The 56,643-nt window shown below is 59.8% G+C and carries 52 protein-coding genes, 1 pseudogene and 1 riboswitch (2 of these 54 cut by a window edge); of the genes and pseudogenes, 22 read left to right on the top strand and 31 right to left on the bottom strand.

Annotation, left to right across the window (positions count from 1 at the left end; genetic code table 11):
• The 12 genes from RGCCGE502_RS26915 to RGCCGE502_RS26860 form a co-directional block, all read right to left on the bottom strand.
• Window positions 1–448: the 5' portion of a Rieske 2Fe-2S domain-containing protein gene (locus RGCCGE502_RS26915; RefSeq protein WP_016557371.1), read on the bottom strand. It extends 200 nt beyond the left edge of the window; only the first 448 of its 648 coding nucleotides appear in the window; its start codon is at window positions 446–448; the stop codon falls past the left edge of the window.
• 159 nt (window positions 449–607) lie between these two features.
• Window positions 608–877, bottom strand: coding sequence for an acylphosphatase (locus RGCCGE502_RS26910; RefSeq protein WP_016557370.1), 270 nt, complete (start codon window positions 875–877; stop codon window positions 608–610).
• A gap of 133 nt (window positions 878–1,010) precedes the next feature.
• Window positions 1,011–1,484 carry a 6,7-dimethyl-8-ribityllumazine synthase gene (locus tag RGCCGE502_RS26905; protein ID WP_016557369.1) on the bottom strand — a complete coding sequence of 158 codons (474 nt, stop codon included), beginning with the start codon at window positions 1,482–1,484 and terminating at the stop codon, window positions 1,011–1,013.
• A gap of 117 nt (window positions 1,485–1,601) precedes the next feature.
• A riboswitch (FMN riboswitch) is annotated at window positions 1,602–1,748 on the bottom strand.
• A gap of 122 nt (window positions 1,749–1,870) precedes the next feature.
• Window positions 1,871–2,509 carry a dihydroxyacetone kinase subunit DhaL gene (gene dhaL / locus RGCCGE502_RS26900; protein ID WP_016557368.1) on the bottom strand — a complete coding sequence of 213 codons (639 nt, stop codon included), beginning with the start codon at window positions 2,507–2,509 and terminating at the stop codon, window positions 1,871–1,873.
• A gap of 12 nt (window positions 2,510–2,521) precedes the next feature.
• Complete coding sequence (locus RGCCGE502_RS26895) at window positions 2,522–3,529, bottom strand: dihydroxyacetone kinase subunit DhaK (RefSeq protein WP_016557367.1); 1,008 nt, start codon at window positions 3,527–3,529, stop codon at window positions 2,522–2,524.
• A gap of 123 nt (window positions 3,530–3,652) precedes the next feature.
• Entirely contained in the window at window positions 3,653–4,108 is a 456-nt protein-coding gene (gene derI, locus RGCCGE502_RS26890; RefSeq protein ID WP_016557366.1) for a D-erythrulose-4-phosphate isomerase, read from the bottom strand.
• Window positions 4,105–4,890: a triose-phosphate isomerase gene (locus RGCCGE502_RS26885; protein ID WP_016557365.1), complete on the bottom strand. Its 786-nt coding sequence runs from the start codon at window positions 4,888–4,890 to the stop codon at window positions 4,105–4,107. The genes derI and RGCCGE502_RS26885 overlap by 4 nt, the downstream gene beginning before the upstream one ends.
• The gene (locus tag RGCCGE502_RS26880; protein WP_016557364.1) at window positions 4,887–5,663 is read right to left on the bottom strand and encodes a DeoR/GlpR family DNA-binding transcription regulator; all 777 of its coding nucleotides are present in this window, start codon (window positions 5,661–5,663) and stop codon (window positions 4,887–4,889) included. Before RGCCGE502_RS26880 ends, RGCCGE502_RS26885 begins: the two co-directional genes overlap by 4 nt.
• 95 nt (window positions 5,664–5,758) lie before the next feature.
• The gene (locus tag RGCCGE502_RS26875) at window positions 5,759–6,694 is read right to left on the bottom strand and encodes a sugar-binding transcriptional regulator (protein ID WP_016557363.1); all 936 of its coding nucleotides are present in this window, start codon (window positions 6,692–6,694) and stop codon (window positions 5,759–5,761) included.
• A 71-nt stretch (window positions 6,695–6,765) separates the two neighbouring features.
• On the bottom strand, window positions 6,766–7,698 hold the full coding sequence (locus tag RGCCGE502_RS26870) for a sugar phosphate isomerase/epimerase family protein (protein ID WP_016557362.1): 933 nt from the start codon (window positions 7,696–7,698) through the stop codon (window positions 6,766–6,768).
• A gap of 11 nt (window positions 7,699–7,709) precedes the next feature.
• The gene (locus RGCCGE502_RS26865) at window positions 7,710–9,224 is read right to left on the bottom strand and encodes a glycerol-3-phosphate dehydrogenase (protein WP_016557361.1); all 1,515 of its coding nucleotides are present in this window, start codon (window positions 9,222–9,224) and stop codon (window positions 7,710–7,712) included.
• 28 nt (window positions 9,225–9,252) lie between these two features.
• Window positions 9,253–10,836, bottom strand: a complete 1,584-nt coding sequence (locus RGCCGE502_RS26860; RefSeq protein ID WP_016557360.1) for an FGGY-family carbohydrate kinase — start codon at window positions 10,834–10,836, stop codon at window positions 9,253–9,255.
• Between the two features lie 785 nt (window positions 10,837–11,621).
• Between RGCCGE502_RS26860 and RGCCGE502_RS26855 the strand changes: the two genes are divergently transcribed.
• The 7 genes from RGCCGE502_RS26855 (at window position 11,622) to RGCCGE502_RS26825 (ending at window position 20,304) form a co-directional block, all read left to right on the top strand.
• The gene (locus RGCCGE502_RS26855; RefSeq protein WP_019280295.1) at window positions 11,622–12,278 is read left to right on the top strand and encodes a DUF2291 family protein; all 657 of its coding nucleotides are present in this window, start codon (window positions 11,622–11,624) and stop codon (window positions 12,276–12,278) included.
• A complete protein-coding gene (locus tag RGCCGE502_RS26850; RefSeq protein ID WP_016557358.1) occupies window positions 12,275–13,819 on the top strand; it encodes a sugar ABC transporter ATP-binding protein in 1,545 nt (514 codons plus the stop codon). The genes RGCCGE502_RS26855 and RGCCGE502_RS26850 overlap by 4 nt, the downstream gene beginning before the upstream one ends.
• A gap of 23 nt (window positions 13,820–13,842) precedes the next feature.
• Entirely contained in the window at window positions 13,843–14,895 is a 1,053-nt protein-coding gene (locus tag RGCCGE502_RS26845) for an ABC transporter permease (protein WP_016557357.1), read from the top strand.
• A gap of 112 nt (window positions 14,896–15,007) precedes the next feature.
• On the top strand, window positions 15,008–15,955 hold the full coding sequence (locus tag RGCCGE502_RS26840) for a D-ribose ABC transporter substrate-binding protein (RefSeq protein WP_016557356.1): 948 nt from the start codon (window positions 15,008–15,010) through the stop codon (window positions 15,953–15,955).
• Window positions 15,956–16,092: 137 nt separating this feature from the next.
• Window positions 16,093–16,935: a DeoR/GlpR family DNA-binding transcription regulator gene (locus RGCCGE502_RS26835; RefSeq protein ID WP_016557355.1), complete on the top strand. Its 843-nt coding sequence runs from the start codon at window positions 16,093–16,095 to the stop codon at window positions 16,933–16,935.
• A 35-nt stretch (window positions 16,936–16,970) separates the two neighbouring features.
• Entirely contained in the window at window positions 16,971–18,494 is a 1,524-nt protein-coding gene (locus tag RGCCGE502_RS26830) for an FGGY-family carbohydrate kinase (protein WP_040675724.1), read from the top strand.
• A 64-nt stretch (window positions 18,495–18,558) separates the two neighbouring features.
• Window positions 18,559–20,304: a glycerol-3-phosphate dehydrogenase/oxidase gene (locus RGCCGE502_RS26825; protein WP_016557353.1), complete on the top strand. Its 1,746-nt coding sequence runs from the start codon at window positions 18,559–18,561 to the stop codon at window positions 20,302–20,304.
• 488 nt (window positions 20,305–20,792) lie between these two features.
• Here the strand turns inward: RGCCGE502_RS26825 and RGCCGE502_RS26820 are convergent, their stop codons facing one another.
• Window positions 20,793–21,092: a hypothetical protein gene (locus tag RGCCGE502_RS26820; protein ID WP_016557352.1), complete on the bottom strand. Its 300-nt coding sequence runs from the start codon at window positions 21,090–21,092 to the stop codon at window positions 20,793–20,795.
• 645 nt (window positions 21,093–21,737) lie between these two features.
• Between RGCCGE502_RS26820 and RGCCGE502_RS26815 the strand changes: the two genes are divergently transcribed.
• Window positions 21,738–23,732 carry an ABC transporter ATP-binding protein/permease gene (locus RGCCGE502_RS26815; RefSeq protein ID WP_016557351.1) on the top strand — a complete coding sequence of 665 codons (1,995 nt, stop codon included), beginning with the start codon at window positions 21,738–21,740 and terminating at the stop codon, window positions 23,730–23,732.
• Between the two features lie 70 nt (window positions 23,733–23,802).
• Here RGCCGE502_RS26815 and RGCCGE502_RS26810 read toward each other — a convergent pair whose 3' ends face one another.
• The 6 genes from RGCCGE502_RS26810 to RGCCGE502_RS26785 form a co-directional block, all read right to left on the bottom strand.
• Complete coding sequence (locus tag RGCCGE502_RS26810; protein ID WP_016557350.1) at window positions 23,803–25,524, bottom strand: dihydroxyacetone kinase family protein; 1,722 nt, start codon at window positions 25,522–25,524, stop codon at window positions 23,803–23,805.
• A 14-nt stretch (window positions 25,525–25,538) separates the two neighbouring features.
• On the bottom strand, window positions 25,539–26,474 hold the full coding sequence (locus RGCCGE502_RS26805) for a sugar phosphate isomerase/epimerase family protein (RefSeq protein ID WP_016557349.1): 936 nt from the start codon (window positions 26,472–26,474) through the stop codon (window positions 25,539–25,541).
• Between the two features lie 43 nt (window positions 26,475–26,517).
• Entirely contained in the window at window positions 26,518–28,056 is a 1,539-nt protein-coding gene (locus RGCCGE502_RS26800; protein ID WP_016557348.1) for a tripartite tricarboxylate transporter permease, read from the bottom strand.
• A gap of 32 nt (window positions 28,057–28,088) precedes the next feature.
• Window positions 28,089–28,589, bottom strand: a complete 501-nt coding sequence (locus RGCCGE502_RS26795) for a tripartite tricarboxylate transporter TctB family protein (RefSeq protein WP_016557347.1) — start codon at window positions 28,587–28,589, stop codon at window positions 28,089–28,091.
• Window positions 28,590–28,650: 61 nt separating this feature from the next.
• Entirely contained in the window at window positions 28,651–29,640 is a 990-nt protein-coding gene (locus RGCCGE502_RS26790) for a Bug family tripartite tricarboxylate transporter substrate binding protein (protein WP_016557346.1), read from the bottom strand.
• Between the two features lie 71 nt (window positions 29,641–29,711).
• Entirely contained in the window at window positions 29,712–30,749 is a 1,038-nt protein-coding gene (locus RGCCGE502_RS26785; RefSeq protein WP_016557345.1) for a 4-hydroxythreonine-4-phosphate dehydrogenase PdxA, read from the bottom strand.
• A 184-nt stretch (window positions 30,750–30,933) separates the two neighbouring features.
• On the opposite strand from RGCCGE502_RS26785, the gene RGCCGE502_RS26780 reads away from it, so the two are divergent.
• On the top strand, window positions 30,934–31,620 hold the full coding sequence (locus tag RGCCGE502_RS26780; protein ID WP_016557344.1) for a GntR family transcriptional regulator: 687 nt from the start codon (window positions 30,934–30,936) through the stop codon (window positions 31,618–31,620).
• A gap of 152 nt (window positions 31,621–31,772) precedes the next feature.
• Here the strand turns inward: RGCCGE502_RS26780 and RGCCGE502_RS26775 are convergent, their stop codons facing one another.
• Together RGCCGE502_RS26775 and RGCCGE502_RS26770 are read right to left on the bottom strand one after the other, a co-directional pair.
• Window positions 31,773–31,985 carry a hypothetical protein gene (locus RGCCGE502_RS26775; RefSeq protein ID WP_016557343.1) on the bottom strand — a complete coding sequence of 71 codons (213 nt, stop codon included), beginning with the start codon at window positions 31,983–31,985 and terminating at the stop codon, window positions 31,773–31,775.
• 269 nt (window positions 31,986–32,254) lie between these two features.
• Window positions 32,255–33,211: a S1C family serine protease gene (locus RGCCGE502_RS26770; protein ID WP_016557342.1), complete on the bottom strand. Its 957-nt coding sequence runs from the start codon at window positions 33,209–33,211 to the stop codon at window positions 32,255–32,257.
• A 252-nt stretch (window positions 33,212–33,463) separates the two neighbouring features.
• On the opposite strand from RGCCGE502_RS26770, the gene RGCCGE502_RS26765 reads away from it, so the two are divergent.
• Window positions 33,464–34,234, top strand: a complete 771-nt coding sequence (locus tag RGCCGE502_RS26765; RefSeq protein ID WP_016557341.1) for a DUF1194 domain-containing protein — start codon at window positions 33,464–33,466, stop codon at window positions 34,232–34,234.
• Between the two features lie 22 nt (window positions 34,235–34,256).
• Here the strand turns inward: RGCCGE502_RS26765 and RGCCGE502_RS26760 are convergent, their stop codons facing one another.
• Complete coding sequence (locus tag RGCCGE502_RS26760; protein WP_040675692.1) at window positions 34,257–35,678, bottom strand: aminotransferase-like domain-containing protein; 1,422 nt, start codon at window positions 35,676–35,678, stop codon at window positions 34,257–34,259.
• A gap of 86 nt (window positions 35,679–35,764) precedes the next feature.
• Between RGCCGE502_RS26760 and RGCCGE502_RS26755 the strand changes: the two genes are divergently transcribed.
• Complete coding sequence (locus tag RGCCGE502_RS26755) at window positions 35,765–36,628, top strand: DMT family transporter (RefSeq protein WP_016557339.1); 864 nt, start codon at window positions 35,765–35,767, stop codon at window positions 36,626–36,628.
• Between the two features lie 33 nt (window positions 36,629–36,661).
• Here the strand turns inward: RGCCGE502_RS26755 and RGCCGE502_RS26750 are convergent, their stop codons facing one another.
• Window positions 36,662–36,898, bottom strand: a complete 237-nt coding sequence (locus tag RGCCGE502_RS26750) for a hypothetical protein (RefSeq protein WP_016557338.1) — start codon at window positions 36,896–36,898, stop codon at window positions 36,662–36,664.
• 252 nt (window positions 36,899–37,150) lie between these two features.
• On the opposite strand from RGCCGE502_RS26750, the gene RGCCGE502_RS26745 reads away from it, so the two are divergent.
• The gene (locus tag RGCCGE502_RS26745; protein ID WP_016557337.1) at window positions 37,151–37,519 is read left to right on the top strand and encodes an RT0821/Lpp0805 family surface protein; all 369 of its coding nucleotides are present in this window, start codon (window positions 37,151–37,153) and stop codon (window positions 37,517–37,519) included.
• 87 nt (window positions 37,520–37,606) lie between these two features.
• Here RGCCGE502_RS26745 and RGCCGE502_RS26740 read toward each other — a convergent pair whose 3' ends face one another.
• On the bottom strand, window positions 37,607–37,900 hold the full coding sequence (locus RGCCGE502_RS26740; RefSeq protein ID WP_081647316.1) for a helix-turn-helix transcriptional regulator: 294 nt from the start codon (window positions 37,898–37,900) through the stop codon (window positions 37,607–37,609).
• Between the two features lie 77 nt (window positions 37,901–37,977).
• Here RGCCGE502_RS26740 and RGCCGE502_RS26735 point away from each other — a divergent pair, with 77 nt between their 5' ends.
• From RGCCGE502_RS26735 to RGCCGE502_RS26705, 7 genes are all read left to right on the top strand, one after another.
• The gene (locus RGCCGE502_RS26735; RefSeq protein WP_040675717.1) at window positions 37,978–40,899 is read left to right on the top strand and encodes a monovalent cation/H+ antiporter subunit A; all 2,922 of its coding nucleotides are present in this window, start codon (window positions 37,978–37,980) and stop codon (window positions 40,897–40,899) included.
• Window positions 40,899–41,237 carry a Na+/H+ antiporter subunit C gene (locus RGCCGE502_RS26730; protein WP_016557334.1) on the top strand — a complete coding sequence of 113 codons (339 nt, stop codon included), beginning with the start codon at window positions 40,899–40,901 and terminating at the stop codon, window positions 41,235–41,237. The genes RGCCGE502_RS26735 and RGCCGE502_RS26730 overlap by 1 nt, the downstream gene beginning before the upstream one ends.
• Window positions 41,234–42,868, top strand: coding sequence for a monovalent cation/H+ antiporter subunit D (locus tag RGCCGE502_RS26725; RefSeq protein ID WP_016557333.1), 1,635 nt, complete (start codon window positions 41,234–41,236; stop codon window positions 42,866–42,868). The genes RGCCGE502_RS26730 and RGCCGE502_RS26725 overlap by 4 nt, the downstream gene beginning before the upstream one ends.
• Window positions 42,868–43,341, top strand: a complete 474-nt coding sequence (locus RGCCGE502_RS26720) for a Na+/H+ antiporter subunit E (protein WP_016557332.1) — start codon at window positions 42,868–42,870, stop codon at window positions 43,339–43,341. Before RGCCGE502_RS26725 ends, RGCCGE502_RS26720 begins: the two co-directional genes overlap by 1 nt.
• Entirely contained in the window at window positions 43,338–43,619 is a 282-nt protein-coding gene (locus RGCCGE502_RS26715) for a K+/H+ antiporter subunit F (RefSeq protein ID WP_016557331.1), read from the top strand. Before RGCCGE502_RS26720 ends, RGCCGE502_RS26715 begins: the two co-directional genes overlap by 4 nt.
• On the top strand, window positions 43,616–43,999 hold the full coding sequence (mnhG, locus tag RGCCGE502_RS26710; protein ID WP_016557330.1) for a monovalent cation/H(+) antiporter subunit G: 384 nt from the start codon (window positions 43,616–43,618) through the stop codon (window positions 43,997–43,999). The genes RGCCGE502_RS26715 and mnhG overlap by 4 nt, the downstream gene beginning before the upstream one ends.
• 283 nt (window positions 44,000–44,282) lie before the next feature.
• The gene (locus RGCCGE502_RS26705) at window positions 44,283–44,720 is read left to right on the top strand and encodes a hypothetical protein (RefSeq protein ID WP_016557329.1); all 438 of its coding nucleotides are present in this window, start codon (window positions 44,283–44,285) and stop codon (window positions 44,718–44,720) included.
• Between the two features lie 80 nt (window positions 44,721–44,800).
• On the opposite strand, the gene RGCCGE502_RS26700 is transcribed toward RGCCGE502_RS26705, so the two are convergent.
• The 3 genes from RGCCGE502_RS26700 to RGCCGE502_RS26690 form a co-directional block, all read right to left on the bottom strand.
• Window positions 44,801–45,439, bottom strand: a complete 639-nt coding sequence (locus tag RGCCGE502_RS26700; RefSeq protein ID WP_016557328.1) for a hypothetical protein — start codon at window positions 45,437–45,439, stop codon at window positions 44,801–44,803.
• Between the two features lie 371 nt (window positions 45,440–45,810).
• Window positions 45,811–46,056 (bottom strand): MarC family protein, encoded by a 246-nt coding sequence (locus tag RGCCGE502_RS26695; protein ID WP_244441797.1) that lies wholly within the window; start codon window positions 46,054–46,056, stop codon window positions 45,811–45,813.
• 427 nt (window positions 46,057–46,483) lie between these two features.
• The gene (locus RGCCGE502_RS26690; protein WP_019280287.1) at window positions 46,484–48,025 is read right to left on the bottom strand and encodes a cation:proton antiporter; all 1,542 of its coding nucleotides are present in this window, start codon (window positions 48,023–48,025) and stop codon (window positions 46,484–46,486) included.
• A 104-nt stretch (window positions 48,026–48,129) separates the two neighbouring features.
• Here RGCCGE502_RS26690 and RGCCGE502_RS26685 point away from each other — a divergent pair, with 104 nt between their 5' ends.
• The 3 genes and pseudogenes from RGCCGE502_RS26685 to RGCCGE502_RS39305 form a co-directional block, all read left to right on the top strand.
• Window positions 48,130–49,353: a flavin monoamine oxidase family protein gene (locus RGCCGE502_RS26685; RefSeq protein ID WP_016557325.1), complete on the top strand. Its 1,224-nt coding sequence runs from the start codon at window positions 48,130–48,132 to the stop codon at window positions 49,351–49,353.
• Between the two features lie 128 nt (window positions 49,354–49,481).
• Window positions 49,482–50,759: a DUF3422 family protein gene (locus RGCCGE502_RS26680; RefSeq protein WP_016557324.1), complete on the top strand. Its 1,278-nt coding sequence runs from the start codon at window positions 49,482–49,484 to the stop codon at window positions 50,757–50,759.
• Window positions 50,760–50,817: 58 nt separating this feature from the next.
• A pseudogene (locus tag RGCCGE502_RS39305) lies at window positions 50,818–51,015 on the top strand (hypothetical protein); the annotation flags it as partial.
• On the opposite strand, the gene RGCCGE502_RS26675 reads toward RGCCGE502_RS39305, so the two are convergent.
• From RGCCGE502_RS26675 to gabD, 4 genes are all read right to left on the bottom strand, one after another.
• Window positions 50,988–52,529 (bottom strand): SpoVR family protein, encoded by a 1,542-nt coding sequence (locus RGCCGE502_RS26675; RefSeq protein ID WP_016557323.1) that lies wholly within the window; start codon window positions 52,527–52,529, stop codon window positions 50,988–50,990. The pseudogene RGCCGE502_RS39305 and the gene RGCCGE502_RS26675 overlap by 28 nt on opposite strands.
• Window positions 52,530–52,539: 10 nt before the next feature.
• Window positions 52,540–53,856, bottom strand: coding sequence for a YeaH/YhbH family protein (locus tag RGCCGE502_RS26670; RefSeq protein WP_016557322.1), 1,317 nt, complete (start codon window positions 53,854–53,856; stop codon window positions 52,540–52,542).
• Between the two features lie 25 nt (window positions 53,857–53,881).
• A complete protein-coding gene (locus RGCCGE502_RS26665; RefSeq protein WP_016557321.1) occupies window positions 53,882–55,831 on the bottom strand; it encodes a PrkA family serine protein kinase in 1,950 nt (649 codons plus the stop codon).
• Window positions 55,832–56,224: 393 nt separating this feature from the next.
• On the bottom strand, window positions 56,225–56,643 hold the 3' end of the coding sequence (gabD, locus tag RGCCGE502_RS26660) for an NADP-dependent succinate-semialdehyde dehydrogenase (protein ID WP_016557320.1). It continues 1,036 nt past the right edge of the window; the window shows 419 of its 1,455 coding nt (coding positions 1,037–1,455); its start codon lies beyond the right edge, outside the window — the gene reads right to left on this strand; it ends in the stop codon at window positions 56,225–56,227.

Here is a 56,643-nt window from a genome sequence, read left to right as displayed (position 1 = left end):
TTGCATTGGCGGCACGCTCGATGGTGCCAATGCCCGCATTTGCCGTCAGCGAGCGCAGCGGAACAAGGCCGTCGAATCCGGGGGGGTGATGGGCGGGAGTTCCAATGGCCACCCAGAGCAGCCCGTCGACCTCCTCAACCTGTTGTGACTCGACGCGGATCGTCTCCGGCGGCGAGAGACCGGGATGGGCGGGGATGCGGAGACAGTGTCCCTCCTGTGCGTAGCTCCAGCCATGATAAATGCACGACAGCGCTTCGCCGCGTACGAACCCATGGGACAGGCGCATGCCGCGATGGGGACACCGGTCAGCCGATGCTGCGACGCGACCCGAATCGGACCTCCAGAGAGCGATCGAACCGGCCGTGGTGCGTGCGGGAATTACCGTTCCTGGCGGTAGATCCGCTGAGAGCGCAACTGGCGCCCAGAAGCCCGTCGTTTCGGCTGGCATGATTTTAACTTTCTTCGTATTATCAATGCTTTGCGCCGCTTCAAGTGCGACGGGTCATTCACGACTTGCAGCGGGCGAAAAGCAAGTTTGCATAATCTTTTCGCATTGGCAACGCTGATCAAATAACGTGCACCGGAAAATCAAGCCGGTGTTACCGGACTAGTTCACATCCTTGCCAACCGCCGTGCGAACGATGGTTTCCACCCAGACATCGATAGGCCCGAGAGAGCATCCCACTTCCATCATATCGATCAACTCTTCGGGGCCAGTAACATCCAGCTCGATCCGGTCCGCACTGGTATGGAATATGGATTGCGACAGGCCGAGTTTTTCCGCGTGACGCCTGATCCACGGAACGAAGGACGCTGCCTTGACGTCCCCGAGAATTGTTATCCGTTCCTTCAGTTGAGCCTGTGTTTTTTCTGCCATGGACGTCTCTCGCTGCGTTTGCTTGCAGCATAGCGTCTAATTGATCCAGCGGAAGCGCGATGTCGTCCCTGTGGACAATGCCGCGGCCCGGGAACGACGGCCGTCGCCGGCCGTCGAGGGTTTCGATGCCGATTTACATGACGCTGACCATTAGGCGCGCCCGTGCTTCGAGGATGGCGGCACAGGCGGCGGCAGCTTCCTTTCCCTTGGTCACGAAATGCTGCTCGAAGAAACGGACATGGACCTCGGTTTCCTGGAAGTGATGCGGGGTCAACACCACTGAGAGGATGGGTGTGCCCGTATCGAGCTGAACGCGCATCAGTCCGTCAAGGACGGTTCCAGCAACGAAGTCGTGTCGATAGATTCCGCCGTCGACGACGAAGGCGCAGGCAACGACTGCGTCGTAGCTGCCGGTGGCGATCAGTGACTGGGCATGAAGCGGAATTTCGAGGGCGCCCGGGACATCGATGATCTCGATGTCTGACCGGGAGCGCCCGATGGCTGTCCATTCGTCGGCGAACGATTGAACTGCCTCGTCAACAATATTGGCATGCCAGCGAGCACGGATGATTGCGATGCGTTTTTGCGTTGAAACGGTTTGAAGCATTGAAATGCCTTTCAAGGGTATTGCCGGTGGCCCGGCTGTGACGACAAAGCCCCGGAGGGCCTGATCCCTTGAGCGAACAGACAAGACGCGGCTCTTTCGCTGCGAAAGACGCGCCTGCCATGTCCTCTTCCATCCGGACTATACCGTCGGCTCCGGCATCGCACCGGATCTGCTGACCTTCCGGCTACACCGGAAGCGCTCGCGGGCTCCAGGCCTGGACCTGATACCGCCGGTGGGGATTTGCACCCCGCCCTGAGAACGGGACGAGATTAATCCGAGCGCCGAGAGCGATGCAAGCCCCTGTCCGTCTGACATTGTCGCAATCCTGCCAGTGAAATCCCGGCACGCCGGGTTTCGGCCGGGATCGACCACCGCCATCCTGAAGATTACGCATCGAAGGTGCGCAAGATTGCTTCGATCAGCACCACGGCCGACGCCGCGCCCGGATCCATGTGGCCGATGACCCGCTCGCCAAGCCGTGAGGAGCGTCCCTTGGCAGCAATCATGTCTTTTGTCGCTTCCGCGCCCTCGACTGCGGCCTCAAGCGCAGCGCTCAGGCATTGGCCAAGAGGCTTTCCCGCAAGGCGGGCGGATCTTGCTGCCGCCGTCGCCGGGACCCATGCATCGATCATCGTCTTGTCGCCCGGATCAGCCTTGCCGCGGTCCTTTATTCCGTTCGCCATGGCTTCGAAGGCATCGACCATGTCGTCGTCGGAAAGGATCGGCTTGCCTTTCACGCTAGAGCCCGCGCGCATGAAGGCTGTGGCGTAGAGGGGGCCGGACGATGCGCCGACAGCCGACAGAAACGACTTCGCCGCGCTGTTAAATACGGTCGTCGGATCGCTTGCGGCGGGATCAAGGGCCGCTACGGTGGTCGCCGCGGCGGAAAAGCCGATCTCCATCGCGATCCCGTGGTCAGCGTCGCCGATGACACCGTCGAGTTCGCACAAGCGCTCCTTCTCGCGCCGCATGGCTTCGGCAATCGCGCCGAACATGTCCTGCAGTTGCGTCACACCGATCTGCATCTTTGCGCTCCCCTACCGGGCCTTGAACATCGCGCAGTCGCAGGGATGATCGATCAGGCGCTGCAACTCGTCGTCAAGATGCATCAGCGTGATCGAGGCGCCCGCCATTTCCAGCGATGTGCAGTAGTTGCCGACAAGCGACGTGTGGATGGCAAGGCCAGCTGCATCGAGACGCTGACTGACGCGCCGCATGAGGATGTAAAGTTCCATCAGCGGCGTTGAGCCAAGTGAATTGACGAGGACGGCGACACGATCACCGGCGTCAGCCTGCATTTCGGAGAGGATCCTGTAGAGGAGCGTGTCGGCAACCTGGTCAGCGCTTTCGAGAGCGCCGCGTGCCACGCCTGGTTCGCCGTGGATGCCCATGCCGATTTCCATTTCGCCCTCGCCGATCGCGAAATTCGGCTTCAGTGTCTGGGGCAGGGAACAGGGTGAAAGCGCAACACCCATCGTATAGGTCCGTGTGTTGGCATGGCGGGCCACCCGCTCGACCTCGTCAAGGGAATATCCAAGATCGCAGGCGGCGCCAGCCGCCTTGAAGATGAAGACATTGCCAGCAACGCCGCGCCGCTTGTCGCGCTGACTGCGTGGCGCTGAGGCGATGTCGTCAGTCGTCAGGACAGTCCTTACCTCGATATCGTCCATTGCAAGCATTTCCGCGGCCATGTCGAAGTTCATGACGTCGCCGGCATAGTTTCCGTACATGAACAGAACGCCCGCGCCGCCATTTGCGGCGGTCGCACAGGCAATGATCGGATCAGGCGGGGGAGAGGCAAACACGTTGCCGACAGCGGCTGCATCGGCAAGGCCCTTGCCGACAAAGCCGAGAAAGGTCGGCTCATGTCCGGAGCCGCCACCAATGACGAGACCCACCTTGCCCTGGCGCGGCCCATGACGCGCGACGATCGCACGGGGCATGCCATCGACGGCATAAAGATGGTCGGGATGGGCACACAGGATGCCCTCCAGCATTTCGTCGACGGCATTATCGCCGGCATTGATGAGCTTTTTGGTCTTCACGCCAATCCTCCCATTGTCGTGCAATCGCTAGGCGAGGATCAATTCGCATGATGAGGGTGTTCGGTCACGCAAATCGGAACCGCCTTTTGACGGCAGCCGCGCCTGGCGCGACTGCCGACATGACTAGCGGCTGTGATACTTCGTATCAAGCTCATTGATTGCGTTGACGTTGCCCGCCGAGCGACCCTGTTCGTCGAAGGTCTGGTTGAGGAAGGCGTCGGCGATCGACTTTGCGAGTTCGCTGCCTATGACACGCGCACCCATGGTGATGATCTGGGCGTTGTTGGAGAGGGCGGCGCGCTCGGCCGAATAGGTGTCGTGGGTCAGCGCGGCACGGATGCCCGGGACCTTGTTTGCCGAAATGCAAACGCCGATCCCGGTGCCGCAGACAAGGATGGCACGGTCGTAGGTGCCATCAAGGACGCCCGAGGCGACGCGATCGGAAAGATTCGCGTAAAATGGGTCCGCTCCTTCCGTCGTCCGCGATACCTCCTTTACGTCATAACGGTCCTTGAGGTGCTCGGCGAGGACCTTTGCGAGGCCTTCGCCTGCGCTGTCTCCTGCGATTGCCAGCTTCATGATCTTTCTCCTCGGAGTTTGGCGGCGCATTTGGCGAGGATGTCGAGGTATCCTTCGACATTCCAGGCAGAACGGCCGATGAAAAGCCCGTCGATATGCGGGCACGAAATGAGATCTTCACAATTTGCCGGATTGACCGACCCACCGTAAAGGCATGGGATCTTGCGGCCGAGAACATCTTTCGCGACGGCAATGATCTCGGCCTGGCGGGCATCGGCATAGTCGGCACTTGCCGGAATTCCGTTCTCGCCGATCGCCCAGACAGGCTCGTACGCGAGAAGGATTTCTTTCGACATCTGATGCGTGGACAACGTGCCAAGAGCGCCACGGACCTGCCTTTCGAGCATCGTCGTGGCCTGACCGCTCTCCCTGTCGGAAAGCGTCTCGCCAATGCATATCAGGGGGATGAGGCCATGGCGCACGGCAGCCTCTGTCTTCAACCCGACTGTTTCGTCCGTTTCGCCGAAAAATTCGCGGCGTTCGGAATGGCCGAGCTCGACAATGTCGAGATTGCAGTCCTTCAGCATCACCGGTGAGATCTCGCCGGTCCATGCTCCCTGGTCTGCCCAGTGCATGTTCTGCGCCCCGACCTTGACTGACGTATCGGCGAGCATCTCCTTAACTTCGCGCACGGCGGTGAAAGGTGGAATGACAAAGCGTTGGATTTGGACGTCGCGCATCGCATCGGCGGCTTTCAAACCGGACGCAAACTGCCTCGCTTCTGCGAGCGTCTTGTTCATTTTCCAACTGGTTCCAATCCAGAACTGTGGTGTACCGGTCATGTCAAATCCTGCGTTGATGCGATCGTCAGCGTGATGCCCTGCCGATCGAACTCCTCCTGGACAGCCGCCTCTAGGGGGCTGTCGGTGATGACGGCGTCGAAGTCGGCTAGGTCTGCCATCACATGCAGGGCAGTGTGGCCAATGCGCTGGTGGTTTACCAGCAGGCATTTGCGCGTCGAGGACGACATCATCGCCCGCTTTGCCCGCACGACATTGTCATCCATGTGGTAGGCAATCTTGCCGCTTACGGCAGGAGTGGAGATGAAAGCGATATCCGCTCTCAGCCTGAACAGCGCTTCCTCCGTCACGACGCCCAGAAATGCGTTGAATTTCGGCGAATAAATGCCGCCGAGCGCGATTAGCGTGATGCCGGATTCGCTTTTCAGTCTTTCCATGACTGCGGCATTGTTGGTTATCAACGTCAGCGGACGTTTCTGGACAAGCATCTCGCCGAGCACTGCGGCCATCGAGCCATCATTGACCATGACGGTCATGCCCGGTTCGACAAGTTGGATTGCCTTTCGAGCCATTGACAGCTTCGCTTCGTGGCCTTGGCGCTCGCGGATGCGAAAGTCGCTTTCGAACTGGGTTCCTGCGTCGATCGTCGCGCCCCCACGAATTTTCCGAAGCACACCAGCATGCTCAAGATCATCGAGATCGCGGTGGATCGTCATTTTCGAAACGGTGAAGCGATCTGCGAGATCATCGAGATCAACGGTCTTGCTCTCGACAAGCAGGTTGACGATCGACTGCTGGCGCTCCTCGCGCTTCATCTGGTTCTCCCTGACGTCTCAATCGCAAAATAACACATACATTACGCGAATCAACAAAAATAATGTGATTTTGTTATTTTCTGTCGTGAGATTCCTCATGCCACTAATGATCGTGCCGTCCGCTCGTCGGTAATGAGCCCGAACAGCCGATGGCTGTTGAGGATTGCTCGGATAGCCTCCACCTTCGATTGGCCGCCTGCGAGCGCCACCAGTCTCTCTGTGCGCTTCTTCGGGAAGGACGCCGACAGCGTCCGGCCCGTCAGGGCCGTCTCCAGCACGTGGCCGGTGGCATCGAAGAAGTGCCCCAGGATCTCCCCGACGCCCCCCGCAGCGGCAATATCCTCTATCTCGCCGGGCTCGATCATGCCTGATAGCACGAGCTGGGCCGCAGCATCGACGGTTCCGAGCCCGACGAGCTTCAGGTCAGCCTTGTTAGCGAGTTCGAACACCTCCTTGACCCCGCGCTGTGCGCGCAAGACCTCCCGGTCTTCAGAGGTATTGGCGAAGAAGGGGACCGGCATGACGAATGCGTGCGTACCGGTCTTTTCGGCGATCCGATGCATCACGTCATAGGGGTTGGCGCCGTAGTTCCGGGTCAGTCCCCCAAGCAGCGAGACGAAGCGGACGTCCCTTGCGGCCACGCGCGGCATGTACTGCACGGCTGCGGCAAGCGTGCGCCCGTGGCCGAGGCCGATGACCTTGTTGTCGCCCCGCTCGATTTCCCGTTTCAGAAAGGTCGCTCCGGCGTGGCCGAGTGCACGAAGAGGGAGGCCGTCCTCGCCGAGATCGGGGGCCACTTCGCAGTAGCGAAGCCCGAACCGCTCAGCGAGCCTGTTTTCGAGCTCGACACATTCAACGATGTCACCATCGATCGTGACCTTGACCACACCATCGGCGACGGCTCGGGCGATCAGGCGATGGGCCTTCACCGAGGGAACACCGAGCCGCTTGGCAACGTCAGACTGCGTCAGCCCACCGGCGTAATGTAGCCAGGCGGCACGCACGGCAAGCGTGTCATCTGTGTCCGCCATTGGCTGCTCCTTTCCGTCGTGCGGCCCGCACCCTGCGCCGCTTCGTGAGAGCGACGTTTTAAATCGAAGGATCAAATGTTCAAGTCGTCGACGCCGGTGTCGAGATGTGCGGCCCAGAACGCCACGCTCTCGGCAATCTGCGGTATGACCTGCCGATCATTCGGCTCGCGTTCCTTGAAAGAGAGTTCGAGGCAGATCTCGTTGTCGACCGCTCCCCCTTCCAAGAACGCCTGAAGCAGCGGGGCCGGCTGGATTCGGCCTTTGGCGTTGAATTCCGCGGTAAATGGCCGGTGACCGCCCTTGTCCATGAGGCTCTGCTTGATGTGGATGATTGGCGAAACCTTTGGAACGGCCCGCGCCCAGGCATAGGGATCATAGTCAGCCGCGTTTGCGGAGGTAATGTCGCCATGGTCGATGTCAGCCATCATCCACATGGGGACCGCAAGCTTTTCCGCCGTCAGCCTTTCCTGGAGTGCCAGGCACTGAGATATCGTCTCGCCGAATTCCCGTCCAATGCTCATCGGTTCCCAGAAGACATAGGACAGGCCGGCCGAGTGGGCGTGGTCGGCGACCTCAGCCCAGCAATCGATTGCTATCCTGATCAATTCCTCGCGCCTTTTGGGATCGTCGTAGTCCCTGTAGGTAAAGATCGCAAACTGCGTCCCGACTGAATGGCCACCGAGGTCTGCGATGATGTCGGCAAAGGTCTTGAACCAGTCGATATAGTAGCGTCGCACATCCTTGTCCGGATGGCCAAAGTGGTTGAGGCGACCGTAGGGGCCGGTCATGCCTGAGGTAACGCGCACGCCGGTGCGCTTGAGTGCCGCGCGCATCGTCCGCGTCAGCCGCCTAATGATGGGGGCCTGCCAGCTCGGATTGATGAACTCGTGCGTCAATTGCAGGTCTCGCAGCCTCAGATCGCGCGCGACAGTTTCGATCAGGTCGTCGGGGTCTGCGAAGCGGTTCACCAGGGGATTGGTATTCAGGGATAGCGTGAGCGGCATGCGATCATCCTTCAGGCGGCGGCGACGCGATGAACTGACGCAAACCACTCGGCAAAGGCTTTGCGTTCGGCATCCGTCAGATGGATATAGTGCTTGGTACGGCGATACAGGACGTCGTCGGCTGTCTCTGCCCATTCCGTTGCAATCAGATATCGGGCCTCGGCCTCATAAAGCTGGCCCCCAAAATGGCGGCCGAGCCCTTCAAGGTTGGTTGCGGTCGAAACCACATTCCTTGTTCGCGAGCCGTAGAGACGGCCATAGTGATGCACGAGCTTGCGCGGCATCCAGGGGTAAGTGTCACGCAGGCCGTTGGCGAAGGTCTCGTAGTCGGCATTGGCAATATCACCGCCGGGCAACGGCGTCTTTTCCGTCCAGTCATGTCCCATGTTCGGAAAGATGTGCTTGAGGCGCTGGATGCCGCGTTCTGCCAGTTCCCGGAATGTCGTGATCTTGCCGCCGAAGACGTTGAGAAGCGGGGCGCCGCCAGTCTCGTCGAGATCGAAGACATAATCGCGGGTCACCGCAGACGGATTGCCCTTGCCGTCGTCGAACAGGGGCCGCACGCCGGAAAAGCTGTGCAGGACATCGGACCGGCGCAGCTTCTCCTTGAAGTAGCGATTGACCGCCTTTAGCAAATAGTCGATCTCGCGCTCCTCGGCAGAAACGTCCTCGGCCCGGCCCTCATAGGCAATGTCAGTCGTTCCGATCAAAGCCTTGTCGCCTTCATAGGGATTGATGAAAATGACGCGCTTGTCGTCGTTCTGCACCAGGTAGGCGTTGGCGCCTGCCCAGAACTTCGGCACGATGATGTGGCTGCCCTTGACGAGACGGACATTGCGGGAGGAATTCGAGCCTGCGACCCGGTTGATCACATCGGTCACCCAAGGGCCAGCGCAGTTGACGAGGCATTTGGCGCGAAAGGTTCTTGTGTCTCCGGTCACGCTGTTCTTGGTGACGATGGTCCAGCCGCCATTTTCCCGCCGGGCCGAGATGGCCGGCGAGCGGGTGAGTACGATGGCGCCCTTCTCGGCGGCTGCAAGCGCGTTCAGGACAACGAGGCGCGCGTCGTCGACCCAGCAGTCGGAATATTCGAAGCCACGAGTGTACTGGTCGAGGATCGGGGTGCCCTCGGGATCGCGCAGAAGATTGAGCGTACGAGTTCCCGGCAATTTCCTGCGTCCGCCGAGATGGTCGTATAGGAACAGGCCAAGCCTTACCAACCAGGCAGGCCGGTCTTGCGGGCTGTGTGGCAGGACGAAGCGCATCGGCCAGATGATGTGGGGGGCCGCATTGAGCAGGACCTCACGTTCGATCAGCGCTTCGCGCACCAGGCGAAACTCGTAATATTCGAGATAGCGAAGTCCACCATGGACGAGTTTTCCCGAACGCGACGAGGTTCCCTCGGCGAGGTCATCCTTTTCGCACAGTGCGACCTTCAGGCCACGCCCGGCTGCATCGCGCGCGATACCGGCACCATTGATGCCGCCGCCGATTACGAAGAGGTCGAGGTTATCGGATTCGGTCATGTCATGCTCCTTGGCGGTCGCTGCATCGCTATCGGATTTCGGTCTGTGCCGGCGACGTTACCGCCGCGCCGGCTAGTGTGTCCCATGCGGGCGGCATCGCCCGGCGGATGCCGGTATAGGCGGAAAACAGCCTGTCGAAGCGGGCGGCGTCGTCGGCCTGTGGAACCTCCGCCTCGCCAAGCAGGGGCGTGACCCAATCGGTGATGCAGTCGTCCATGTTTTGATAAACGCCAACCGCAACGGCTGCCATCATCGCAACGCCGGCAGCTCCGGTTTCCTCGCGTTGCGAAAGCCTGACGGGGGCATTGACTGCAGCCGAGAGGGATCGCCTCAGCGCGGTGGATCGTGTCGCCCCTCCGGTAATGCGAAGCTCCTCGGGCATGTTGCCCATGGCCGCGTAACAGTCGCGCGTTGCAAGGCCGAGGCCTTCGATGACGCTGCGCAGAAGATCGGCAAAGCCGTGCCTGACCGACAATCCGGAAAAGCCGGCCCGCGCGTTCGCATTGACGAAGGGTCCCCGTTCGCCTGCCTCCGAGATGTAGGGGTGATAGAGGACGGAGCCGGGGCGGCTTTGATCGTACCAGGCATCGATGCGGGCGACGAGTTCGGCGTGGGTAACAGACTTGCCGGCGTCCGACATCAGGGAACCTGCGAGACCGAGGATCCAATCAATGTTGATGGTGGCACCCATGTTCGTCTGAACCTGAGTAACGATGCCAGGGACCGGAAGGGCGATGACGTAGCCGGTTCCTTCTGCGTTGAGTGTGACGTCGGCTACGGGCTTGGCTCGCAGGTGGACCCCGGTGGAGCCAATCGTCGAACAGGCCGCATTGCGTCCCGAACTGCGCACGCCAGCGCCCAGGGCGGTCATCACCATGTCGACATAGCCCAGGCAAACGGGGGTCCCGGGCAACAGCCCACAGGATGTTGCCGCCTCCGCGGTCAGGCCGTGGGTTATTTCGGTGCCCTCGATGATTTCGGGAAGCAAGGCGCGGCGGCGTTCGAGCCCCAGTGCGTCGATCACGACCGGATCGTAGCGACGTGTACGGAAATTGCCGAAGGTGAAGCTCGCTTCGGAGGGATCCGTCGCGCGCACGCCTGTCAGATTGAGGTAAAGCCAGTCCTTGCAATGGAGCGCCACTTCGGCGCGATCGAGAAGCTCTGGGGCGTGGCGCTGCATATGCGCCATCTGGGCGCCTTGCTGACAGGTGTTGAGCCCAGTGCCGGTTGCCTCAAAGCGGGCGCGGTTGCGCTCCCGCGCCGCGAGTGCGGTGACTGTCGGCGCTGCGCGCGCATCAAGCCATAACCAGGCGTCGCCAACAGGTTCGTTGCCTGAACCCACAAGCCATGTCCCGTCGCCCTGTCCCGTAACGGCAATTGCTGTTGTACGCGAGGCGAGCCCCGGCACCTTCTCGCCAAGGCCACGAACCGCGCCGACACAGTCCTTCCAGGTCTGGGCGAGCGATTGTGTCGCCGAGCCGTCGTCGCCGGTCATGTAGGCATTTCGAATAGATGCGCTCGCAATCTGCTTGCCGGATAGTGCGAAGGCAACGGCTTTGATCACGGACGTACCCGCGTCGATCCCGATGATGATCTGGTCAGTCATCGTCATCGCAGCCCTATTCCTCAGACAAGCTCGGCGTGATCACAAGCATTGGCCACCCACGAGTTGCCAGACCGCGCATTGAAGTCATCTTAAATCCTCCCATTGCTAACCGCCGTTGCAACGGATCAGCGGGCCAACGTTTCTCCGCAGATGCCACCGCGTGAGGCATGTCCGCCCAGACGAGCATCTGGCGGGCCAAAATCAAAGATAACATAAAGATACCATTAGGCCAGTAAGAATTTTCTAGTGTTGAAAAATTCTTCATATATGATTGACATCACCAACTCGCCGGCTGGCGCTTTAGAGCCGAGCTGACCCAGCAGGCTTTGCCCGTGAGGCAAATCCAAATTGCCGGCCGAATCGGAGTAAATTTACATGTTGTATCAATTGCTTGTTGTCCTAATGCGTGTGGAGGGAATTGTGCATTGCGGCTGCAGTTTTGCTGCAGTGCGGTGGACGCATTAAAAGGAATTGCCGGCCGCGCTGATTGCGTTTCGCGAAAAGCCCCGTTGACAGGCCCCTCAAATTATAACATTGTTGTGGTCAGAAATAACACTTTTCTATCACGGCGGCAGGCTCGGATGGATTGGTTGCGGACCGAGCGGCGGAGGAGAGGCTGCCGGTTCCGGCGAGGAGGAGAACCCGATGGCGCTTTCGTTCACATCACCATTGCGAGCCTGCCCTGCAGCTCGGTGGAAACCGTGCGCGGCACGGGATGATCCTGGCGCGAGCGCCGTCATCCTCGCCTTCTAGGGAAGACCGACCTACCAAACATCAAGGGCCGTGCTGATATGAGTACACAGACAAGCGCAGCTGCAGCCAAGCCGGGCAGCTCAAACCTGAAGACTATGATCGGAGCGGCACTCGTTGTTGTCGTTGTCGGGGCGATCGCGCTCGATACGACCGTCGTGCGGATAGGGTCGGAAAACGATGTCAGGCAGCAGGCATTTTCCCCGGAATCCTATGGCGCGGACCAGTTTCCAAAAATCCAAGCGGCCGTGACCGACAAGGCGGTTGCTGCCGGCGAGCTTGCCAGCGCAATCGCTGCGGACAAGAAAGCTGCCGGCGAAAAATTCGGCGTGGCGACAAGCACGGGGCCTGTCATGCCGGTTTCCTTCACCGGCGTTTTTGGCGAGCACAAGTCGAATTACAACGAAGTGAAGATCGACGGCCTGCCGCCCGAGATCGTGGTTCGCGTGCAGACCGGGCCTGCCATCAACGGGACGGATCTTCGCGACGCGACCGGCACGATCGAGTTCGGTCAGTTCACCAACCAGATCCAGTTCCAGGACGCGGGATCGGCAATAAACAACGAAATGAAGAAGTCGGTTCTTGCCAGCCTCGACACGGCAGCGCTTTCGGGCAAGACAGCGTCCGTTGTCGGTGTCTTCAAGCTCATCAATCCCAAGAACTGGCTGGTTACGCCAGTGAAGGTCGACGTCAAATGAGCCAGCCATCGCGCATTCCCGCAGAAGGCGGGGAGGTCGTCCTCGCTGCACGCAACATCGCCAAGTCCTATGGCAGTGTCCACGCCCTGAAGGGTGTGAACTTCGACATCCATCGCGGCCAGATCACCACGCTGTTTGGCGAGAATGGCGCCGGCAAGTCGACGCTGATGAAAATCCTGTCGGGCGTCGCGCAGCCAAGCTCGGGTGACATCATCCTTGATGGACATCCGATCAGTTTCGTTTCCTCCACGCATGCCCGTGAATACGGGATCTCGATCATCCACCAGGAACTTAGCCTGGCGCCGAACCTCAGCGTTCGCGACAACATCTTCATGGGACGGGAGATCATCTCGGGGGGCGTGGTCGATTTTGCCGAAGAGGAACGGCAGACACGGGCGCTGATGGAAGAGCTCGAAGAGGACATCGATCCGTTGACCCCGGTCGAGGATCTGAGGCTCGGACAGCAGCAGATTGTCGAGATTGCGCGAGCCCTGTCGGTCAATTCGCGCATCCTCATCATGGATGAACCAACATCGGCGCTGAGCGCCACGGAAGTCGAAGTCCTATTCAAGGTCATTCATGACCTGACGAGCCGCGGCGTTTCGATCGTCTATATTTCCCATCATCTCGAGGAAGCATTGCAGATCACCGATCATGCCGTCGTCCTGCGCGATGGCAACATGACGGCTTATGCACAGCGCAAGGACATCGATCTCGAGTGGATCGTGAGAAACATGGTCGGTGATAATTTCGATCTCGGCAGCCCTCCGGAACGAGACAGGTTCGGCAGCGTCGCTCTCGAGATCGACAATCTCAGCGTCCCCGGTCCAGCGGGTGCTGCCTATAATGCCGTTGACCGCCTATCGCTCGAGGTGCGGGCGGGTGAAGTCGTCTGCATCTACGGTCTGATGGGCGCCGGGCGCACGGAGCTCCTCGAATGCGTGGCCGGGCGGCTGCGCGCCAATGGCGGCAGGGTCCTGCTCGAAGGCCAGGACGTCGGGCACTTCAGCATTGCCGATCGCATTGCGAGCGGTCTGGTCCTCGTTCCCGAGGACCGGCAGAGGGACGGTCTCGTGCAGACAATGACAGTTGGCTCCAATCTCTCGCTCGCCAGCATCCGCGCCTTTACCAAGGGACTGTTCACATCAGGGCGGCGCGAACGCGACCTCGTCAATGAGTCGATCCGCAAGGTTCATGTGAAGACCGACGGGGGAGAGGCCGCCATCGGCTCGCTGTCCGGTGGCAACCAGCAAAAGGTCGTCATTGGAAAGATGCTGGCCACCAAACCAAAGGTCATCCTGCTCGACGAGCCAAGCCGCGGCATCGACATCGGCGCAAAGGCGGAAGTTTTTAAGCTGCTTGCCGAGCGCGCCAAGCAGGGACTGGCGGTCATCTACTCGACGTCCGAAGTCAACGAATGCCTCAGCATCGCTCACCGCATCATCGTCATGCATCGTGGCAGGATATCGGCTGAGTTCGGCGCCGATGTCACCAAGGAAAAGATCATGGCCGCCTCTGGCGAAGCTGTGGTCGCGCACTAGCCTGGAACTATGGAGCACTGATTATGTCAGTCACGAACGTCACCGAGAAAAAGTCAGTATCCAACGGGCAGAAGCGCAACACCAACATCGTGCGCCTTATCCTGGAAGGTCGCGCATTCTTTGCGTTAATCGCCATCATCGCGGTCTTCTCCTTCCTGTCGCCCTACTACTTCACGCTCAACAACTTTCTGATAATGGCATCGCACGTCGCAATTTTTGGCATTTTGGCGATCGGCATGCTGCTTGTCATCCTCAATGGCGGCATCGACCTTTCCGTCGGTTCGACGCTCGGGCTCGCCGGCTGCATTGCCGGGTTCCTGATGCAGGGTGTCACCCTCAACCAATTCGGCATCATTCTCTATCCGCCCGTATGGGCCGTGGTCGTCATCACATGCGCGCTTGGCGCGGTTGTCGGTGCGGTCAACGGCGTGCTGATTGCCTATCTCAAGGTGCCAGCCTTCGTCGCATCACTTGGCGTCCTGTACGTGGCTCGCGGCATTGCCCTGTTGATGACCAACGGCCTGACCTACAACAATCTCGGGGGGCGCCCCGAGCTCGGCAATACTGGGTTCGACTGGCTGGGCTTCAACCGCCTGGCGGGTGTCCCGATCGGTGTAATCGTCCTTGCCGTGCTCGCGGTCGTCTGCGGCATCGTGCTCAGCAAGACCGCTTTCGGTCGCTGGCTCTATGCCTCAGGCGGCAACGAGCGCGCAGCCGACCTGTCGGGTGTCCCCGTCAAGCGCGTCAAGATCACGGTCTACGTGCTCTCTGGTATCTGCGCGGCGATTGCGGGCCTTGTTTTGTCGTCCCAGCTGACGTCAGCCGGTCCGACGGCGGGTACCACCTACGAACTGACAGCCATCGCGGCCGTGGTAATCGGTGGCGCGGCGCTGACGGGGGGACGCGGCACGGTTCGCGGCACGATGCTCGGCGCCTTCGTGATTGGCTTCCTCTCGGATGGCCTCGTGATCATCGGCGTCTCGGCTTACTGGCAGACCGTTTTCACCGGCGCGGTCATCGTGCTCGCCGTTCTAATGAACAGCATCCAGTACGGACGTCGCACCAGGGCTGGCTGACGATCATCAAGCAAACTTATCCTCGACGGCAAAGCAGATTGAACGCATCGCCGATTGCGGAAAGCACCGCCGGGACCCCGGCAATATCTGAGCTCACTAAGGGAGAGAGACTATGTTCAAGAGAGGCATGCGCATTCTTCTGGCCGCCGCCGCCGTGGCACCGATCTTCGTAAGTTCTGCCTGGGCAGCCGGGCAGATGACGATCATCGTCAACGATCCGTCCAACCCGTACTGGCTGACAGAAGGAAATGTCGCCAAGGCGACCGCCGAAAAGCTCGGCTACACAGCATCCGTCAGCGCTCACAAGGGTGACACCAACACCGAAAGCAACCTGATCGACACGGCGATCACCAACAAGTCCGTCGCCATCATTCTTGACCCGGCCAATGCGGACGGCTCGGTAGGCGCTGTGAAGAAGGCCGTCTCGGCAGGGATCCCGGTGATCCTCGTAAACGCCGAAATCAACCAGGAAGGGCTCGCCAAGGCGCAGCTCGTGTCCAACAATGCACAGGGCGCGGCTATTGGAGCGCAGCAGTGGGTCGAGGCTGTCGGCGACAAGGGTAAATATGCCGAGCTCTTCGGTGCCCCGTCCGACAACAATGCCGCTACGCGGTCGAACGGTTACGAGACTGTGTTGACGCAGTACCCCGATCTGCAGAAGGCAGCCAAGGAAGTGGCCAACTGGGATCGTACCCAGGGACACAACAAGATGCAGTCGATGCTTCAGGCAAACCCTGACATCATCGGCGTCATATCAGGCAACGATGAGATGGCGCTCGGCGCAATTGCGGCACTCAAGGAAGCTGGCAAGCTCGCCAACATCAAGGTCGGTGGCTTCGATGGTTCTCCGGACGCCGTCGCCGCCATCAAGGCGGGTGAACTTCAGTATACTGTCCTGCAGCCGGTTGCCATTTTCTCTGAGGAAGCCGTGAAGCAGGCCGACAACGTCATCAAGAACGGCAATACCGGCGCCAAGAGTGAAAAGCAGCTCTTCGATTGCCTGCTGATCACCAAGGACAACGTCGACAAGTACACGGGCCCGTTCGTCCTGTCGCAGTAAACTCCAAAGGCGCTCAAAGGGCGTCCCTCCCGAGCGGGGACGGGCAGGCAACTGCCCGTTTCCCTTCGTCTTTTTTGCCTTGTACCGGCAATCGCTGTAGGAAGCTGACACGGCCATTTCAGCAACAGGGGTCACTCGTGACACAGAAGACAAGCCAGGGCGACAATCTTTTGCACGAACTGACGAGCGATAGCCGCCAAACGCGCCAGATCGCCCGCCGTCGCATGATTGCCGAGGCCGTCATGGGCGAAGGCTCCATGCGCATCGAGGATCTGACTGATCGTTTTGGCATCAGCCTGATGACGGCCCATCGCGACGTTGACGAACTTGTCAGCAGAGGGCTTTTCAGAAAGACGCGCGGCATTGTCACCGCTGCCGCGACCAACCTGATTGAGTCAAGTGATGTCTATCGCTCCAATCGTCAGTCGGCCGAAAAGAAACTGATTGCTGCGGCCGCGATGCAATTTGTCGAACCTGGCCAGGCAATCTTCTTTGACGATTCGACCACTGTCCTGCAGATGGTCCCGCACCTGCCGGCAAAAGTCCCGATCACGGCGATCACCAATTCGCTGACCTTGATGAACGCGCTGACCGGCATGCATGATGTCACGCTCATCGGCCTCGGCGGGCAATACTACAACTGGTGCAACGCCTTCATGGGTCGAATGACGATCACCGAAATCAGTGCGCTCAGAGCCGACATTGCGTTTATATCGATGTCAGCAATCGCGAACAACACGGTGCTTCATCAATCGCCGGAGACGATCGACACGAAGCGGGCGATGTTCGACTGTTCCCAGAAGCGCATCCTGCTTGCCGACCACACCAAATTCGAGCGCCGGGCGCTTCACAGTTTCGCGCCTTTGCAGGAATTCGACGTCGTTGTCGTCGACGACAAGACGTCTCCGGTTCACATCGATCGCATGCGGTCGAAGGATATCAACGTTGTCATTGCCAGGTCTACGGGCGTCCGCTCTTGAGAGCGTTCGCCATGGTCCCGGCTGAAGCGAGCATTATGCCAAGTCTTCTCGGAATCGATAGTGGCCTGACGGTCACCAAGGCAGTTATTTTTGATCTCGACGGCACACCGCTTGCCACAGCGCGCCGCAAGGTCACACAGGTCATGCCGCACGCGCGCCATGTGGAGAGGGATATGGCCGAGCTCTGGCGGGCGACGGCCGACGCGATCAGGGAGGCGGTCGAAAGGAGCAACCGACCAGCCAGCGACATCAAGGCGGTCGGCGCCACTGCCCATGGCGACGGCATCTATCTCCTCGATCGAGAAGGCCAACCGCTTGGTCGCGGCATCCTGTCGCTCGACAGCCGGGCGCGGGCGATCGTGGACCGGTGGTGTGAGGGCGCGCTTGCCGACCAGTCGATCGCCTTGACCGGACAGGTTCCGCACGTGTCGGCGCCATCCGCTCTTCTCGCCTGGATCCGCGACGTGGAGCCTGAGCGCTTTGCCCGGATCGGCCATGTGTTGAGCTGCAAGGACTGGCTGCGTTTGTGCCTCACCGGCGTCATCGGCACGGATCGGACGGAAGCCAGTACCTCGTTCACCAACGTGAAGACACAGGAGTATGACCCCGACGCGCTGCGCCTGTTCGACCTTCATGACTTGTCACATGCCTTGCCCCCGGCGGCCGGATCCGACGAGGTCGTCGGCACGGTGACACGGGAGGCTGCGGATCTGACGGGACTTTGCGAGGGCACGCCAGTCGTTGCCGGATTGCATGACGTCACCGCCTCGGCACTCGGGGCAGGGGGATATGACGAGGGAATTGTCGCCGTCATCGCCGGTACCTATTCGATCAATGAAACCCTCTCAGCGCAGCCGCGCGTCGACAGGCGATGGTTTTGCCGCAATGGGATTTCTCCCGGCACCTGGAACAACATGTCGATATCGCCGGCCTCCAGCGCGAACTACGAGTGGTTTCTCGATCAGCTCTGTGCCGCCGACCAGGCAAGCGTTGAAGCGGCCAGTGGATCGATCCACGCTCTGCTCGGCCCCGAGATCGACGCAGCGCTGGCTCGACCCTCCACCGTTCTCTTTCACCCCTACCTCTTCGGGTCGCCCTACGGTGCGGCGGCAAGTGCGGGCTTCTTCGGTCTCCAGGGATGGCACGATCGCGGCGACATGCTTCGCGCCATCCTTGAGGGAATTGCCTTCAACCACCGGATTCACGTGGATGCGCTGCGCGAAGGCTTTGCGTCGACGCGTGCAAGGCTTGCCGGCGGCGTGTCGCGTAACCCCTCGGTCGTCCAGCTGTTCGCAGATGTACTGGCATTGCCCGTCACGACATCGCAAACGGATGAAGCCGCCGCCTGGGGGGCGGCATTGTGTGCCGGTGCAGGTGTCGGCCTCTATGCAGAGCCGTGCGGGGACCCAAGCCGGGATATCGCGTCGGCCAGGACCTGGCTGCCGGACCCGGGACGCAGTGTGGAGTATGAAAAGCGCTTTCGAGTGTTCAAGGAGATTGCCGAGGCGATGAGCCCGCTTTGGCCAAAGATTGCAGACCTTGCGCCCCATTCGACGTGAGCGCTGATCACTCGCAGATGCCCGGCCACCCTGCTCGGGCGACTTTAGGAATAGTGATACTACCATGACCGACCACATGAAGCAGCGCTTCGCCAACCACACACAGGCAGGAACTGACGTTCTCATCATCGGGGCCGGCGTGAACGGGGCGGGATTGTTCCGCGATCTCGCCCTGCAAGGCCTCAACTGTGTCATTGTCGACAAGTCTGATTTTGGCTCCGGCACGAGTGCTGCACCCTCACGCCTTATCCATGGCGGCTTGAAATACCTGGAGACAGGAGAATTCGGACTGGTGGCGCAGTCGGCGCTCGAACGTAATCTTCTGCTCAAGAATGCTGCCCATTGCGTGGAGGCGCTGCCAACATTTATCCCGGTCTTTTCCTGGACACGGGGAATTTGGGCGGCGCTTCGTACCCTGCTCGGGTCCAAGACGGCTCCCCGCAGCCGAGGTGCGGTTCTCGTCAAGATCGGTCTTTCTCTCTATGACTATTTTGGTTCACGCGACCGGGTGATGCCGCGACACCGCCTGGTCCTGAAACGGCGGGCCAGGCAGGAGATGCCGCATGTCACGCAGGACATCGTTGCAGGCGGCATCTACTTTGACGCAAAGATCAGCAGACCCGAGCGTCTGGTGTTCGAGCTCGTAGAAGACGGGTTGAAGGCCAACGAGAACTGCTTTGCTGCTGGATACGCCACGCTGGTCGCCAGCAAGGATGGCACGGTTACGTTTGCTCTCGCGGATGGCACCGAACTGTCGCTGCGGCCGGGACTCGTCGTCAATGCCGCCGGACCCTGGATCGACAAGGTCAACGATACGCTTGGCGAGCCCTCGCGATTGATCGGCGGGACCAAGGGATCCCATATCCTTCTCGATCATCCCGAACTGGTACGAAGCCTGAACGGTCACATGATCTACTTCGAAGCCGATGACGGGCGCATCTGCCTCGTATACGGCTATTTCGGTCTGGCGCTCGTCGGTTCGACCGATATTCCCGCCAGCAATCCGGACGAAGTCCGATGCGAAGGGCCGGAGATCGATTACTTCCTGGAAAGTCTTCGCTCGCTTCTGCCGACATTGCGCTTCGACCGCGGGCAGGTCACCTTCAGTTATAGCGGCATCCGCCCGTTGCCAGCATCCGATGCGACGGCCCCCGGTTTGATCAGTCGGGATCATTCTGCACCGATCCTCGAACCGCGTGGCGATCGGCCATTTGCGATCATGTCCCTTGTCGGAGGAAAATGGACGACGTTCCGCGGCTTTGCCGAAGAAGCGGCCGACACCGTCCTGGCGCGCCTCGGGCGCGAGCGGGTGCTGTCGACACGATATCTTGCGATCGGTGGCGGGCGGGACTTTCCGACAGATGAAGCGGCGCGCAGCGAATGGGTCGGAGCGACGGCCAAGGCGACCGGGAAGCCCGTAGAACGGGTTAACGAACTTCTCGGCCGCTATGGCACCACTGCGTCTGCCATGCTGACGTCAAGGTCGGCGCATAGCGATGATGAGCGCCTATCGGGCGCCTCCCATTACAGCTTTCTGGAGATTGATTGGATCGCGCGTCAGGAGCTTGTCGTGCACCTGTCCGACATCGTCTTGCGCCGGACGACCCTTGCCATTGAAGGCTGCCTGACAATGGAAGGATTGCAGGATATTGGCAGGATCGCCGGTGAGGCGTTCGGCTGGAGCGAAGACAGGATCACCAGTGAAGTCGCCGCCGTGGTTACGGTGCTGCGCGAATTCCATGGGCAAGACATTCGTGGCGGCCGCGGCGGTGTCGGGGAACGCCCGATGTCCCGGCCCGCATCGGCGTAGTCAATCTTTCAGGAGAAAGCGGGATCGAGCAAACCGCTTTTGTACCTCCGGGTCATCTCGGCAACGGAAAGCGGGCTGATGCGAAATGCTGCCTGGCCGGCTGTCCCGAACTGCTCGAGGCAGAGCGTCGAAAGTGCAAGGGAAGGTCCATGGGAAGAACACCCTTCATAGAGGCTTGTTCGGACGGTCCGTACGTTCCGGGCTTCAGATTGCATCCCGAGCGGCTGCACCAGGTCGTCGACCCGGGTTGGTGATTCAGCCCACCGCGACACACATGAGCTGGATCAAAATGAAAGGGAGAGGCCATCCCGGTCAACCTTGCGCCAAGGACTGTCCCTCGGTCCGAGAGGATAGGAAGGGATCGACGTCTCATGATGCCCCGGTAGAACGGACTTGCTGGTCTTGCTCGGCCCAATTGCTGTTTCATTCGCGTTCCAACTGGGGCGAAAAGCGAGGTTAGTATTCAGGAGGTGCGCATGCCTGTCCGCTCACTGTAACGAAGATCCCAGCCCGCCAACCGAGGGCTCGGCAACAACTAGGCTGTCACCGAATTTCAGGGCAAGGCGACGGCAATCGTCGCAGTCGAGCGTCATCCCTTCCACGACCACGGTGGCGTCTGCGGTCGTGCATACCGCCGCATCGAGCCTTGCTATGTGAAGGATGGCGTTTCCGAGAAACATGGTGTAGGGCGCGGCATCAACCGCTGGCCCACTGATGCTGTGAGTTACAACTCCACGCACCATCGCGAGCCTGTCACGCTTTTTGAAGATGTCCTGATCCCTATTCATCTGGGCTCAAATCCCGGAACGTCCCCCCGTCTGGCCTGACGTTCGGCATAGTCAACTGCGGCCTCGGGGTTCTGAACGTCTTCGCGCGATTTGAACGTGCCGAGGCTACTTCTGCGCTTTTTTGGTCGATGGATACACGTTAGGAGAGTAGAGTCGATATTTGCCCGGATCATGACATTCTCCAATGTACTCACCGGTTAATTCCAAAGGGACGAAGAGGTTCCCCAGGGGCTGTGCGATGATATGCTTTGAAAACGAAATGGGAGATGAGGAAGCGGACCGCGCGTCCATCTCCGATTTGCGACCCTGACGACGGTGTCCCGGGGCGAAGCCCGGGTATGATTGCGACTAGTCTGCTCCTGTGGTCGCCATCGGACCTAAGTCCCAAATCAGAACTTTATGGTCAGTCGGCTGTTTCCGTCTTGCATCCATATCGAAGGAAGGATGTCATGAAATGCGGAAACGCCGCCCCCTCCGGGGGGCGCGATTGCGGGCGTGCTGTGGGGGGCGACGAATTCGCCGGTGCCTGCGCACTGGAAACTCATTGGAGAAACAGCCGGATGAAATTAGCAGGAGCAGGAATCGAATGGCGTCTTTCGATCGAACTCTACGACCTCGTTGTTTCAGGCCTGTGGCGCGCCGCCGATGACTGACATTGAATTCAACCGAGGGCCGGCCAAAAGTGCAAAGCGGGACCGGCCCGAAACGAGTAGGGAAGTTTCGCCGTCTGTCGAAGCCCCTCCGCCACCAATTGTCGTCGAGCCCGATCCGGAGTTGACGCCAGAAGAGAAAGAGCAGGCGCGCAAGAAATATCTGTTGAGGCGGTTCTGGATAAGCGCCCGCGGTTACTGGGGTCGCCATGGTGGCAGGCTCGCCTGGCCGTGTTCGATCGGGTTGTTGGCGCTGATTGTCATCAATGTCGGCTTCCAGTACGGAATCAACGTCTGGAACCGTCAGATTTTCGACGCTATAGAGCAGCGCAATGCCGCGACCGTGTATTTCCTGAGCGTCGTGTTCCTGCCACTCGTATTTGGAAGCGTGGTGGTCGTCGCGGCGCAGGTCTCTCTTCGCATGATGATCCAGCGCCGCTGGCGTTCCTGGCTGACAAACACCGTGCTTGCCCGCTGGCTTGCAAGCGGCCGCTACTATCAACTGAACCTCATCGGCGGAGACCACAAGAACCCAGAGGCCCGCATTTCCGAGGATCTGCGAATCGCCACGGAATCGCCGGTTGATTTCATCGCTGGCGTCATGTCCGCATTTCTGGCGGCTTCGACATTCATCGTCGTGCTCTGGACGATCGGCGGAGCCCTGCATCTGACGGTCGCGGGCTCGACTGTCACCATTCCCGGCTTTCTCGTCATCACCGCCGTGCTGTACGCTGCTATCACATCAAGCTCGATGGCGGTCATCGGCCGCAATTTCGTTCACGTCTCCGAGGTTAAGAATCAGGCCGAAGCCGAATTCCGCTATACGCTGACGCACGTGCGGGAGAACGGCGAGAGTATCGCCTTGCTCGGCGGCGAAGAGGAAGAGCGCAGCGACCTCGACAAGACGTTTGCCAACGTGCTCAGGCAATGGGCGCTGCTTGCAGGCCAACATATGCGCACGACGATTGTGTCACAGGGATCAATGCTGTTTGCGCCGGTTGTGCCTGTCCTGCTTTGCGCTCCAAAGTTTCTCGAAGGCAGCATGACGCTTGGGCAGGTGATGCAGGCGGCCTCCGCCTTTGCGATCGTTCAGAGCGCGTTCGGGTGGCTGGTCGACAACTATCCTCGGCTTGCCGATTGGAACGCCTGCGCACGGCGCGTCGCGTCGCTGATGGTGTCGCTCGACGGGCTCGAGCGGGCGGAACAGAGCGACGCCTTGGGACGCATCAGGCACGGTGAAACTGATGGTGATGCGCTTCTCAGCCTGAACGATCTCTCGGTGTCGCTCAACGACGGCACCGCCGTGGTCAAGGAAACGCAGGTCGAAGTCGCGCCGGGCGAACGGGTTCTCGTCGCTGGAGAGTCCGGTTCGGGCAAAAGCACGCTGGTGCGGGCCATTGCGGGCCTTTGGCCATGGGGGGGCGGAAGCGTCAATTTCCGGCCTGATCGACAGTTGTTCATGTTGCCGCAACGGCCCTACATCCCCGCCGGGACGCTCCGGCGCGCCGTCGCCTATCCCGGCGCCGCCGATCGCTGGACCCTGGATCAGATCAAGGCGGCCCTCGACAAGGTCGGGCTCGGTTATCTCAACGACAAGCTCGAGGAGGAGGCGCCGTGGGACCAGACGTTGTCGGGTGGCGAAAAGCAACGGCTCGCGTTTGCGCGTCTCCTGCTCCACAATCCCGATATCATCGTGCTCGACGAAGCAACGTCAGCACTTGACGAGAAGAGCCAGGACAAGATGATGGAAATGGTGATCCAGGAATTGCCGAAGGTCACCATCGTCAGCGTGGCCCATCGCGCTGAGCTGGAAGCCTTCCATAGTCGTAAAGTCACGCTGGAGCGGCGCGAGGGCGGCGCACGACTTGTCAGCGATGTTGACCTTGTCCCGCACGAGAGAAGGCGGCCCCTGCTTTTGCGCCTGATGAAGAACCAGCAGTCCTTGTCGAAAAGTAGCACAAGCCTGCCTGGTTCGTCAGGAGCCGACTGACCGCCGCCGCCCGGATCGCAGCGACGGCCCGGCGGGACGGCCGGATCGTCGCGATCTTCGACGCGGGCGATCATGCGTGCTCTTCGGCATGAACAAGGACCGTGCCTGCGCAGCCGGCGATCATGGCAAGCGATACCGCGCCGGCATCAGGATGGCCGATGCTCTTTTCGGCGAGGGGTCGCGCGCGGCCAAGTCTCGGTGCGAGGTTTTTGGTTGCTTCCGCGGCCACCTTTGCTGCGCTGGCGGCCTCGGCCCATGCGATCGGAAGAGGTTTACCAGCATTTGCCGCCGTCTCGAGCCCTTCGACGAAGGGGACAAATGCATCGACCAGCGTCTTGTCGCCGATCTTGGCACCGCCCAAGCGGCAAACGCTGTCGAGAGCAAGGCGAGCACCTGCAACAACCGCCTTGTCGTAGATAGGATCGTGATCGCTGAGCGCAGTGCTCCATGCCCTCAGCAGCAATCCCCAGATCGCGCCGGAGGTTCCTCCAGCGCGGTCGGCCCAGGCATCGCCCGCGGCTGCAAGCACGCTTGCCGACCCTGCGCCAGCCGCTGTAGCGACCGTTGCCGCATCGAGAGCTGCGGATGCTCCCCGGGACATTCCCTGTCCGTGGTCGCCATCGCCGGCGCGGGCATCGAGACGTCCAAGTTCATCTTCGGCATCACGGAGCATCTGCGTGACGGCCTCAAGAAGGCGCTTGATGCAGATGCCGCCGCGCTTTCCATCCGGGCTTGCGGTCGGAAAGGACAGAGGGCCATCCGCGTCGGTTTCGATGTCGCGGCCAGGCGATGTCGCGATGGCGGCTCCGCGACGCAGGACCGGGCTGTCACAGGGTGCGGTCCAGAAGGTCTCCAGCTCGTCATCGAGCCAGATGAGCGAAAGAGAGCAGCCCTGCATATCGAGGCTGGTGACGAATTCACCGGCTTCGGGGGCGATAACGTCAAGCTCGGCGTCGGCCAGCCGCTTGGCAATGGCAGTCCAGAGAACGAAGAGTTCTTCGTACTTGGTCGCACCGAGGCCGTTCAGCACGACACCGACCCGGTGGACACCGGCAGGACGCTCCGACAACAGCCGGTCTGTCATCAGGCGCGCTAACTCGCTGGCGCTGACGATGCTTTCATCACGAATGCCGGGTTCGCCATGTATGCCAAGTCCGAGGGCCATCTGGCCGGACGCAACGGTAAACAGGGGGTGGGTGGCACCAGGAAGTGTGCAACCGCCGAAAGCAACGCCGAAGGACACAGTTCGCGCGTTCGCGTGACGCGCAATGCGCTCGACCTCGTCCAGCGAACGGCCAGCTTCGGCCGCCGCACCAGCAATCTTGAACACCACGAGGTCGCCCGCAATACCGCGACGCTTCGCTGAGGTCTCGACCGAAGCACTGGCGACATCGTCCGTGACGGGGACGATCCGGACATCGATGCCTTCTGCACGCAACCGTTCCGCGGCGACACCGAAGTTCAGGACATCGCCCGCATAGTTGCCAAAGCCGAGCAGAATGCCGCCGCCATTGTCCGCCTGCCGGCAGATGCGTGCTATCGCGGCCGTCGATGGCGATGCGAAGACATCGCCTGCGACGGCTGCGTCGGCAAGCCCCGGCCCGACATAACCTGCAAAGGCCGGATAATGCCCCGACCCACCGCCAACGACGATCGAAACCTTTCCTTCCGGCCCGCTGGTCGAACGAAGGACGCCGCCCCTTACGGGACGGACATACCTGGCATAAAGCGCGGCAAATCCGCTGAGGGCCGTTGCAGCAAATTGTGCCGGATCGTCGAAGATTGTCGTCATATCAGGGGTCCTCGTCAGCGCGGCAGGATGCGCCGCAGATAGTCGCGGTTGGTGGCGCTGACGGAAAGTCCATCACCGCCGTAGTGTTCGCAAAGGAAGGGGCTGGAATAACCGTGCGAGAGTGCCATGCGGATCGCGGCACGGTAGTTGATAATACCCTGTTCAAGAGGTGCCGGATGGGTGACGATCACACCGGATGCGGGGTCTTCCATGCGGCTATAGTTCTTCACGTGCCAGTACTTGGCGTGAGGTGCGACCTTCTCCATCATCTGCTGCCAGTGCTCGACCGGCCGATGCAGTCGGATGAGATTCCCGAGATCGGCGTTGATGCCGACATTGGCGAGCCCGACGTCTTCGACAAAGCGCACAGCACTGTCGGCCGAGCCGAGATAGGTATCCTCGTACATTTCCAGCGATAGCTCGATCCCGAGCTCCTCGGCATGGCGGCCCAGTTCCCGGATCCGGCGAACGGCTTTCTGCCACGTTCCGGGATCGTCGGGGTTTCTGGCGCCGTCGACCGTCCAGAACCAGAGGGCCTTTTTCTGGGCGTCCGTGAGAGGCTCGAAAAGGCCAAACGAAACCGCCCCGGACCCGATGGCGCTCGCCGTATCGATGACGCGATGCCCGTAAGCCAGGTACTCATCACCGTGACGTGGGTCGATTACACTGCGGCGTGACGTGGAAATGGCTGGAACGGACAGGCCGAGCCTGCCAACGACGGTCATGAACGCGTCAAGTCTTTCGGGGGCGAGGTCAGCAAGGCGCAACCAGCTGTCCGTGGGATCGACCTCGGTGAAGCCGGCATCGACCACGTCGCTAAGCGTTGCGTGCCATTCGTCCACCGACTGGTCCTGTACCGATCGCCCGTTGGCAAGCGTCCCCGGGTACTGGATCATCGCCGCGGCGATCGGCCATGTTTCGTTGGTCCACTTAGCTGGTGTGGCGTTCATCGCAATCTCCATTCTGCACCGACAACGGGGGAAGGTCATCCCGTCAGGCGGCTGGCCTGCCGCCATGATCAATTTCGGCGGGCTCACCGTTGCGGCCGCGAAGACGGCCGACAAGCCAGAACACGAGCGGCGAGACGAGCAACGCCGTACCGATGAGCATGAGTGTCGTCACGAGACCATTCGACCAGAAGATCGCCAGGCTGCCGCCGGACATCAGCATGGACTGGCGGAAGGCGTCCTCCGCCTTGTCACCGAGCACCATCGCCAGGACAAGCGGAGCAAGGGGGTAGTCCAGTTTCTTGAAGATGTAGCCGAGGACACCAAAGCCCAGCACCAGCCACATGTCGAACACCGCGTTCGCGACCTGATAGGCACCCGAGAAAATGACCGCGACAATGATCGGGCCGATGATGGAGAAGGGAATTCTAAGGATCGAGGCGTAGAGTGGTACGGTCGCGATGACAAGGACGACGGCGACGATGTTACCGAGATACATGGAGGCGATGAGACCCCAGACGAAGTCAGGCCGATCGGTGAAGAGCGTCGGTCCGGGCGTTAGTCCCCAGATCATCAGGCCACCCATCATGACGGCTGCGGTTGCCGAACCGGGAACGCCAATTGCGAGCATTGGCAGGAGCGCGGACGTACCGGCGGAATGATCGGCTGTTTCAGGGGCAATGATACCACGGGGATCGCCCTTGCCGAATTGCGACTTGTCGCGCGCCGAACGCCTTGCAACCCCGTAGCTCATGAAAGAGGCCGCGGTCGGGCCTGCCGGCGTAATGCCCATCCAGATGCCGATCAGCGTCGAGCGCACAATGGTGAACCAGTAGCGGGGCATCTCCATCAGCGTGCGGCCGATCTCGCCCAGACGGACACGCGCCTTGATGCCATCGAAGCGCAGGCCCTCCTCGGTCGTGAGCAGGAGTTCTCCGATGCCGAACAAACCCATCACCGCGATCAGGAAGGATACGCCCTTGATCAGCTCGGGGATGTCGAATGTCAGGCGCAGGTTGCCGGAGATCGTATCCATACCGACCGAAGCCAGGGCAAAGCCGATCATCATCGACACGAGGGTCTTGAACGGCGATTGCGCGCCCATGGAAATGAAGCTCGAAAAGGCAAGGAAATAGACCGCGAAATATTCGGGCGAGGAAAAGCGGAGCGCGAAGTTGGCAACCCAACCCGACAAAAGAGTGATCATGACGACACCTGCCAGAGCGCCGAGGCCAGCGGACACGAAAGCAAGCGTCAGAGCCCGGCTTGCCTCGCCCTTCTTGGCCATGGGGTAGCCGTCAAAGGTTGTCGCGACGGAGGATGGCTCGCCTGGAATATTGAAGATGATCGAGGTGGTCGACCCTCCGAACAGCGCGCCCCAATACATGCAGGACAAAAGGATGATTGCCGAGATTGGGTCCATCGAGAAGGTGAGTGGCAGGAGCAGCGAAACACCGTTTGGGGCTCCGAGCCCGGGCAAGACGCCGACCAGGATGCCAAGCGTGACGCCGAGCATCATCAGCATGATATGGTTCCAACTCAGGATGTGGCCGAAGCCATCCATCAGCAGACCGATATTTTCCATGTCTTTCCTCCGAAGACACCCGGCAGCAGGGATCAGTAGATCCCGAGCCAGGCCTCGACTGGCCCCTTCAGGAGCGGAACCTTGAAGCCGATTTCAAAGATGATGAAGAAGAAGAGCGCGACGCCGATGCCGACCGGCAGACCGATCCACCACTTGTAACGACCCTGAAAGATCATCGCTCCGGCAATGTAGAGGGCCGAGCCGACATAGAGACCAAGAAACGTCGAGACCGCCGCAAAGGCCAGAAGCGGGAGGAAAAATCCGAGGACGGCCTTGAAGCGACCGGTCTCGACGAAGATCTCCTGCGAACCACGGTGCCTGACGAACCCGAAGACCAGATTGGCCAGGCTTCCGACGATGATCAACAGGCCGATGTAGAAGGGAAAGTAGCCGGCGTCCGGGCCCATGTCGGTCCATCCTGCGCCAGCTTCGATCGAGCCAATCGAGATGGCTGCCCCGAACGCGCCGGTCAGGACGGCAACCGCGACTTCCATGACGAAGCGCGACAAACCACTTTGCGGATGAACTTGCATTGTTTGAGCCTTTCCAATGGATGGCGGGCGCCTGGCGGCGTCCGCCCTGATCTTGGGAGGATCAGTTGGCCAGCCAACCTTCGCGCTTCAGCACCTGGCTTACGGCAGCCTCATCGGTCTTGATGAAGGCAGTGAGCTGTTCGCCGCTCATATAGGCCGGCGACTGCGACGTGTCGGACAGGTACTTTGCCCACTCCGGGGTTTCGGCGACCTTCTTGAGGATGTCGGCGTAATACTGCACCACATCGGCGTCCACCCCAGCCGGGAGCCATACGGTGCGCGGCATGGAATAGTTGTCGATGGCAATGCCCGTGTCTTTGCATGTCGGAATGTCGGCCCAGCCGAGGTCGCCATTGACATTGGCACCGCTTTTCAGCTTCTCCGACTTGAAGACGCAGAGCGGCTTGACCATACCGGCCTGCCACTGGCCGAGATTTTCGCTTGGATTGTTGACGTTAGCCGCGATGTGCTCACCGGCCAGTTGGACCGCTGCCTCGCCACCGCTCTTAAATGGAATATAGCCGAGCTTCGTGCCGGACGCATCGTTGATCATCGAGGTCAGGATCTGGTCGACATCCTTGGACTGACTGCCGCCGACCTTCATATCCGATGAGCCCTTCGCCTTTGCGACGAAATCGCCCGCGGTCTTGAATTCCGACTTGCCGTTGACCCAGAGAATGAACTCGTCTGCCGCGAGCGCCGAAACCGGAACGAGATCCTCTGCCTTGTAGGGGACCTTGGCGCGGACCGGCAGCAGATAGGCGTTGTTGGTGCCGAAGGCGAGCTTGTAAGCGTCCGCGTGGTAGCCGGCTGTGTAGACGAAGCCCTCGGCGCCACCAGCACTTCCCTTGTTGGTGACGATGACAGGGGCTTTCATCAGTTCGTACTTGCCGATGATGGCCTGGATTGTTCGAGCAAAAATGTCGGTACCGCCGCCGGGGCCGGCGGTGACCACGAATTCAACAGGGCGTGTGGGCTCGAACGCATGTGCAGGGGCGACAACCCCAAGTGCCGGCGCAACGACGCACGCGAGAGACAGGTATTTCTTCATAGTCAACTCCTCCGTTGGATCATCGGCACGAGACCTCCTGCGTGCCGCAATTTCAGGCAAGACGAGGGCGATCAAGCCGCCGCAGACAAGGCCGAAGCCCGTTTGGCCATGCGGGCAGCGAGCAGGATGGCTTCTCGGCTCGCACCGACATCGGCAATACCCCTCCCGGCAATGTCATAGGCCGTGCCGTGAGCAGGCGTGCAAAGAGGGAAGGGCAGGCCGCCCATCATCGTCACACCCTTGTCGAACCCCATGAGCTTCATGGCGATCTGGCCCTGGTCGTGATACATGGTCAGCACGGCCTGGAAGCCTTCCTTGAGCGCACGCAGAAAAACTGTATCCGCGGGGAAGGGACCTTCGACATTGTATCCCCGCGCTTTGGCAGCAGCGACGGCGGGCTCGATGATGTCGATCTCCTCCATTCCAAAGCTGCCACCATCACCGGCATGCGGATTGATGCCCGCAACGGCAATCTTCGGATCATCGTGGCCGGCGCGCTTCAGGCAGGCCCGCGCGAGCTCGAGCTCGCCCAGGATGCCATCGACGGTAATCGCTGAGGCGACTTCGGAGAGAGGAATATGGGATGTCACCCGCGCATTCCAGACCTTCTCCAGCACGTTGAACTCGCGCACCTTGCCGGAAAACCCAAGGACATCAGCAACAAAGCGGATTTCGTCGTCATATCCCGGATAGGCGTAGCGCATTGCCTTCTTGTTGAAGGGCGTAAAGCAGACCGCCTCGGCCGCGCCGGCGTTCGCGAGCTTCAAAGCTTCGCGAAAATTCTGCGTTGAAAAAGTTCCGCCAGCGAGCGTCGCTTCTCCACGCGTGACGTCCACGGGGGAAAGGTTCTCGAGGTCGACGAAGATGTGCCGGTCACGGCCCGCCTCACCAAGGCGATCAAGGCTGGCGGCGGTCAGGTCAAGCGTCAGCCCGGCGGCTTCTGCGCCTTCCTCGAGAATGCGGCGGTCGCCGATGGCAATGATGTGCGCCGCCTCGCGGACGTCATCGAGGACGAGCAGCCGCGCTGTCAGCTCGGGGCTTATCCCGGCCGGATCACCCATGGCGAGGGCTATTACGGGGCGGGTGTCGGCTGCTGCAGTCACGCTCATGATGTCTTGTCCTCCTCGATCGGGCTCGGCAACCTTCATACGGCATTCAAAATGCTGCATCAAGTCTTTTGTATTCTGTATGCAGCATTTTTGCGTTGACGAGCGGTTGCAGCCTTGCCATGCTTTCAATTCGCGGAGCCGCTGACTCGCGGCTTTGCGAGTGCGGCCAACAGATGGAACCACCATGGACAATACCAGCACGCTCGATCGACGAGCCGAAAGTGGCCATGGCCCGATCCGGCGGACGGCGTTGCATGACACGCTGGTCAATCACCTGCGTGACATGATCATAGAGGGTGAACTTGAGCCCGGAACCCGTCTCCACGAAGGGCAGCTCGGAGAGCAGCTTGGCGTGTCACGAACGCCTTTGCGCGAGGCGATCAAGTTTCTTGCCAGTGAAGGTCTTGTCGAACTCATTCCGAGCCGCGGCGCCGTCGTCAAGCGCTTCAGCGCCAAGGACGTTCAAGACATGCTGACGGTGCTTCGCAATCTCGAGGAACTTGCCGGCAAGCTTGCCTGTCAGTTGGCAAGCGATACCGACATCGCCAATATGCGCCGCTTGCACGACGAAATGGTTGCACGTTACCGCGCCGGGGATCGCCTGCAATATTACAAGCTCAACCAGGAGATCCATTCCGGGATTGTCAGGCTGGCCGGCAACTCGACGCTGAGTGAAGTGCACCAGATGCTGCAGACGCGGTTGAAGCGCATCCGCTTCATTGGCCACGAGGGCGCCGAAAAATGGGCCGCGGCCGTAGCCGAGCACGAGGAAATGATCTCTGCTCTCGAGGCGAGAGATGAGAGTGGACTCGCGGAAGTTCTTGGCCGGCATCTTGATAACGCCTGGGAGCGCGTCCGAAGCGCTATCTAGACCGCTATCAGGCGAGCCGGTGCGATCGTCTGGGTCACTCTGGGTCGCACTGGGCGCGCCCGGGATCCGGCATCGCCTGATCAGTCATGGTTGGTCTAAGGAACCGGATCGTGTCCGGGGTGGCGAGGCGGAAATACATGGATGACGGGGGACTAACCAATTCCGAAGGGCACCTTGGCGACCGGGGTTCGAATTTCGCGCGCGCGATGGCGTTGCGTTCGCCCTCTTGCGGCAAGAAGCCTGTCCATTTCCTTTTGGTGATTGCCAAAGCTGGCCATCAACCGCCGGGCCTCACCTCTGTTCAGGCAATACTGCTTCTGCAACGCGGCGAGGGAATATGACAGTTCATACAGGTCTTCAGTCATGGCCACTCCTTTCCCTTGGCAAACACCTCCGGGAGCGGACCGGTTCCGTCACACAATGAGACCTGTTGTAACCATTTAGTGAAGATCTTGGCCGGGCGTGCGTGCTGGCCAATTTGATTGCCTCGAGCGCAGAGATCATCAACCGCCGCTGATTGGACGGACGCTCCGCATGAGAGCGCCGTTCAACGTTCACTCCGGGTTTACTCCGGCTGACCACAAATAGATCGTCGTCAGAAACGGAAACCAAGTCGACGCAGAAGCTCGCCGGACTAGGCCGGCCGATGTGCTGGCCGCAGCATGAGGCGCTCGATCCGGCCCGCCACGGAGAAGATCAACACTTCGACATCCATGTCGATCCTGTCGCCGTCAAGGAGCCTGACAACGTCATCGATACCCGATGTCGGCTGGCCGTCGACTGCAAGCAGATAGTCTCCCTCGTGTAGTCCCGCGCGCGCTGCCGGACTGTCCGTTTCTACCCGGCGCAGGCGCACTGCGGTCGTCTGTTCAAGGCCGGATTGAAGCGCGATGCGACGATGCAATGCAACGGTGTCACCTGCAATACCGATATAGGCGCGTCTCACATGTCCGAAGCGGAGCAGCTCAGACACAACGTGCTGGGCGGTGTTGGATGCGACCGAAAACGCAATGCTCTGCGCGCCTTGGATCACGGCGGTATTGACGCCGATGACCTCGCCTGCCGACGATACCAGCGGCCCTCCAGAATTGCCGGGGTTGAGCGCTGCATCGGTCTGAATAATATCCTCCATCAGGCGGCCGCTAGCAGCCCGCATCGAACGCCCGAGCGCTGAGACGATACCAGCCGTTACCGTCCATTCAAACCCGAGCGGATTGCCGATCGCGATAGCGATGTGGCCTCGCTTCAATGATTTGGAATCGCCGAGCCTTGCAAATGCACCGGGCCAGTCATTGGCGCGAATGAGCGCAAGATCACTGTCAGGGTCGCGGCCAAGAACGATCCCTTCGATCGCAGACCCTTCCGGCGTCTTGATACGCACGGTCCGACTATCTTCGACGACATGATTGTTGGTGATCACAAGACCATCGGGCGAAATCGCAAAGCCGGATCCGTGTCCGGCCCGACCCCCTGTTCGTTCTATCCGGCTGACAGCGGGGCCAACCAGATCGACTGCGTGCGATACCGATTGTGAATAGGCATCCAGCAGCCCGGCGTCTGACGGCTGGATGTCACGATCATAGAATCCCATGAAAAACTCCTCGGACGCAGGAAGCGTCGAAATGAGGAACGGCAGCGGCTGCAGAAGCGAGGGGCTGTCGGTTCGACAGGTTGAACAATGATCATCAAATGAGGTGGCTCAAATCCCAAATCAAGTAGGCAGGGCCGTCGGCGGATTTGTCGCACGGACGCGCCACCATCACCGAAAGTTGACTTTCGAGCCAAAGGGCGAAGGCGACAATGTGCTACATTTCGAGCGGCCCAACGATCTAACGGGAGCCCGATGCTCGAAATCCTTGCAGTACTCCTGAGTATGTCCGGTCCGACCCCGGTTGCCGCGCAACCCGGAGGCGAGGTCGACGTCAAGCTTGTGCTGGCTGTCGATACGTCCCGGTCCATGGACCAGGAAGAGGTTCGCATCCAGCGCGAAGGCTACGTCGAGGCGCTGAGGCACCGGGAGTTCATCGACGCGGTTACGGCCGGGCTCAACGGCCGCATTGCCATCAGTTATTTCGAATGGGCAGGCTATGTGGTTCCGGAGTCGGTCATCGACTGGCAGTTGATTGCCACGGAACAGGACGCCATCGACTTTGCTGCAAAGCTTGAGCAGCGGCCGATCACCACACAGCGCCGGACATCGATCTCGACGGCCATTGCGCAGGGTGCGGCCATGATCGTATCGAGCCCTTATTCCGGTCAAAGACAAGTGGTCGATGTCTCGGGGGATGGAGCAAACAATTCCGGAAATCCGGTTGCGCCAACCCGCGACATGGCAGTTGAGGCCGGGGTCGTCATCAACGGGCTGGCGCTGATGCTGCGTCCCTCCAGCCCGCCTGGCGGCCTCGACAAATATTACGCGGACTGTGTCATTGGGGGGCCGGGTTCCTTCGTCCTGCCGGTCTACAAGATCGAGGACTTCGCAACCGCGGTGCGGCGAAAGCTTGTCCTTGAGGTGAGTGGCCTCGATCCTGCACCCTTCCACAGGATCGCGGGCCAGCCGAAGACGGATTGCATGATCGGAGAGCGGCAATGGCAGGACATGTTCGATCGCTGAGCGCTCGGACGGCTGGCTTGCTTCAAGGAAAACCTTCCAACGCCTCGCGCAAAACCTCAAAGACCCTGTCGTCAAGGGACTGGGAAACATTGAAGCGCATGTAGTTCGTCGCCGATTGGGACAGGCTGAACGCATTTCCCGGCGCCAGCACGATATTCCTGTCAAGGGCGGCGCGAGCGACGCCTGCAGCGTCAACATTCCCCGGAAGGCGACCCCAGAGAAACATTCCCGCCTGGGGTTCGACAAAGGGAAGGATGCCAAGAGGCTTCAGCCTTGCGCTTGCCTCAAACATCGACTTCGAAAGGCGCGTGCGCAGGGCTTCGATGTGCTTGCGGTAGCTGCCGTCACTCAGCACCTTGTAGACCAGTTCGGCCGAAAGCCTCCCGCCGCCGAACGAGGTTGCGATCTTGAGGTCGATGAGGCCTTCGATCCAGTCTTTCTTGGCCGCGATAAACCCGCACCGTGCAGAGGCGGACAGGGTCTTTGAGAAGCTGCCGATGTGCACCACCCGGTCAAGGCCGTCGAATGCTGCCAAGCGGGGCGCAATGCTGTGCTCGAAATCCGCAAAGATATCATCTTCGACGATGGTGAGATTGAACTGGTCGGCAAGTTTCAAGACCCTGTGGGCGACGACCGGAGAAAGTGTGGCGCCGGTTGGATTGTGAATTGCCGAGTTGGTGATGTAGAGGCGGGGGCGATGCTGCTCCATCGCCTGCGCGAAAAGTTCGATGTCAGGCCCCGATGGGGTATAGGGGACGCTGACCATGGTTGCGCGATGGGCCCGCAAGAGCGCCTGAAAATTGAAGTAACATGGGTCGTCGACGAGTACGGTGTCGCCAGGCTCGAGAAAGAGACGGCAGAGAAGATCGATTGCCTGGGTCCCCGACTCCGTCAGCATGATCTGGCCGGGCGATGCTTCCATTCCGCGGTCCGCCATTCGCCTCAAAATCAGCTGGCGCAGCGGCTCCAGTCCCAGGGGGGAACCATAGTCGGCGAGTGCCGTATCATCACTGCGTGACAGCGCGCGCAATCCCTTGCGAATTGCCTGATTGGGGAGCCAGGACGAGGGCAGCCAGCCGCAGCCGGGTTTCGGGTCACCCTCCTTTGCCTCCAGTGACTGTCGCGATACCCAGAAAGGGTCGACGGCGCGGTCGAGCTTGGGACCGGCAGCCGATAACGAGAATGGTGCGGCCTGTGTGGCAACAAAGAACCCGGAGCCTGGCCTGGAGAGGATCACGCCCTCTCCAACCAGGCGCTCGTATGCGTCGACGACGGTTGATGTGGAAACCCCAACAAACGTCGCCATGGCCCTGACCGAAGGCAGCCTTGCCCCGGTCGTCAGGCTTCTCCCCGCGATCCTCTGGCGGATTGTGGCCATGACGGTTTCCACGCGGGTGATGGTGTGCTGCCCTGTCTCTTCCATCTGTATGGGTGCCCCGAGCATAACAGTTTTGTCAAACTGTATCAGACTGTTGCTGGCATTGTCAGCGGTTTGGCGCGATCAAAGCGGCATCAACACGAGGAATTTTTATGAAACGCTCAACATCTGGATGGCTCAGCGGCTTTGTCGGTGTCGTGATATTCAGCGGATCCCTGCCGGCCACGCGGTTGGCGGTGACGCAATTCGATCCGGTGTTTTTGACCGCAACAAGGGCCGCGATCGCCGGCATCCTCGCCCTTTTGCTTGTGATCGCCTTTTCCGAGAAGCGCCCGGCAAGACGTGATATCCCGTCACTGCTGATTGTGGCGGCGGGGGTCGTTGTCGGTTTTCCGCTCCTGACCGCGCTGGCATTGCAGCATGTCACGTCAGCACATTCGATCGTATTCATTGGACTGCTGCCACTCGCGACGGCGGCCTTTGGCGTCATCCGTGGCGGCGAGTGCCCGAAACCGGCATTCTGGCTGTTTGCGGTCGCGGGGAGTGCGCTTGTCTGTACCTTCGCCATCCTGCAGGGTTTGACCGCCGCTCCGGCCGGAGATGGCCTGATGCTGGCGGCGATCGCGCTCTGTGGCCTTGGCTACGCGGAAGGCGCGACGCTTTCCCGACGACTGGGAGGATGGCAGGTGATTTCCTGGGCGCTCGTGCTGTCGCTGCCTGTCATGGGTGCCCTTTCGCTCTGGTCAATGCCTTCGAGCTTCTCCGGGATCGGTGCGCCTGCGCTGGCTGGTCTCATTTATGTGTCGCTGTTCAGCATGCTGATCGGCTTCATCTTCTGGTACCACGGCCTTGCCCATGGGGGTATCGCTGGCGTGGGCCAGCTGCAATTACTGCAGCCGTTCTTCGGCCTGATCCTGGCTGCGACATTGCTCAATGAAACCGTCACCGGGGGAATGTTTGCGGTAACGGCCGCCGTGATCGCCTGCGTTGGAGCCGCCCGCAGGTTCGCGCACTGACCATCGGCTGAATCGCCCGCAGTCCTCAGAAGCCTAGGCAGCGTCCAGATGGGGTGCTGCCGCTTCGCTTCCGATGAGAATCATCGCCTGCGCACAGTTCACACCTCTTGATGCCATGAGCATCAAGCTAAGTTCCACGGACCGCGGAACGGATACTTCGCCGCTCGCCCAACGACGGCACGTCATGTGATCCACCTGGAACAGCTGCTGGACGGTGCTCGCTGTCAATCCGACTACAGCGAGTGCCGCCTTGTATTCAGAGGGTTTCATTGTTGCGTCCCATGCGCGATTCGAGCGCGCTTTATTTCGTTGCTAGCGAGATTAGTTTCTTTTAATTTTAACGAACCCTTATATGCGACGTTATATGTTCTCAATGCGACGGAGAACCCTATCGGCCCTTCGAATGAAAAGTTTCGGGAGGTGATCAACAAGACCCGCCACTGTGAATTTTCGATTCCTCTCATTTAAGAGGGTTGAAAGGTCTTGCTGCAAAGATCAGATTGCTTAAAACGGGATTCAGTAATGATCAGCTCGATGCGAATGAAGTGGCTGCCCCTGGGACTGATTGTCCTGGCGCTCGCGAGTTGCTCGAGCGTCGAACCTCTCGATACGTCGCTGATTACACAATCCACGGCCCAAAACAGGCGGGCCGACACTTCGGTCATTGCCGAGACGGTCGGCCAGTCGACGGTCGGCGTCGAACCACTTGCCTGGGGAAATCCGTCAACCGGCAGTTCAGGGGTGATCTCGGAGATCACGGTTGCGCCGGGTTCGGATGGCGAGTGCAGAGGTTTCGTGACGACGCAGCGCTCTCTGCAGGGCGAATCTCGGTTCAAGGGGGTCGCATGCCACTCTGCCACTGCAGGTTGGAAGGTCAGGCCCGCAAATTGACTGTCACTGATCTTAGCGATCAGTTGAAGCTCTGAGCCGTCGCAGACATCGTCCTCCAGTCACGATGAAATTCGGTCGGAGCAAGACTTATCTGACGCAGACTGCAACGGTATCGTCGTCAAGGCTCACGAAGGAAACCCCACCGCTTTCGAAGGCAAGGCGCAGTTGGGCCTCCGTTGCCCGATGGATGTCATGCCGGTTGCCTTCGTAGTCACGCACCGTGCTACGGGAGACGCCAGATCGATCACCGAGTTCGCTTTGGGTCCAGTCGAGAAGCCCTCGCGCCCCGCGACAGAGTGCCGGCGTCAAAATCTTGGCATTGATAGCTTGACCCATCGTCCGAAGCTGCCCATATTGGTTGTTATCAAACATATATAGCAAATTTACATGTATTGCTAGGCAGGCCAGACGGGGCTCGCTGCTCACCATACGAAAACGAAGAGGATCAAGGTGTTGGGATAACAGGCGGACCATTTCTACTCGTTGTCCTGCTTATTCTGCCCTTTGTGGGAAGTCTTCTATCCATTTGTCTGCTGAACACGACGTCCCGCCGCCTTCCGGCCGGCCTTGCGGGCCTGACGACGCTCGCCGCCCTTCTTTTGACAGCCAGCGTGTACCCCGCGGTGTCCGATGGCGGAGTCGTCAGGTACAGCGTTGCCTGGTTGCCCCAGCTCGGTCTCGACTTCTCGCTGCGCATGGATGGTTTCGCATGGATATTTTCCATGCTCGTTACCGCGATCGGGCTGCTCGTCGTCCTCTACGCACGATACTACATGTCCGAGCAAGACCTGGTGCCAAGGTTCTTCTCGTTCCTGCTCGCCTTCATGGGCGCGATGCTGGGCATCGTGATCTCGGGAAACGTCATCCTGCTTTCGGTGTTCTGGGAAATGACGAGCATCTCCTCGTTCCTTTTGATCAGCTACTGGCATAACACCGCAGCCGCCCGCGACGGTGCCCGAATGGCGCTCACGGTGACGGGCATTGGTGGATTCTGCCTCTTGATCGGCCTGCTTCTTCTTGGAAAGATCGTTGGGAGCTACGACCTCGACAAGATCCTTGGTTCGGGTGACGTCATCCGCAGCCATGCGCTCTACGTGCCGGCGCTCATCTTCATTCTGCTTGGAGCGCTGACCAAGAGCGCACAATTCCCCTTCCACTTCTGGCTTCCGAACGCCATGGCCGCGCCAACGCCAGTATCTGCGTTCCTGCATTCGGCCACCATGGTGAAGGCAGGGGTTTTTCTTCTTGCGCGCTTCTATCCGGCGTTGTCGGGCACGTGGGAATGGTTCTGGATCCTCGGCGCTGCCGGCATGATAACGTTGCTGCTCGGTGCTTACTTCGCGATGTTCCAGCAGGACATGAAAGGGCTGCTGGCCTATTCGACCATAAGCCATCTCGGGCTGATCACCACCTTGCTCAGCCTTGGCAGCCCGCTCGCCACCGTCGCTGCGATCTTCCACATGCTCAACCATGCGACCTTCAAGGCATCTCTCTTCATGGCAGCCGGCATCATTGACCATGAGACCGGCACGCGTGATATGCGAAGGTTGAGCGGCCTGTTCCGTTTCATGCCGTTTACCGCGACCCTTGCCATCGTTGCGAGTGCGGCCATGGCCGGCGTTCCGCTGCTCAACGGTTTTCTCTCCAAGGAGATGTTCTTTGCCGAGGCAGTCGAGACGCACGCGGACTCGATCCTCGATCGGATCTTGCCGTACGTCGCCACCCTCGCATCCGCATTCAGCGTCGCCTATTCAATCCGCTTCATTCACAGCGTCTTCTTTGGTCCGCCTGCGATGGACCTCCCGATCGAGCATCCCCACGAGCCGCCGCGGTGGATGCGCTTTCCGATCGAACTGCTGGTGGTGCTTTGTCTCATTGTCGGCATCATTCCAGCACTTTCCATTGGACCATTCCTCAAGACCGCGGTGATCGGCGTGCTCGGCAGCGATACGCCGGAATACAGCCTGGCCATCTGGCATGGCGTCAATCTGCCGCTGATCATGAGCCTGATTGCTCTTGTCGCCGGGACGGCGATATTCCTGGCGCTGAAGGACTACTTCGCGCGCTGTGAGGACGGCCCCCCTTTGCTGCGGCGCCTCAGGGGGCAGCGCATATTCGAACGCATCCTGGTCGAGGTCTCGTGGCACTGGGCCCGTATTGCCGAGCAGCGTCTTGGGACACGCAAGCTGCAGCCCCAGCTTCGCTGGGTCGTGATCATGGGATTTGCTGCTGGTCTGGTGCCTCTTTATCTCAGGGGCTTTCAAAGCCGCCCCCTGGAGATTTCAGGTGTCGACCCTGTTTTTGCCATCCTCTGGACAATCGGCATCTGCCTGGCGATCGGTACGGCCTATCTTGCCAAATACCATCGACTGGCGGCGCTGGTCATGCTCGGCGGTGTCGGTCTTATCGTTTGCACGACCTTCGTATGGCTTTCAGCTCCGGATCTTGCGATTACCCAGCTTCTCGTCGAGATTGTCACCACCGTCCTCATTCTTCTCGGCCTCAGGTGGTTGCCGAAGCGAACGGAGGGATTTGGCGAAGCGATGACGCTGCGCGCACGCTTCCGTCGCTTTCGGGATTTGGCCCTCGCCGTCGTCTGCGGGATCGCAATGTCGTTCATGGCCTACGCTGTCATGACCACGCCCGTCCCCGACGCCATCGCAACCTACTTCCTGGAAAACGCCTATTCTGAAGGGGGAGGACGCAACGTCGTCAATGTCATCCTCGTCGACTTCCGCGGTTTCGACACGCTCGGCGAAATTGCCGTGCTCGGCGTCGTCGCCCTGACGGTCTACGCCTTGCTGCGCCGCTTCCGTCCGGCCGCTGACAGCATGGACATGCCGGAGCAGCAGCAAATACAGAACCGTTTCGACGAGGAGCGGCCGGAGAGGTCCGCCGGTGATACTGTCCGGGACTACCTGCTGATACCTTCCGTCATCATGCAGTGGATGTTTCCCGTCATCATCACCCTTGCCGTCTATATTTTCATGCGTGGTCACGATCTTCCAGGCGGCGGCTTCTCCGCCGGCCTGACGCTTTCGATCGCCTTCCTGCTCCAGTATCTTGCGGGCGGAACGCGCTGGGCCGAGGATCGTATTCGCATCCTGCCATTGCGCTGGATGGGGGCAGGGCTTCTGACTGCTGTCTTGACCGGTGCGGGCGCCTGGATCCTCGGTTATCCGTTCCTGACGTCTCATTCGAGGTATATCGAGCTTCCGCTCATCGGCAAGATGCCCGCCGCCTCCGCGTTGTTGTTCGACCTCGGCGTGTTCAGTCTGGTCGTTGGCTCGACGGTGCTCATTCTTGTCGCACTCGCCCACCAGTCAATTCGCATCAACCGTCTGCGTGCAATCGACGCTGCCAAATCCGAGGAGAGGTAATGGAACTTGTCCTGTCCATCGCGATCGGAGCGATGACCAGCTGCGGGATCTGGCTGATTTTGCGTCCGCGCACCTATCAGGTGATCGTTGGACTGTCATTGTTGTCCTATGCCGTGAACCTCTTCATTTTCGGTGTGGGCGGCGTAAAGGCGAATGTGCCGCCGATCCTCGGGGAAGATGTTCCGGCAACTGCCCTTGCAGACCCCGTGCCGCAGGCGCTCGTTCTCACGGCCATTGTTATCGGGTTTGCAACGACCGCGCTTTTCCTTGTCGTGCTGCTTGCTTCCCGCGGTCTGACTGGAAATGATCACGTCGACGGCAGGAACGAGCCGCGATGAACGGCTGGATGCATCACCTCGTCGTCGCGCCGATCCTGCTTCCGCTGGTCGCGAGTGCCGTCCTCCTCCTGGTCGACGAGCGTCGGCGCACGACAAAGGCGATGATCAGCCTCGGCTCAACGATCCTTCTGATCCTTGTTGCCCTTGCATTGCTCCGGACCGAAGTCGGGCAAGGTGACTTCGAAGGCGTATACCTCGTCGGCAACTGGGCTGCACCCTTTGGCATTGTGCTGGTGATGGATGCACTCTCGGCGCTGATGCTCGTCCTGACCGCACTCCTCGCCGTTGCCGCGCTCGTTTTTTCACTTGCCCGCTGGCACGCGGTGGGCGCCCACTTCCACAGCATGTTCCAGCTCCTGCTGATGGGGGTCAACGGAGCCTTCCTCACCGGAGACCTCTTCAATCTGTTTGTTTTCTTCGAGGTCATGCTGGCCGCCTCCTACGGTCTTTTGCTGCATGGTTCCGGACCGCTGCGGGTCAAGGCAGGCATGCACTACATCGCAGTCAACCTCGTTGCGGCTCTGCTCTTCCTGATCGGTGTCAGCCTCATCTACGGCACGGCCGGAACGCTTAACATGGCCGATCTTGCAGCCCGCATTCCCGAGATCGAACCCGATCGCCGGATGCTGATGGAAGCCGGTGCCGGAATCCTCGGCATCGTGTTCCTGATCAAGGCTGGCATGTGGCCACTGTGCTTCTGGCTACCCACCGCCTATAGCGCCGCCTCGGCACCCGTCGCCGGCATTTTCGCAATCTTGAGCAAGCTCGGCATCTACGTCATCCTGCGCCTGACGATGTTGCTTTTCGGTGAGGGCCCATCAGCCGGCTTCGGATCCGTCTTGCTGCTCTATGGCGGCATGGCCACCTTGATCTTCGGCGCCATTGGCGTGCTTGCCTCGCAGGCACTCGGGCGCCTGGCGGGTTTCTCCGTCCTGGTTTCCTCGGGAACACTTCTGATGGTCATCGGGATTAACGACGGTGCGGTTTCCTCTGGCGCGCTGCTTTACCTCGTCAGCTCGACACTGTCGATCAGCGCCTTTTTCATGCTGATAGAGCTGGTCGAACGCGGCCAGGACGCCGGCGCCAACGTGCTTGCCGTAACCATGGAAGTCTATGGAGACGCGGAGGAGGACGAAGAAGAAGAAAGTAATGGCGTCACGATGCCCGGCACCATGACCATCCTCGGTATCTGCTTTGCCGCATGTGCCATCCTGCTTTCCGGCCTTCCTCCGCTTTCCGGATTTGTCGCAAAATTCGCGATGCTCTCGACGATGATGGGAGCAGGGGCGATCGGCGTGCCGCCGACTGCGGCGGTCTGGGCGCTGACCGTTCTCGTGATCCTGTCCGGTGTCGCAGCCCTCATTTCGATGACGCGTGCGGGAATTCGCACCTTCTGGACCTCGCTGGAGAAAACGGTTCCACGCGTGCTGGTCATCGAGATGGTGCCGGTGATGTTCCTGCTTACGCTTACCCTTGCACTCACGGTCCAAGCCGGTCCAGCGATGCAGTACATGGACGCAACAATTCGTAGTCTGAGCAAACCCAGCCTCTATATTGATGCGGTAAGAAACGCGGTAAGAATTCCTGGCTACCCGGATTCAGCCACCGGCGGCGATGCGGAGGGAAGATAATGTTTCCGTATCCCATTTTGACCGTGTGTCTGGTCCTGATGTGGTTGCTACTCAACGGGTTCAGCATCGGCCAACTCGTGCTTGGCATCCTCGTCGCAGTCTTTGCCTCCTGGGGCATGGCATCACTGCGCACCGAGAAACCAGCCCTGGTGAAATGGTACCTTCTTCCAAAATTGTTCTTCCGGGTTCTTGTCGATATCGTGAAGTCCAACCTTTCAGTCTCATGGATCATCCTTCGACGCGGCAGGCGGCACGACCCGGGCTTCCTGACCATCGAACTGGAGGTTCGCAACCGGTTCGCCCTGGCACTCCTCGCGATCATTCTGACAAGCACACCGGGGTCTGCGTGGCTTGAATACGACTCCAACGACAACACCGTTCTCCTGCATGTCCTCGACATCCAGAACGAAGCGGTGTGGCGCGACACCGTCAAGAACCGCTATGAGAAACTGCTGATGGAGATATTCGCATGAGCGCCATCATTGTGTTCACCGCGGTTTCGATTGCGCAATTGATGCTGGTTGCGGCGATGGCGAGTGCATCGATAAGAATGTTCATAGGGCCACGTGCCCAGGACCGCATCATTGGCCTCGATACGTTTTACATCAACGCGATGCTTTTGCTTGTTACCTTCGCTGTCGGGACCGGACGGATGGTCTACTTTGAGGCAGCCCTTGTCATCGGCGCTCTTGGCTTCGTTGCCACCGTTGCGCTTGCCAAGTTCCTGATGCGCGGGGAGGTAATTGAGTGATTTATGATGCAACAGATCTTTCTCTTCCGGTCGCCGTAGCCGTCGCAGCCTTCCTGCTGCTTGGAGCGACCCTCGCGTTGATAGGAGCGATTGGATTTCTGCGACTTCCGACCTTTTATGAGCGCATCCATGCACCGACACTCGGCACGAGCTGGGGGATCGGCGGTATCATGCTAGGCTCGATGATCTTCTTTTCGGTGGCATCCGAACGACTGGTAATTCACGAAATCCTTATCGGGATATTCGTTACGATCACGACGCCAGTGACCTTCATGCTGCTCGCCCGCGCCGCTCTGCACCGCGATCGGTCGGAGAGGAATCCGAAAGTTCCGGGCAAAGAGAGACAGGCGAGGCCGAGGTCTGAAGGTCAGTGGCGCTAAGCGTAGCCGTCGCAGCATGGATGGCGCAAATGACCCCAGTCGAGATCGGCCATACGAACAATCTCGAGCGGCGGCTGCGCTATTCAACCAATGAATCTTGATCGGTTAGTTCGGCATCCGCTGTAGGGACGGGTCGCGGGTCGAGTGGCAGGCGATCAACTCTTCGTCTGCACGAACAAAACCTCGCGGGGCGATCTTGATTGGACCTCGTTGTCCCCTAGCTCCATTCAAAGGGCGAAGATGCTAACGGGGCTGCGCAATTATCAGCCGGATGGAGCCCACTATGAAACATCAGACATTAGAACAACTGCAAGCTGTTGCGGAAGTCGACCAGGCGTTTCCGCAACGCATCATGTCGCGCGACGAACGCCTTGCGCGTTGGGTGGCGCTCCTCGAGGCTAGCCCGAATCGGCGGCTGGCGACGCTTTATCAGACGGAGCATCAGCCGACGTCAATTCTGTCGCGCCTGCGTAGCGACAATTCGCCGATTTCGGTCGCATTCGATGATCCGATCCTGCGTTTGTCCGGCCTTGAAGATGATACTTATGGCCAAGCCAAGACGTTCTTCGGTCTTACCGATGGCGAACTGCATAACGTTCTTTGCTATTGCCATTTCGGTGCAACAGTAAGCGCCGCAACGGCGGCCCACTATGTGCGAGGCGTGCTCGGCACAGAAAAGCCAAGCCTGTTTTCGCGGCTTCGGGCCTTGTTCATGTACTGACCGGGTGGCGACCGAGGTGCTCAGTAGATCGTTTTCCGGTTCGCCGTCCGTTAGAACGGCGGGCCGCCGGCGTCAAGGGATCAGTCCCCCTGGTCGCCGGACAAACCTGTCTGCTCTTGTAGCGCGCTGAGACACACGTCGTTGTGGGCAAAGCGGAAAATGCTGTAGACGGCCAGTCCGAGCTCATCGCTGCCGGAGATGGTGACGCTTGCCGATTGCGCATTCTGGTACTTTGCGCTCAGATTGTCCCATTGCTCGAAGACTTGCCGTTCCTGCGCCACCACAGCGTCCCGGAACATCCCATCCTTGCCGTATTTTGATGTGGCAGCGTGATCAACTTTTTCATCGGCAGGACCGAACTGCGAAGCGAGCAATGACGCAGCTTCCTTGTAGACCTCCCGGGTTGTGGTGCCGCGCTGGTCGTCATTGATATAGCGGGACACGGCAACGACATTGCATATTCCCATGCCTTGGACATAGGCGAGTACGTACTGATCAAACAGACCGTTTCCACCAGGCAGGGTGGAGCATGCGTACTGTCCAGTCGCATCGGTGACTTCGCCATACACCGGTTTGCAGCCCAACGCCGATGGTAGCGTATCCTGCGCAACACCAAACGGCCTAAAAGGCGGCGTTGCCATTTCAGCCGGCGAAATGGAGGCAGTGACAGTCGAGGCAGCAGCGAGGGCCACAGACGCCAGAATATCGATCAAGGCCATCGAATCTCTCCCGAGGAAGATCGGGCAATAGCACGCCAGCACCCAACAGCAACCCGGCCGACGCGCAAAGCGAGGAGCGAAACCAAAATTTCCACAGCCTTTCGCTCTGCGCAGCCGTTCGCGACCATTAAGGCCTCACCGGCCGAATGGTTCCATCACAACATTGTGGTCCCCTCGATTTCATCTTACGCACTATTGTCCCTGAGGCAGGATTTGCCTTCTTCGCTCGCGTATACCGAAGATTGGTTCAGAATGATGACTGACTCGAGTGTCGGAGCAAGCTCGGTCCTCAATCCAGGAGCGGACCAAACACCGACGGACGGCAATAAGGTCAGTGTTCCCACGGTGCATTCCAAACGAGCATGCTTCCTCTAAGAAGGTGACGCTATGCCGTGGGGCGTGACGATCGTCGGGAAAGCGAGGGGAGTGAGTGCAAGACGCATCTCCGCTGGCTGGCCATACTCTTGGGCCTGGCCGGACGCTCCAACAGACTGTTGCAGCACGGTCTGCAGGGCCACAAGAAAAAGGATGATACCCCCAGTCATTGCCAGTACAGGCAACGAGATCTCGAAGTTCTCCAGCATAGTTCGCCCGAGCACGCCCGCGACCGCCAACACTGCCGCCGAGAACAGAGCAGCCGTTGTGGCCAGCCGACGTCTGAGATGAGATCGGAGCCTCGTGTCATCGTCACAAGAGGATGAGGATCTTGATTGGTCCGAGCATGAGAAGCTTGAAGAATATCACTTGCGTGCGCAACTCTGGCGCCGGGGCATCCGCTCCAAGCGGAGCAAGGGATTGCATCGAATGTCCAGCGTTTAAATCCCGAGATCAGAACTATGAAAAGAGATTGAAAGCGGTGCCAGAGTGTTCTGAACCGAAGTCGATAACTGAACCACAATCCAGCGAGGCCCTGGCAAATGCCCAATGTCGTTCCCCCAACAGCATGTCCAAACCACCTTGGTAATCTAACCCAAGCCTCGTTCCATCTCTATCTTTGGACATCGGTCGTCGTGGGAGAGGCTGGAATGTGACTCAAGACAAGACCTAGCTTTCGGAAATCCGCCGCTCCTCGTCGGAGCCGGTGGCGAGTTGCTTCCAGTCCAGGTCCTCTTGCAATTCGAGGTATTGGCCCGGTCCAATCCGATCCGAATCCCGCAGTTCCTCAAGCCGTTCGCGTTGCGCCAGGACCGCCAGCCGCGACAGGACCTGCCGTCGGTCGACCTGATCGCCCTTGCCGGTGTCGCTGCCTCTCTCGCAATGCTCACGGTAGGCTTGGCGCAGTGTTTCGGCCTCCGCGCCATTCTCGCTCGCCAGCCGGACAAGCGCCGCCTCGGCCAACGACCTCCGCGCTGTCTCAAGCTCCTCGCGACCCTCTGCCTGCCGTCCGAGTTTCAGCACCCTGATCATCGGGGCCAAGGTCGCTCCCTGGATGACCAGTGTTGCCAGGACCACCGAGAAGGCGGTCAGAACGACGAGGTTTCGTTCCGGAAAATCGGCTGGCAGGGCAAAGGCCGTGGCAAGTGTCACGAGACCGCGCATGCCGGACCATCCTACAAGCAGGGTTTCGCCGGATGCGAAGGGCGCAAGTTTGTTTCCACGCCGATGACGCAAGCCCACGATGGCGTGAAAGAGGAAGGCGACCGAAAGCCGCGCTGCAATGACGCCGGCGACAACGATCGTAGCGAACTGAACCGCCCGGCTCAGTTCGGCAGCCGACATCGCTTCCACGATACGACGCGCCTGCAACCCCATCAGCAGGAATGCCACAACGTTCAAGAGGAAGACGACAGTTGTCCAGACGGCGAACGAATGCACGCGCATGCGCGGGGAATCATTGACCGAGGCAAGGACTGCAATGGTCATCGCCGACGAGACGGTCGCCAGCACAGCTGACAGATGCAGCCTTTCGGCGATCAGCCACGTCGCGAAGGCATAGACGAACTGAAGCAGGGTGCCTCCGACCGTATTGTCGGTGACGGGCCTCAGCCGAGAGACCAGATAGCCGAATACAATACCGAAGGCGATGCCGCCGGGAGCCGCAATGCCAAGTCGCGCGACGGTTCCCATGTCGACGCCACCACGGGCCTGGACGGTCAGCGCTGCGCTGAAGAGCAGAAGTGCGGTGGCGTCATTGAAGAGGCTCTCCCCCTTCAACAGGGCATCGACCCGACGGGAGACCGGCAAATTGGAGAGGACGGCAGTCGCCGCAGCGGCATCAGGCGGAGCGACGATTGCTCCAAGCGTGACCGCAACGGCAAGCGGCAGGCCGACAGTCAACGAACTGATCGAGACCACGACGCCTGTCGTAATCAGCACGGCCACCACGGCATAGACGAAGAGCGGCAAAGCCATGCGCCGAGCAGCGCCAAGCGGGAAATCATAGGCTGCATCGACGAGGACCGGCGCGATGAACAGGGCGAGCGCCGTCGGCGGGTCGATTGGAATGATCGGGGCGCCGGGCAGCATCGCGACGGCGACGCCGGCGGCTGCGAGAATGCCCGGGTAAGGCAGCTGCATTCGCCGCGTTACCTGCAAAAGCAAAATCGCGACCGCAAGCAAGGCGACGAGGGTTTCAAAGAACGTCATCGTTGAATAGTACCAGGCTTTCGCGCGCATTGAAGCGGTCGTGAATTGTCTATAAGGGTCGAAGGACCCACAGTCGATAGGTACCGCGGCGGCGGAGCGCGAAGATGGATTACGAGGTTGCGATTGTAGGCGCGGGTGCGGCAGGCATTGCGGCGGCGCGTCGGCTTGCGAAGGCCGGACGTTCGGTGGTGCTGCTTGAAGCAAGCGACCGCGTCGGCGGCCGCGCCTGGACAATCGAACTTGCTGGAATGCCACTCGACATGGGTTGCGGCTGGTTGCATTCGGCCGAACGCAATCCCTTGGTCAAACTGGCGCAGGCAGAGGGGTTCGAGATCGAATCCGGCACCACGGCCTGGCAAAAGCAATGGCATGATCTCGGCTTTCCTGCCGACGAGCAACGTGCTGCCGCGGCGGCATGGTCGCTCCTCCAGGAGCGCATGAAAAGCACGCCTCCGGCTAGCGACCGGGCATCGGATCTGCTGCCGCCAGATGGCGAATGGAACAATTATTGTCAGGCGGTGAGCGGATACATGAATGGCGCCGCCCTCGACCGCCTGTCGGTCGCAGATTTCCTTGCCTATGACAACGCGTCGACCGATTCCAACTGGCGGGTGCGTAAAGGATATGGGAGCCTGATCGCATCAAGCCTTCCTGACGTCGCGCTAAGGCTCTCATTGCCCGTGCGTCGCATTGCCCTGACCGATCATGGCGTCCGGCTTGACACCGAGCGTGGCTCTGTCATTGCGCGTACGGCGATTGTCACAGCCTCGACGAACATCTTGTCCAAAGGTGCAATCGCCTTCGACGCGGAGGTGGACGACCACCTCGAGGCGGCAAGCAGATTGCCGCTTGGCCTTGCGGACAAGCTGTTCTTCGAATTGCACGGCGACCATGGGCTTGAACCCGAGACACATTTGCTGGGCAATCCACATGGAAGTGATACCGGCAGTTACTATATCCGGCCGCTTGGTCGGCCGGTGATCGAAGGCTTCTTCGGTGGCTCGGGTGCGGTCGCGATCGAGCGTGCCGGGCTCCTTGACGCCTTTGCGTTTGCGATCGAGGAGCTGTCAGCTCAACTGGGCAATCATATCAGTCGCCATTTGCGGCCGCTTGCAGCATCATCGTGGTGTCGGACGGACTGGGTGGGTGGCTCCTACAGCCATGCATTGCCGCGGCATGCCAGCGCCCGCTTGACCTTGGCGCGGCCCGTTGCCGACCGGTTGTTCTTCGCCGGCGAGGCGACCCACCCCTTTGACTTTTCCACGGCGCATGGAGCCTGGCTGAGCGGGCTGAGAGCGGCTGAAGAGGTAATCGAGCGGCTTGCCTGAGCACGTGTCTCCTTCTGGTGTGGCAAACGGTCGCTGGATCCAATGCCGCTGGACAGGCGCGGGGCGAGCTGATTGCATGCCGACGGCTCAGGGTCAGGGGGACAGATCATGGACACAGGAATGAATGCATGACGCTCGGAAGCTTTGGCTTTCCGCCTGCGGACATTCGAGGACGCTCGCTCGGGGAACTCCATGCGCGGCCATACGCGCTCGTTTCCGCGTCGCGCGTCATATTTCAGCTCGCCTTTCTGACGGAAAGTGCTGGCGACAACGATCATGACACGCTTGCGGATCTTTCCCGGCCAAGCGGGGTTGCGCCACCCGCCCGCGAAATGAGCCATCACGCAATCAGTTGGGGGCCGGGAACCCTGCGCTGGGAGCGGCACACGGAATTTTCGACATATTTCTGGGATTGTCCGGCACCGGACAGGTTTGGCCAGACGATTGCCGTGCATCCTTTCGGCGCAAGTTTTTCACCACCGGGGCCATTCATCTCCGGAATAAGGCTGGAAATCCGACCTGACACGCCCGAGACCGAGCAGGAGAGGTCTGTCTTCGACCCGACCAGCCTGTGCCGAAGCGAACTGAAGAATGGCCAGGCTGCGATCCTCACCGATTTTCGTCAGGACGGAGACGGTTTGACGAAAATTCTGGTCATCGACCGTGGCATGTCCGACAGCGCTCGCGGCGCGCTTGTCCAGCGCCTTCTCGATATTGAGACGTACCGGACGCTTGCGATGATGGGCCTGCCACTGGCGCAATCACTCTCTCCCGAAATACGCCAGATCGAATCGGGCCTGACGGCGATTACCCAGCGCATGAAGCTGCATGCGCGAGACGAAGCGGACCAGATGTTGTCCGAGATTACACGCCTTGCCGCGGAACTGGAGGCGAATGCGGCGCTCAGCCTCTACCGGTTTGGCGCCAGCCGCGCCTACTACGAGATTGTCCAGGAGCGTATTCGGGCACTCGCGGAAACCGCGATGCCCGGCAGCGAGACGCTTGGCGCCTTCCTTGAGCGGCGGCTTGCTCCGGCAATGCGAACCTGTCAATCCGTGGAGGAACGCCAAGCGAACCTGTCGCGCAAACTGGCCCGCGCGACAGCGCTTCTGCGAAGCTGGATCGATGTCGAACTGGAGCGCATCAACACCACGGTGCTCAATTCGATGGACCGTCGTGCTCAACTCCAGCTGCGGCTGCAGCAGACGGTTGAAGGCCTGTCCGTTGCCGCGATCTCCTACTATGTCGTCGGGCTGCTCGGCTATCTGGCCAAGGGCGCACATAATGTCGGCCTGGAGGTTTCCCCGGAAACGCTGACCGGCCTGTCTGTTCCCGTTGTCGTCGCCGGCATGTGGCTTGTCGTGCGAAGCATCAGGCGCAGGCATGCCGAAGAAGACAAGCATTGATGCTATCAACGGCAGCACTGCTGGAGGGTCACACTGGACGATCCTTCGCTGACTGGATGAGCAATGGCGCGACGCCACGGAAACGATCCTGATCAACAAGCCCTTCGTGGTCGGGACGCGCCTGGCGCGGGCATCGGAGATGGTGCTGGAGATCCTTTGCGCCAGCAGGCGAGGGAATGGGCGGTGGGGGTTTCAGGCGAAAGACGTCACTGAACTTGCGCAGACAGCCTATCGATCGGCTGTCGAGCACTCATAAAGGACAGCGCCCGTTGAGCCATCGATACCACTGAGGCTCACATCGTAGCCCCACAGGTGGCGAATGTGCCCCAAGGTGGCATCACGATTGCTTTCCTGAAGAAGGATGCCATTCCTCACATTGTGCTGCAGCCTGAGTTGCCTGTCACCGAGGAGGTCGACATCGACCACCTGGATATCGGGTTGTCTGGCGCCGACGTCATAGCTGCGCGAAAGTGCCGAGCGGATTGACGCGTAGCCTCGTTCGTTATGGATCGCCGATACCTCGGAAAAACTGTCCGCCGCGCGATCGCTCAGCAGAAACAACCGAAATTTACGGATCATTGCCGGGCTGAGATACTGCAAGATAAAGGACTCGTCGCGGTGGTTTGCCCAGGCATCCAGGAGCGTCTCCTGCCAATTGCCATTGCCAGCAAAGGATGGGAACCAGTCACGATCCTCTTGGGTTGGCTCCATGCAGATGCGCTGGATATCCTGCATCATCGCAAAGCCAAGGGCATAGGGATTTATCCCGGGGAAGCGGGGATCATCGTAAGCGGGTTGGAAGACCACGTTGGAATGGCTTGCCAAGAGCTCCAGCATTGCGCCTTCACTGATCCGGCCCTGATCGAAGAGGCGGTTTATGATCGTGTAATGCACGAAGGTTGCGCAGCCCTCGTTCATGACCTTGGTCTGGCGCTGCGGGTAGAAATATTGCGCGATCACCCGAACGATCCGGAGGATTTCCCGCTGCCACGGATCGAGGATGAGACTATGCTTTTCCAGGAAGTAGAGCAGGTTTTCCTCGGGAAGATTGAGTACCTTCTTGCGTTCGGACGCATCGCGCTCGGCATCTTCCGGATCGCGGTTCTCGGCTGCGAGCGGTAGCGTACGCCAAAGGTCACTATAGGTCTGTTCCTCGTATTCCAGTCGTTCGCGGGCACGCTCCCTGACCTTCTCGGACGAAAGGCGCGGGGGCCGCCGGTAGCGGAAGACGCCCTGGTCCATCAAGGCGTGTGCCGAATCCAGGATCGCCTCGACGGCGTTCAATCCATGCCGCTCCTCGCATTTGGAAATGTACTTCTTCGCGAAATCCATGTAGCTCAGGATCGCACCGGCGTCGGTCCACTGCCGAAAGAGGTAATTGTTCTTGAAGAAATGGTTGTGGCCAAACGCGGCGTGGGCGGTCACCAGCGCCTGCATCGCCATGGTGTTTTCTTCCATCAGATAGGTGATGCACGGATTGGAATTGATGACCAGTTCGTAGGCAAGGCCACGCTGCCCCTTGCGATAGAGATTGTCCTCGAAGATGAAGCGTTTGCCGAACGACCAGTGCTGGTACATCAGCGGCATGCCCACCGAAGAGTAGGCATCCAGCATCTGTTCCGACGAAATGATTTCCAGCTGGTTGGGATAGATATCCAGCCCCATCTCATCGAGCGCCACGGTTTCGATGGCGTCGTAGGCGCGCGAAAGCGTCGTGAAATTCCAGTCGGAACCGTCAAAGAGCAGGCCTGGGCTCGAGCGTTTCGCCATTCGGTCTTCCTTACTTGCGCGTGCGCACGGCAGGCTGCCGGGTGAAGAGCCTGCGAAAAACCGGGTAGATGTCAGCCGGCTTGGAAATGCGGGTCATCTGAAAGTTCGGGACCGCGCCGTCGACCGTGCGGTAGGCACGCCACAATGAGGTGCCATTGTCAGTGCTTCCAAATATTTCCGTCTCGCGCTCATCAATGATTTCGACATAGGCGTAGTACTGGCAAAGGCGCATCAGGTCGCGAAGCAGCGTTGAGCAACGTTCTGAATCGCCACTGATGTTGTCGCCGTCGGAGGCCTGGGCGGCGTAGATGTTCCAGAGATTGGCGGGATAACGCTCCTCTATCACCCGCAGCATTTCCTCGAGCGCGGTCGAAACAACCGTGCCGCCGCTCTGCTTGCTGTAGAAGAAGGTCTCTTCGTCGACCTCGTGGGCCTCGTCGGTGTGACGGATGAAGACGATATCGATCCGCTCATACCGGCGCGTGAGAAACAAATGCAGCAGCACGAAGAAGCGCTTCGCGAGATCCTTCTCGCGCTCGCCCATCGATGCCGACACGTCCATCAGGCAGAACATCACGGCACTGGCATTGGGCAGCGGCTGGCGCTCGAAGCGGTTGAAACGAATATCGACGGGATCCACGTAGGAAATGCGCCGTCGCCTTCGTTCTAATTGCTCAAGTTCCTCGCGCAGCGCCTGCAGGCGACGCCGGTTTGGCGCAGAGAGCTCCTCGGCGGCCTCCAGCGCCGCGATCTCATCCGCAACCGCTTTCACGGTCGCCTCGCTTGGGCGTTGCAGCGCTATACGGCGACCGAAACTGTTTCGCATCGTGCGCCCGACATTGATGTTGGTGGGCGTTCCAGCGGTGCTGAAGCCGACGCGGTGCGGCTTGTAGGTAACCGTTTCCTTGAGATTGAGTTTCACCATGTCCGGAAGCTCGAGATCCTCGAAGAAAAGATCGAGGACTTCGTTACGCGACAGGATGAACTGGAAATCATCCTCGCTTTCGCCGTGACCAGCGCCGCGACCTCCGGCCCCGCCGCCGCCACCTTTTGGTCGTTGCAGCTTGTCACCGGCCATGTATTCCCGATTACCTGGAAGAATATATTCCCGATCACCGCTCCCGCTGCTCGGCTGGAAGGTTGGCTCGCCCGCTCCACGCTTGGGCATCGGGACGCCGTGTGCGGCGTCCACGTCGGCAATCTTGTCTGTCTTGACTTGCTCCTTGATCGCCCGCTTCAGTTCCTCCCGGGCTCGCTTCAGGAAACGCTGTCGGTTGCCAAGGCTCTTGTCCTTCGGGTTGAGCCGGCGGTCGATAAAATTCGGCATCTGCCAATCCCCCGGTTCGGCATTGTCAACCAGCCTTGTTGACCCGCATGTACCAGTCAACGAGTCGCCGGACCTGGCGTACAGTATAGCCTCGTTGCGTCATGCGCTGGACAAATTCGGCGTGCTGCTTTTCAGTCGAACTGTCCTTCTTGGAGCCAAAGCTGATGACGGGCAGAAGATCCTCGACCTGACCGAACATCCTTTTCTCGATCACCTCGCGAAGCTTTTCATAGCTTGTCCAGGAGGGGTTGCGGCCGTTGTTCCTGGCGCGGGCGCGCAAAGTAAACTTGACGACCTCGTTGCGGAAATCCTTGGGATTGGCAATGCCGGCCGGTTTTTCGATCTGCGACAATTCGCTGTCGAGAATTTCCCGATTGAGAATCTGGCCGGTGTCGTAGTCCTTGAAGTCCTGGTCCTCCAGCCATGCGTCGGCGTAGGAGATATAGCGATCAAAAAGGTTCTGGCCGTACTCGCTGTAGGATTCCAGATAAGCCTTCTGGATTTCATGGCCAATGAATTCCGCATAGCGCGCGGCCAGTTCCGATTTGATAAAGTCGAGATAACGCGCTTCCGTTTCCTTCGGGAACTGCTCGCGCCGGATCGCCTGCTCCATGATATACATCAGATGTACAGGATCAGCCGCGACTTCCTTTGTGTCGTAGTTGAAGGTCTCAGAGAGGACCTTGAACGCGAAGCGGGTGCTGATGCCCGTCATGCCTTCATCAACACCGGCCGCGTCGCGATATTCCTGAACGGACTTCGCCTTCGGATCTGTATCCTTTAGGTTCTCGCCGTCATAGACGCGCATCTTCGTGTAGAGCGGAGAATTCTCATGCACGTGAAGCCGTGTTGCGACCGTGAAGCGGCTAAGGTTCTCGAGCACTTCGGGAGCACAAGGGCTGTTTGCCAGTTCGCTCTCGCGAAGAAGCTTTTCGTAGATCTGCCGCTCCTCGGTGACGCGGAGGCAATAGGGGACTTTGACCACGAGAATACGGTCGAGAAACGCCTCGTTGTTCTTGTTGTTCTTGAACTGCAGCCACTCGGATTCGTTGGAGTGCGCGACCACGATACCCTGGAAGGGAAAGGCCCCGAAGTTTTCCGTACCGTTATAGCTGCCTTCCTGGGTCGCAGTCAGGAGTGGGTGCAGCACCTTGATCGGTGCCTTGAACATCTCGACAAACTCGAGAAGACCCTGAGTCGTCCTGTTCAGCCCGCCGCTGAAGGAATAGGCGTCCGGATCGGCCTGGCTGAAGTTTTCGAGTTGCCGGATGTCGACCTTACCGACCAGGGCCGAGACATCCTGATTGTTCTCGTCGCCCGGCTCGGTCTTTGCGATTGCAATCTGGCGCAACCGGGATGGGGTGAGCTTGACGACGCTAAACTTTGAGATATCCCCGCCAATTTCGTCAAGCCGCTTGGTTGCCCAGGGAGAGATCAAGCCGGTGAGGCGTCGCCTGGCGATGCCGTACTTGTCTTCGAGAAGGCCGGCCATCCGGTCCGGGTGGAAGAGCCCGAGAGGCGACTCGAAAACGGGGCTGACCTGGCCGTTGACCGCCAATGTATAGATCGGCCGCTGTTCCATGAGCCTTTTCAGGCGTTCTGCGAGAGATGATTTGCCGCCTCCGACGGGCCCCAGCAAATAGAGGATCTGTTTGCGTTCCTCGAGACCTTGGGCAGCATATCTGAAATACCCGACGATCCGCTCGATCGTATCTTCCATGCCGTAAAAGTCAGCAAATGTCGGGTAGATCTTCAGCGTCCGATTGGCAAAAATGCGCCCCATGCGTTCGTCGACACTGGTATCGATTAGCGTCGGTTCACCGATCGCCTCAACCATCCGCTCCTGCGCAGTTGCGTAGAGACTTTTGTCGTCGCGGCAAGCTAGCAGATATTCCTGCAGGCTAAATTCTTCCTGCGCAGCGCTCGTATAAATTTCAGAGAAAAGATCAAAGACGTCACTTTCACCTTTTTGCATGATGCTCTCCCGCGGCCGGCTGGTTAAAACGGGATAGCAGCCCTGTCGGCCCGCTCATCCCCATAACGGCACTGCGTAGTATTTGTTCCTTCAAATACTTACAGGAATTCGGATTTGGCTCGAATGCGCCATACAGCATCATATCGTCTCCATTCTAGCGCCGGGATTGCGACTCAAATGTTGAGCAGTGCTGGTGTTAATATGCCACGAAAGGCATCCAAGCTCCATGGTAAAGGTCATCACGCTGCCGCGACGACTATCCTATTTTTGGCCAGTCCAATCGTGTGCCGGTTAAGGAAACGACGCCGGTGAGACGAGTTTCGTTACGGCGAACGACGTAAAAGGGTCGTCCGCCGGCTCGCAAAAATGTGAAAATGAGCCGCGACGATCCGTCTATTGGATGCCGCCGAGGCAGACGTATTTGATCTCCATGAATTCGTCGATGCCGTATTTCGACCCTTCGCGGCCGAGGCCGGAGAGCTTCACGCCGCCAAAAGGCGCTTCTGGCGTCGAGATCAACCCGGTATTGACGCCAACCATGCCATATTCCAGGGCTTCGGCGACGCGGAAAACGCGCGCGAGGTCCTTTGCATAGAAATAGGATGCGAGGCCGAACTCAGTGTCGTTTGCCTGTGCGATCACATCGGCCTCGTCCTTGAACCGGAAAAGCGGCGCTACCGGCCCAAAGGTTTCCTCGCGGGCGACGGCCATGTCCTTGGTGACATCAGTCAGCACCGTCGCCTCATAAAAGGTTCCGCCAAGGGAATGGCGCCTGCCACCTTCCATGACGCTTGCGCCCTTCGATATAGCAT

Origin of the sequence: Rhizobium grahamii CCGE 502, from assembly GCF_000298315.2 — a bacterium.
In the GTDB taxonomy this organism is placed as follows: Bacteria; Pseudomonadota; Alphaproteobacteria; order Rhizobiales; family Rhizobiaceae; genus Rhizobium; species Rhizobium grahamii.
This window is presented reverse-complemented; position numbering and strand designations above follow the sequence as displayed.

Coding starts and splice junctions, on each gene's coding strand:
- RGCCGE502_RS26910 (WP_016557370.1), bottom strand. CDS start 877: ATGGCAGAAAAAACACAGGCTCAACTGAAGGAACGGATAACAATTCTC.
- RGCCGE502_RS26905 (WP_016557369.1), bottom strand. CDS start 1,484: ATGCTTCAAACCGTTTCAACGCAAAAACGCATCGCAATCATCCGTGCT.
- dhaL (WP_016557368.1), bottom strand. CDS start 2,509: ATGCAGATCGGTGTGACGCAACTGCAGGACATGTTCGGCGCGATTGCC.
- derI (WP_016557366.1), bottom strand. CDS start 4,108: ATGAAGCTGGCAATCGCAGGAGACAGCGCAGGCGAAGGCCTCGCAAAG.
- RGCCGE502_RS26885 (WP_016557365.1), bottom strand. CDS start 4,890: ATGACCGGTACACCACAGTTCTGGATTGGAACCAGTTGGAAAATGAAC.
- RGCCGE502_RS26880 (WP_016557364.1), bottom strand. CDS start 5,663: ATGAAGCGCGAGGAGCGCCAGCAGTCGATCGTCAACCTGCTTGTCGAG.
- RGCCGE502_RS26875 (WP_016557363.1), bottom strand. CDS start 6,694: ATGGCGGACACAGATGACACGCTTGCCGTGCGTGCCGCCTGGCTACAT.
- RGCCGE502_RS26870 (WP_016557362.1), bottom strand. CDS start 7,698: ATGCCGCTCACGCTATCCCTGAATACCAATCCCCTGGTGAACCGCTTC.
- RGCCGE502_RS26865 (WP_016557361.1), bottom strand. CDS start 9,224: ATGACCGAATCCGATAACCTCGACCTCTTCGTAATCGGCGGCGGCATC.
- RGCCGE502_RS26860 (WP_016557360.1), bottom strand. CDS start 10,836: ATGACGATGACTGACCAGATCATCATCGGGATCGACGCGGGTACGTCC.
- RGCCGE502_RS26855 (WP_019280295.1), top strand. CDS start 11,622: ATGAGTACACAGACAAGCGCAGCTGCAGCCAAGCCGGGCAGCTCAAAC.
- RGCCGE502_RS26850 (WP_016557358.1), top strand. CDS start 12,275: ATGAGCCAGCCATCGCGCATTCCCGCAGAAGGCGGGGAGGTCGTCCTC.
- RGCCGE502_RS26845 (WP_016557357.1), top strand. CDS start 13,843: ATGTCAGTCACGAACGTCACCGAGAAAAAGTCAGTATCCAACGGGCAG.
- RGCCGE502_RS26840 (WP_016557356.1), top strand. CDS start 15,008: ATGTTCAAGAGAGGCATGCGCATTCTTCTGGCCGCCGCCGCCGTGGCA.
- RGCCGE502_RS26830 (WP_040675724.1), top strand. CDS start 16,971: ATGCCAAGTCTTCTCGGAATCGATAGTGGCCTGACGGTCACCAAGGCA.
- RGCCGE502_RS26825 (WP_016557353.1), top strand. CDS start 18,559: ATGACCGACCACATGAAGCAGCGCTTCGCCAACCACACACAGGCAGGA.
- RGCCGE502_RS26820 (WP_016557352.1), bottom strand. CDS start 21,092: ATGAATAGGGATCAGGACATCTTCAAAAAGCGTGACAGGCTCGCGATG.
- RGCCGE502_RS26815 (WP_016557351.1), top strand. CDS start 21,738: ATGACTGACATTGAATTCAACCGAGGGCCGGCCAAAAGTGCAAAGCGG.
- RGCCGE502_RS26810 (WP_016557350.1), bottom strand. CDS start 25,524: ATGACGACAATCTTCGACGATCCGGCACAATTTGCTGCAACGGCCCTC.
- RGCCGE502_RS26805 (WP_016557349.1), bottom strand. CDS start 26,474: ATGAACGCCACACCAGCTAAGTGGACCAACGAAACATGGCCGATCGCC.
- RGCCGE502_RS26800 (WP_016557348.1), bottom strand. CDS start 28,056: ATGGAAAATATCGGTCTGCTGATGGATGGCTTCGGCCACATCCTGAGT.
- RGCCGE502_RS26795 (WP_016557347.1), bottom strand. CDS start 28,589: ATGCAAGTTCATCCGCAAAGTGGTTTGTCGCGCTTCGTCATGGAAGTC.
- RGCCGE502_RS26790 (WP_016557346.1), bottom strand. CDS start 29,640: ATGAAGAAATACCTGTCTCTCGCGTGCGTCGTTGCGCCGGCACTTGGG.
- RGCCGE502_RS26785 (WP_016557345.1), bottom strand. CDS start 30,749: ATGAGCGTGACTGCAGCAGCCGACACCCGCCCCGTAATAGCCCTCGCC.
- RGCCGE502_RS26780 (WP_016557344.1), top strand. CDS start 30,934: ATGGACAATACCAGCACGCTCGATCGACGAGCCGAAAGTGGCCATGGC.
- RGCCGE502_RS26775 (WP_016557343.1), bottom strand. CDS start 31,985: ATGACTGAAGACCTGTATGAACTGTCATATTCCCTCGCCGCGTTGCAG.
- RGCCGE502_RS26770 (WP_016557342.1), bottom strand. CDS start 33,211: ATGGGATTCTATGATCGTGACATCCAGCCGTCAGACGCCGGGCTGCTG.
- RGCCGE502_RS26765 (WP_016557341.1), top strand. CDS start 33,464: ATGCTCGAAATCCTTGCAGTACTCCTGAGTATGTCCGGTCCGACCCCG.
- RGCCGE502_RS26760 (WP_040675692.1), bottom strand. CDS start 35,678: ATGCTCGGGGCACCCATACAGATGGAAGAGACAGGGCAGCACACCATC.
- RGCCGE502_RS26755 (WP_016557339.1), top strand. CDS start 35,765: ATGAAACGCTCAACATCTGGATGGCTCAGCGGCTTTGTCGGTGTCGTG.
- RGCCGE502_RS26750 (WP_016557338.1), bottom strand. CDS start 36,898: ATGAAACCCTCTGAATACAAGGCGGCACTCGCTGTAGTCGGATTGACA.
- RGCCGE502_RS26745 (WP_016557337.1), top strand. CDS start 37,151: ATGATCAGCTCGATGCGAATGAAGTGGCTGCCCCTGGGACTGATTGTC.
- RGCCGE502_RS26730 (WP_016557334.1), top strand. CDS start 40,899: ATGGAACTTGTCCTGTCCATCGCGATCGGAGCGATGACCAGCTGCGGG.
- RGCCGE502_RS26725 (WP_016557333.1), top strand. CDS start 41,234: ATGAACGGCTGGATGCATCACCTCGTCGTCGCGCCGATCCTGCTTCCG.
- RGCCGE502_RS26720 (WP_016557332.1), top strand. CDS start 42,868: ATGTTTCCGTATCCCATTTTGACCGTGTGTCTGGTCCTGATGTGGTTG.
- RGCCGE502_RS26715 (WP_016557331.1), top strand. CDS start 43,338: ATGAGCGCCATCATTGTGTTCACCGCGGTTTCGATTGCGCAATTGATG.
- RGCCGE502_RS26705 (WP_016557329.1), top strand. CDS start 44,283: ATGAAACATCAGACATTAGAACAACTGCAAGCTGTTGCGGAAGTCGAC.
- RGCCGE502_RS26700 (WP_016557328.1), bottom strand. CDS start 45,439: ATGGCCTTGATCGATATTCTGGCGTCTGTGGCCCTCGCTGCTGCCTCG.
- RGCCGE502_RS26690 (WP_019280287.1), bottom strand. CDS start 48,025: ATGACGTTCTTTGAAACCCTCGTCGCCTTGCTTGCGGTCGCGATTTTG.
- RGCCGE502_RS26685 (WP_016557325.1), top strand. CDS start 48,130: ATGGATTACGAGGTTGCGATTGTAGGCGCGGGTGCGGCAGGCATTGCG.
- RGCCGE502_RS26680 (WP_016557324.1), top strand. CDS start 49,482: ATGACGCTCGGAAGCTTTGGCTTTCCGCCTGCGGACATTCGAGGACGC.
- RGCCGE502_RS26675 (WP_016557323.1), bottom strand. CDS start 52,529: ATGGCGAAACGCTCGAGCCCAGGCCTGCTCTTTGACGGTTCCGACTGG.
- RGCCGE502_RS26670 (WP_016557322.1), bottom strand. CDS start 53,856: ATGCCGAATTTTATCGACCGCCGGCTCAACCCGAAGGACAAGAGCCTT.
- RGCCGE502_RS26665 (WP_016557321.1), bottom strand. CDS start 55,831: ATGCAAAAAGGTGAAAGTGACGTCTTTGATCTTTTCTCTGAAATTTAT.